Raw genomic sequence first — 42,606 nt, 5'->3', positions numbered from 1 at the left:
GCGGCGATGCTCTTGGTTACAACCTTACGGGTACACTTTATATGGCTGCTACCACAGCAAGTGGTAATACAAATATCCGTGGTTATGTATCTGGAGCCGCAGTTTCAACAGTTGCTGCCGTACCTGTGTTTAATAACATCACCGTCAATAACGGAACGACGTCAACAGTAGCTTTTGCACCATCAACAGGTGCTGCAACCTACACCCTGATAGGTAGTCTTAATATAGCTTCAACCGGCACAGGTGCATTGTTACTTAACCCAAACACCATCAATATCGGTGGTAATTTTACACATACTTCATCTACAAATGCATTTACTGCGGGTACAAGTACAGTTATCTTCAACGGTGCTGCTCCTCAAACCTACACTACTAACGTTGTGGCTGGTAATACATTCAATAACCTTACTATTAACAATGGCAGCACTATTACATTGAATGGGATAATTAATGTAACCAATACAATTGGTCTGATTAATGGAGTATTTGTTACCGGTTCTGGCGCAGTTAGCCTATCTTCAGCTGCAACAGTAAGTGGAGGCGGAACATCATCTTATGTAAAGGGTAATTTATTTAAGGCAATGCCTGCTGCAGGCACTACTTCAATGACCTATCAGGTAGGTGATCTTACCTATAGCCCTGTTAAACTTACATTCAGTAGTTCTATTAATAGTGGTTCAATAACTGTAAAATCAACATCAGGTGCTCATCCGTCGATGTCTGGTTCATATGTTGATGCGAGTGCGGCAGTCAACCGTTACTGGACAATTACTCCGGCAGGTGTTGCACCATCAACTGTCAATATTGATTTTAGCTATAATAATGGAGATATAGCTGGAGGAGGTGCCAATGGTGGATTTATTCTGAGGCAATATAGCGGATCAACATGGAGTACTATGCCATTTGTAAGTAATAGTACGTCTGGCACAGCCCCATTGTTGCCAAATGTTACAACTACAACGGGTACATCGGGTGCATCATTCAGCGGTGACTATGTTGTAGGTAACGCATTGTGTTCAACCCCATCTGGAGGCACTACTGCCGCAACCTCAACAACGGTGTGTAGCGGCAGTAGTACTACCCTTAGTCTCTCCGGCGCTTCGGCTAACTCCGCAATAACCTACCAATGGCAATCTTCACCGGATGGGATAGTTGCCTATACTAATATTTCAGGTGCTACTTCAGCCAGCTATTCTGTTACACCTGCAAGCACAACGTTTTATAAATGTCAGGTGACTTGCCAGCTAACTAGTAATACTGCATTATCTGCACCTATAACCATCAATACCGGTACCGCACCTTCATCGGTGAGTGCATCTATATCTGCTACGACTATTTGCGACGGTAGCAACATTTCGCTGGTTGGATCAGCAACAGGGGCTACTTCGTATTCATGGAACGGACCAGGAGGTTATACATCAACCAACCTTAACCCGGCATCGTTCACTGTTAATACTGCTTCATCAGGTGTATACACGCTATCAGCAACCAATAGCTGCGGTACATACACAGCACCAACGGCGGCTTTGATCGTTTATGCAACGCCAACAGCTGTTACCGCAACTGCAGCATCAACAGCATTATGCAGTGGCAATGGCCTTGTACTCAATGGCACAGCATCCGGCGCATCAAACTACTCGTGGGCTGGACCTGACAGTTATTCTTCTACAGATCTTAACCCTGCTTCCATAACAGTTGGAACAGCTTCTGCGGGAGTATACACCCTTACTGCAACAAATATCTGCGGTACGCTTACTGCGACAACAGCATCTGTAACTGTTAGCCCTGTTCCTTTTGCAGTAATAGCAACTGCATCTGCAACAACACTTTGTGCTGGTAATGTGCTGACCCTCACAGGTTCCGCGTCTAGTGCCACCAGCTATTCATGGAATGGCCCCAATGGATTCACTTCCAGTCTGTTGAATCCTTCTTCATTTACTGTAGGCACAGCATCGGCCGGTAGCTATACATTTACCGCCACTAATAGTTGCGGTAGTAATACTGCATCCGTTACAGTAGCTGTCAATGCAGCCCCTACCTCAATTACAGCATCTCCGTCTGCAACTACATTGTGTGCAGGTACAACGCTCACACTAACTGGTTCTGCCGTTGGCGCAACAAGTTATGTCTGGAATGGCCCAGGTGGTTACTTCGCTCCAACAGCCGTGGCTTCGTTCGCGATAGGAACGGCTAATGCAGGTTCGTATACCTTAACTGCAACAAATTCTTGTGGATCAACTACAGTAGCTACTACTTCACTTTCAGTAACCGGTACACCTACCGTGGCAGCTATTTCTGCAACAGCTACAACAGTGGGTATTGGTGGCACGCTTACTTTATCTGACGCTACACCTTCAGGTACATGGAGCAGCACCAACGCTGCTATCGCAACTGTGTCGCCAAGTGGTGTAGTCACAGGTATAGGAGCTGGTGCAGCAACAATTTCCTATGCGGTTTCAGGATCATGCGGCGTGAATGCAGCTACTCAATCTGTCCTGGTGACTCCTTCGGCCATCGAACTTGTTGGCTGGAATGTGAGTACAATGCCAGGAGGAACAAACAATTTTGGATCATCACCATTATCACCGACCACCACAGCAAGTAATATAACCTTACCGCAGACACTGACAAGAGGCACAGGTATCGGCACAACCGGCTCAGGTGCTGCCCGCGGATGGGGAGGCACCGACTGGCAGAACAGTACGGTAGCAAATGCGGTAACAGGAAATGATATCGTAACATTTAGTATGAAGGCTGATGCCGGGTATGCTGTCAATCTCTCATCATGTACTATCGCATATCGCCGCTCTGGAACTGGTCCGGGCAATGGGGAATTGCAATATTCTATTGATGGCACTAACTTTAGTACCGTAGTTGCGCTTTCTTATCCTACCACTTCTTCTGGAGGCAATACGATCAGCGGAATTAATTTATCCTCTATTGCTTCACTTCAGAATGTACCAAGTTCAACAACAGTTACTTTCCGCATTGTCAATTACGGTGGTACTGCAGCGGCAGGAACATGGTATCTCTTTGATGTAGCTAATACCCCCGCATCAGACTTTTTCATACAGGGTTCGGTAGTTTGCTCCGGAACTCCGGCTGCGGGTACAGTTGCTGTCACCGGCACGTCTACCTTCTGTAATAGTGGTGCTACTTCGTTGACCTTCACGCCTGGTGTATCTTCAACAGGAACATCTTACCAGTGGAGTTCAAGCAACGACGTTGCATCTACATCGTTCACACCAATATCAGGCGCAACCTCTGGTTCTTATACTACAGGTACGCTTACAGATACAACTTATTATAATGTAGCAACTACTTGTAGTTATTCAGGACTCACTGCAACAACAACAAATGCTACGATAACAGTTAATCCGTTACCGGTAACACCTGCAGCCATAACTGGTGCAACAACAGTTTGCGCAGGCAGTACGGTCACATTGTTTGATGCAACTTCCGGTGGTACCTGGACATCAGTGACGCCAGGCGTAGCAACTATAAGCTCCGCTGGCGTAGTTTCTGCAGTTTCTGCAGGTACAACGGTGATATCATATACTATGTCAACACCATCATGTGGTTCGGCTTCTGCAACAACTACGCTTACTGTAAACGCACTTCCATCGGCAGGAACAGTCACTGGTCCGGTCAGTGTTTGTGTTAGCACGAGCTCGCCATTCACAAATACAGCTACAGGCGGTACATGGTCAACCAGTGATGTTGCAATAGCAACCGTTAGTGCATCCGGAACAGTTTACGGCGTTGCATCGGGAAGTGTTATTATTTCCTACACGAATACCAATGGCTGCGGTACAGCTTATGATACAATGATGATCGCTATTAATACATCTGCATCGGCTGGTGTTATCTCCGGTACAACATCAATATGTCTGGGGACATCATCTACGTTGTCTGATGGTATACCGGGTGGTACCTGGAGCAGTGTTAATAACAGTGTTGCCACGATCACTTCAACAGGCATCGTAACCGGTGTGACCGCCGATACGGTCACTATAGCTTACACAGTTAATACTTCCTGCGGAACAGCCGTTGCAACCACAGTAGTAACAGTGAATCCTATATTGTCTGCACCACCGGCTATTACAGGCACACTATCTGTTTGCCCGGCAGCAACAACTACACTAAGCGATCTTGCATCAGGCGGTACATGGACTACCAGCGATCCGTCAATTGCAACGATCAATTCAGTAGGAATGGTTACCGGTGTTACTTCCGGTTCTGCAACCATCACTTATACAATAAACAATCTCTGTGGTTCGGCCTACATCACTACACCGTTTACAGTCAACCCGCTACCGGTAGTCGGTGCAATTACAGGTTCTGCTACAGTTTGTAATGGTTCTTCTGCGTCGCTTAGTGACATTACTTCCGGCGGAGTATGGACAAGCGGTTCACCTGCTATAGCATCCGTTAATTCATCAACCGGAGTTGTTTCAGGCCTTACATTAGGTAATGCAACAATTGCATACGCTGTCACTAATAGCTGTGGAACAACCACTGTAAACAGAAGTGTCAGCGTAATTACTGTGCCTGTTTTATCTACAATTACAGGAGCTACAATGGTGTATAATGGAGCTTCCACTACGCTCAGCGATACCGCGACCAGCGGCGCATGGACTAGCAATAATCCTTCAATAGCTACTGTAGGTGCAACTGGTATAGTAACTGGTTCTTCGCTGGGTACAACAACAATCACGTACTCGGCAACAAACAGTTGCGGAACGGCGTTTGTAACATCACCAATGACGGTGCTTACTCCGGTAAGTGCTGCTGCTGCTTTCTGGAACTTTACCGTTGGATCTGGATCTACAAGCCAGGCGACTAGTTCGTCAAGTACAAATGTTTTAGCGTCAAATTGTATCGCATCAGTTGGTAATGTAAACGGAACAGTTACAGCAATAAGCAGTACTTCTGCAAGTACAACACTTTCAGGTTACTCCGGAGGAAATAATATTGGTAACGCCGCATTCACTGGTACTTTAAGTTCTACCAGTTCATACATTCAATTTACATTAACTCCTAACTCCGGTTACTTCATCAATATCTCAGGTATGTCATTTGCTTATCGTGGCACAGGTACCGGACCGCAGGCATATACTATTAAAACAAGTGCAGATGGTTATAGCTCAGCAGTCGCTACGGGTTCACTATCTAACACAAGTACTTGGTTAACTGCAACACCAACATTTGCATCTTCAATTACTGGTGGTTCATCTACCTCTCTGACTGTAAGAGTTTACGGCCACTCCGGCACCGGCAGCCCTGGAGCGAGTACAATTAACTGGAGGATGGATGACGTAAACATCAACTTTACTGCGAATCAAAATATATGTTCTGGTACTCCTGCAGCCGGAACAGCGGCGATCACTGGACCAGCTGCAACATGCGGCACAGGCTCTACATCTTTGACATTTACGCCTGGAGTAAATGCATTGGGTACTACCTACCAATGGTCAGAAAGCAACTCAGCAACAGGATCATTTACACCTATTGCTGGTGCAACTTCAGCAGTGTACACCACTCCAACACTTACTGATACCGCTTACTATGTGACTACAACCACATGTAACTACTCAGGTTTGTCAGCTAACACTGCTGTAAATACTGTGAATATTAACGCACTGCCTACTATAGCGTTGAGTGCAGCCATGCCAACCGTATGTCAGCCTACAACGTCAGCACCGGTTTCGTTCAGTGCATCTACGGGTAGCCCTACCACCTATAGTATAAACTGGAATGCGACCGCTGACAGTGCAGGATTTACAGACGTAACAGGAGCAACACTGAGTGGCAGTTCACTACCTTTAGTGATGCCGGCTACAGGTGCTGTTGGTACATTTACCGGCTCACTCACTGTCAGCAACGGTATGTGCACAAGTGCCCCGTACACTGTAACCACCAACATCCTGGCATACCCTACAGCAACGGTTACGTCGCTTGATGTACCATGCATAGGTCATTCGGGAGTTGTTTATGTAACTGGTACACCTTCTGACGCTATCTGGTACATGGTAGATAGTGGTACTATTATCAATACAACGATATCAGCAGGAGGTACATTCACAATTTCAACTGGTGTCATTTCTACGCCTCATAATTATTCAATTGTGAGTGTTGCCAATGCGGTATGTACAACCTACGTCGACACTGTTGTTTACGTAAATCCTACACCTATGCAATGGATAGGCGGATCTGCAGGACACCTTACAGATTGGAACTATGCCGGTAACTGGGCATGTAATACGGTTCCTACTATTAGTGACAATGTAACTGTTGACTCCGGCACATATATTCCTATCATATCAGGACCGACAGCCGTAAATGCCCTCGATCTTAAACTTGGCCAGGGTGCAACGCTCGTCCTGAACACAGGCGCTGTGCTGAATGTAAAGGGAATGATAGATAATAATGGTACGGTGTCAGGCGATGGTAGAGTGATAATGAACAACACCACTTCACAGATAATAAAAGGCCGAGGAACGATCAGTAATCTGGAATTGAACAACGCTTCAGGTGCTGCTGTAGACTCCGGTGCACGTCTGGTGATCAGCAATACGCTTTATATTACATCAGGTACATTGACTACAAGTGACAGTCTTGAACTGGCATCAAGCGACTCAGTAACTACAGCTAGAATTGCTGAATTACCTGCAGTTGGTGGCTCTATATCAGGAAAGGTAAAAGTGGACCAATATGTGCAGGGTCACTATCGCAGGTTCCGCTTCTGGAGCCATCCATTCGATGCAGCATTGTCTCTTAGCCAGATACAGAGCTTTATTGACATAACTGGTCCGGGAGGAAGTGTGAACGGCTTCCGTTCTACAAGCTCAAATGCACCGTCGGCATTCAGGTTAGATCCGTATACCGAGAACGACACACTTGGCTACGATCCGGGTTGGAAACCATTTACAAAGATCAACGCTTTTGCTGCCGATAGTAACAAGGTGCAACCATATCAGGGTATTCGCCTTTTCTTCAGAGGTAAGAAAGGAGAAGGTCTCGGCTACCTTGGTTATTTGGGTATGTACAATCCTTCTGCTACAACGGTTAAAATGCTGGGGAATATTAACCAGGGGCCACAGACCGCATTTATGCAACAGGGACATCTTGACCCGGACCATCAGTCATTCAACATGATGGGTAATCCATACCCTTCTCCAATAGATATTGGTGAGGTTATATGGCGCGCAGCGCAATCCGGTAATGTTCAGGGCGCAGCCTTCTATGTATGGGATCCTACCCTTAGTGCGGGTGGTAACTTCATAACTATACCTATCGGAACAACGTCGCCGGTACATTATAATATAAGTGCGAACACCTGCTTCCAGGTACGTGCAGGACATGATGGTGACTCACTGAACTTTGTGGAAAGTGACAAGGTAAGTAGCTTTGATAATTACTTGTTCAAGGCACCATCTGATTACCTGACGCTGAATGTATATGATAGTAACTACCACATATGGGATGCACTTAATGTACAGTTCAACGATAAGGCGACCGACATTGAGGACAGCAAGTTTGACGCTGTTAAGCAGCTGAATGCAGACTTCACATTTTACAGCCTTTCAGCAGATAAACGCAAGCTGGCTATCGATGCACGTCCGTTTGAAGCAGAAAAGGTTGTACCATTGGGTATCTCCAGTGCATACGATCAGCGCTTTATCATTAGGGCCGACAATTTAGCGGTACCTAAGGGAACCACAGTATTCCTAAATGACAAACTGCTGAATAAACTTACTGAACTGAAACCGGGTACCGAGTATGCCTTCACCATCACTAAGGACAAAGCAACACAGGGTGACGCAAGGTTTGAGTTAAGCCTCAAAGCAGCTACTGCACCTACAGACAATGGCCTGCATGTAACTATGACGCCAAACCCTGCATCTGACGATGTACACATTACCTTCACTACTACTCAGAAGGAAAATGTAAGTGTAAGAGTTATGGATATATCAGGTGTAAATGTCTATAACAAAGACCTTGGTGTACAGCAAAATGGCACAGTAAATGTTTCATTGAGCAATCTTGCTGCAGGTATCTATATGGTAGAACTTACATCGGGAGATAAGAAAGTACTGCACAGGTTGGTTAAGGAATAACATCATGCGATCAGTATCCTAATGGATACTGATCGCATTTTACTAAAATTCTGTGAAATAATATTCCGGTAATATTAGACAGTGAGATTTGCAACTAACGCTGATTATCAACTCCTTAATGAAGAAAAGCCTACTTATTCTATTCCCGTTTATTATCCTTTTATCGGTAGGAAAGGGTAGGGCGGTCACTAAAATTAAGCAAGTTGGTTTTAGACTATTAAAATCCATACCGGAGCCATCTGATATTGTCTTTGACAGTTTGAACGGACACTATTATGTAGTTAGTGACCACGGCCAATTGTTTGAGTGCGATTCCGTATTTAAAGTTTTGAGAGTGGCAGAAAAGGAAGGGCTTGATTTTGAAGGCATAGAGATTAGGGATAGTTTTATTTATGTGTCGGATGAAACTCCCCGCGAGATATATAAGTACAAAAGACGTGATCTTACTTTTGTTCAAAAGTATAGAGTTTCATGGGGAGGGGCAATGAACAAGGCGTTCGAGTCAATTAGTTTCAATTACAAGAAGAACTGTTTCGTTTTAATCGCACAACAGCCTCCTGTTATTGTTGAATACGACACTTCATTTAAACAGATATCAAAGTATAATTTCACTAATGCCCGGAGTATAGCTGGCGCAAGATGGTATAATAATAAATTGTACTTACTAAGTAGTCTCGACGCTACGATACTTGTGTGTAATCCAACTACTTATAATGTAGAATCTACATTCAGCGTAAATGTGCTGAATCCCGAAGGTTTGTCATTTGATAGTAAAGGCAGGATTCGAATCGTCTCTGACGATACACGCAGAGTTTATTATTTCAATCAACTACCAATTTCAATACAATGATAAAACAGCTCTTCTCAGCAACAATTCTGGTTGCAGGAACTTTCTTAACTGCACATGCTCAGTACTCTGAATTTGATGGTAATCCCGCGGCAAGCCAGTTTACACTCAGTTCGGATGCCAATACCCTTCAGATAGGGGGGCGCATTTCCGGCTACTACGAGAATCGATTGCTAAAAGATGATTCCAACTATCTGAAGAAATCACATAATGGTTGGGCTGTTAAAGATTTTGATATCGATATTTTGGGGAAAACTGCCAATAAGTTTGTTTATGAATTTCATGCCAGTCTTATAGATCTTGTCACAGCAGCTGCAACAGGTAATACCGCTGCTCCTCAAAATTCCGGAATAAAGGAAGCCTATATTCAGTACAAAGGTTGGCCGGTGAAAATTAAGTTTGGTTACGATAAATTGCCATATTCTCAAGGTTCAATGAGCGACGTGTGGGGCACTCCCTTCTGGAGCCATGCAAATCTTTATGGCGGTGATCTCTTCTCTAGAAGAGACTTTGGCCTTACTTTAAATTATCGTTTTCTCAACGACCGCTTTAATGCTTATGCAGGAGCTTACAGCGGCATGGGCGAGAATTTTTTCGAATATGGAAATGATGCGAGCGGCCGTTTCGAATATGTTGGTAGAATTGAATATTCATACCCGGCCAAAATGAAATACAATCTAATAGATGAAGAGAACGCTACCGTCCCCGTTTTCAGAATAGCAGCCGACGCGCGTTATGCTGACAAAACGCAACCTAAAGGTAGTTCCATATACACAGATGCACCTGACGCCCCCGGTGCCTACGGCTTGAAAATAATTGATGGCAAGAAACTGGGGTATGGAGCAGATGCAATAATAAAATATAAGGGTTTTTCGGCAACAGCTGAGATCCACTATACACAGTTGAAGCCGACAAACCTTACAGATGGTCTCTACAATGGTACTGACGAATCTAAGAATAAGAAAGTTGTAAATTCCGGTGGATTTTGCCTGGGCGGTAATTACAACTGGGAAAAGAAGCACTCAGTATTCTCTGTTATGTATGAGGAAATTAATGCCAATGACCTCTATGTAGGTATCCAGGACTGGATGTACCTAGCATATGCTTACAAGTTCAGTGGTTTTAATTCTGTTGCCAAGATAGAATACTACATGCCGGTGACTGAAGATAAAGCACAGGCACCTCTGCATTACACTGGTCAATTACGTGTTGGTTATCAAATAGTGTTTTAATCCTCTAAAGAAAAATATTTTTTATATGAAGCGCATACTACCTATTGCAATTGCTTTTTGTTTTTCTGCTTGTGTTAAGGATCGCGTGAGCAACGCATCTACCGGTCCTGTGGTGATTGGCGATCGCAAGCTCATACATTACTGGAGTTTTAATAACGGTAGTGATGCTGCTACACTCGCCATCCCCGACACAACTATTGGCGGGGGAACGATCACCTATTCGTTGGCTGGCGCGGGAATAGTAGACAATGTAAATCCTGGATCCGGCCTCAACCTTAGAATGAGTCAAGACACAGGCTCAGGACTCAGAGTTCGGAATCCATTTTATTCATGGGTACTTCATACGCCCACAACTGGATTCAAACAACCTATTATTCAATTCACTGTTCAAAAATCTAATAGTGGACCGGCATCAAATAGTATTACCTACACGACAGACGGTATCAATTATACCTCGGCGGGCCTTAATGCCACCTCAGTACTTATAACTACTGAATGGACACTATACTCAGTTGACTTTTCATCTATTTCTGCTGTCAACGACAATCCTCACTTTGCCATAAAATTCTCCAATTCTTTAGCAGATACATCTGGAGGCAACGACAGATATGATAATATTTCCATTGACGCTTATGCAAAGTAATTATATTGGATAGACGGACATTATCTTATTTTGGTGCGTGCATAAAGAAAATAACCACGCTTATTTTCTTTATGCACTTTACTTGTCTAGCGCGCGGTCAAAAAGACACAGTGCGGGTTATGGGTTATAACGTGCTCTATTATGGAGACAGGCCAGCCTGCCAGGGGCCACATAGCATTTATCACAGTTACTTGAAAACAATTGTCTCCTATTGCAGTCCGCATATATTAGCCCTGGAAAAAGTTGCCGCAATTCCCATGTTCCTGGGAGATAATTCCGGAACAGCTCCAGCGGGTTTTGCTGATTCAATTCTCAGATTCGCACTTGATTCTGCATTTGCGAACAGATATGCCTATTGCAGTTATACTAACGATGCTGCAGCCGACAATATCTCATTATTGTTCTATGACAAGACCAAATTCGGCTTTACAGGAATAGTCGTAACTTATAGTAATGTTACCGATTTCAGCACGTATAAGCTTTACTACAAATCATCAGGATTAATAACGGGAGATACAATATTTCTTTACGTAACGCTAAATCACACGCAATCGGGAAACTCATCAACTACCAGAAATGCGCAGATAAGTGGAGAAATGAGCCAACTGGCCAGCATTTTTACTGCCTTGCCAAATATGCTTAATATGGGAGATTTTAATACACATAACAGTAGTGAAGGTTGCTATCAGACACTTGTATCCCCATCTAATCCGGCTTTTGCTTTCAGCGATCCTCCATTCTACCCAGATGCTACCTATGTCTATCCTGCAGATTGGGACAATAACCCTTTAGATTTTGCAAAAAACTTAACTACGTCAACGCGTTCATCATCGTCCGTGCCAAATTCATGTGGTACAAGTGGAGGTGGAAAGTCTTGGTATGATCATATTTTCCTTTCACCACCATTAGTTTCAGGTACTATGCGAATGCGTTATATTCCACATTCTTATTTTGCAGTTGGTAACGATGGAAATCGAACCGGGATTTCCATTAATGGTTTACCTGTCAATACATCAGCACCTGCTTCCGTTATACAGGCAATTTTTCAGATGTCCAACAAATATCCGGTAATGGCTAGTCTTGAGGTGGATACGTCTACTTTGGTAAGTATAGTGAGTACCCGCTTGCAGTCATCTTTTGCTGTGTGCTATCCTGTCCACCAGCAATTGCGAATTAGGTTAGAAGGGTTTGAAAAGTACAATACTATACGGGTGGAAAGCAAAGATATGCTTGGCCATAATATTTCCGAAAATGAAGTGCCTTCAGCAGATGGCATTATTCAGATCCCATTTAATGGTCCTCCGGGTTCATATATCCTCGAGTTATATAATGGGGGCTCGCTATTGGGCAAAACATTATTCACTAAATAATTGCGCTGCATTAATATGAAAAGAGAAAGACCAGGCAATTGCTTGAAGATAATTATGCTGACCATTTTTTTGCTTACAACTACCCTCATTTCTTTTGCAGGTGTAGACACCATTAAGGTTATGGCATATAATGTACTGTACTACGGAAACGGTTGCCAGGGTCCGGATGCAGAGTATCACAACTATCTCGCAACTATTATTAAGTTCGCTTCACCAGATATCGTATCGTTGGAAAAGGTAGCTTCAATAAAGCGCTCGTCGGATGATGAATTTGGTGTAGCACCTTATGGCTTTGCTGACTCCATGATTAAATACGCATTTAATACAGCTTATCCAGGTCGCTATGCCTATTGCACAATAACAAATGAAGCCAGGGCCAATAATATCTCGGTTTTGTTTTATGATAAAACGAAATTCAATTTCTCAAACATAGTATCTACCTACGTTAACGGAACCGACTATAACACCTATAAACTATATCATCTTTCATTAACTGGAGACTCCACTTTTTTATATGTAACATGCAACCACACTAAATCAGGAGATGAATTTGAAGAAGTAAGGGAACTACAGGTCAGCGGTACGTTTCAAACCCTGAAGCACCATTTTAAACAGCCTGGCAATCATCTCTTTCTCGGTGATTTCAATGCTCGATCTTCCTCCGAAGGGTTTTATCAACAACTGACCAATAATACCGACACATTATTCAATTTTTTTGATCCTCCATTTTTCCCCGATAGACAACTGAAATATCCAGCCGATTGGGACCACAACAGTCAGTTCACAAGGTATTTTACTACGTCAACCCGAGAGTCAGGCTCTGTTCCTAATGCATGTGGATCTGGCGGTGGAGGCAAGAACTGGTACGATCATATTTTCATTTCGCGGCGCCTCGCTGATCAAAAAAATAACATCCACTATGTACCCCAGTCTTACCGTACTATTGGTAACGATGGCCAAAGATTTAAGGTTTCTGCAATAAATAGCAACGTGCATGCCAACAGTAGTGCTCCCAAAGAGGTGATTGACGCAATTTACCATATGTCGAACAAATATCCTGTAATGATCGATCTGCTGTTAGATGACAAACAAGGATCAAGTTATCCAGGCATCGAAACGGTATACCAGAATGTTATAGAAAAACAGGATATAGCGATCCTGTCTGCATCAGTTGATAAGATGATCATCTATTTTCCCGGTGAGCTTACAGGGCAAGAATTGACCATTGAGATTATAGACGAAAACAATAAGTCTATGCTTGAAAAGAAGATCACGATCAAAGACACTGAGTACAAGCTCAAATACAGTTTGCCACAAGGTAAATACTCTGTAAAATTCAGGGGGAGACACAACCTGGTCACAACTACTTGGATTAAGATTTAATAATGCTATTTTTCCTTAACATTAACTTTACAATTTAATAATACAATTTCATTTCTTTTACAGTCAAAATATATATTATGAAGAAATTTTATGCTTTTCTTGTGGCTACATGTATTTGTGGTACGGCCGCAAATGCACAGTCACATCTTATCCATTATTGGCATTTTAACAATTATACATTGGCGCAACATACCGATACAATACACGGTATTTCAGCAGATTATTCCACCATTAGCGTAACTACAGCAAAGATCCTGTATGCTAAAAAAGCTGGCACGTCAGCGGCCTACGCTACTTATATTGATTCTATACAAGTAGGGCCCGCTGATTATGATACTATCAATGCAAGGATGGGGGTACCAGACGCGGTAGCTTTGAGGGTGCGTAACCCTAGTGACAGTATGCACCTCTTGTTCTATATCCCGACCACCAACTATAAAAATATAAAGCTCACCTATGCTACACAATCTTCCAGCGTTACAAAAGGTCAGCTGCACCAGATATTCGATTATAGTGTGGATAGCGGCGTCACCTGGCGAACTTCAGGCTTGTCTATCCCTTCTGATTCTGCATGGCTTGTTTACAAACGTAGTACTATATCTCTTTCTGATATACAGGCGAACAATAACCCCAAACTGGTGTTTCGTATAACATTTAGTGGCAACGACACAGGTGTAAAAGGTAATAACAGGTTCGACAATGTAACCGTTGAGGGAGATACGCTTTCATCAGTATCAGTTAATAACGTTGTTAACAATGGGCACACCACGATCATCTATCCAAATCCGGTTCACGATCAATTGAATTTCGATCTGGTGATTGGTACAGCTAATATATGTGTGTTGAATATGCAAGGCCAGCAACAATTAGCCGCCGTAATTAATGATAAAGAAAGAAGTGTAAATGTTGGTCAATTGTCGCCGGGCATTTATTTCGTTATCGTAAAAACCACCGATCGCGAAGAAAAGATTAAATTCATCAAGCAATAAAAGAAATTATAAATTGATTTGAAAACAGGCCATGACAACATGAGCCTGTTTTTTTATGCCCTTAAAACTGCGGTGAATCTGATGGTGTGAGCCATCCTTGTAGCACTATGTAGTATTCAAAAAAATTGAGAGAGAAATGTAACACCATTGACGATTTTATAAACTAGCAGCTGATAAAAGGAAAGCAACTTTTATAAAGCCAATATAAGGCCCAAATTGCGATATTTTTTATCCCTTTTGGTACTTGAACTTTTTAACTGTTGATAGTTCGCTCCACAGGTAGCACTGCAACGATCGAAACTGTGCCTGTTTTTGATCTCATGTCAGTGATTAAAGCAAATGAGTAAGCTCTGAAAGAGCGACATAAATAGCGAGGGGCTTCAACCCCTCGTACTGAAACACCCCAAGACTCTAGCCCTGTAAGGGCGGCTTAACTATATAAGCCAAGTACAAAAGTCCTTAAGTCAATGGCATTACCCGTTAGCCGGCAAGAGTATTGTAGCAAAGCAGTCACTTCATTTAAACAGCTCCGCGTAGGGTCGCAACAATTGCAGCCCCGACTGTTTTACTGTTAAATGGTATTATATACCCCCTGCAACCGAAAACCTTAGACATCAAAAAACGTTTTTTAGAATTATCGGGCATAAAAAAACGAGGAATAGTTTGCAAACTATTCCTCGTACCCAATTCAAAGACTAAGAATTTAATGTATGACCATTTTCGTTGTATAAGTGATGTGCTTTGATCGGATGGTAACTAAATAGACACCTGTTGGTTGTCCTGACTGAAGTAGGGTAATTTTGTTCGTTTCAAACTGGGTTGAAAGAACTTCTCTCCCCGATATATCTGAAACAGATAATGTTCCACCTTCTTCTATAACCGAAGATACTTTTATAGACACTATTCCATCACTTGGATTCGGGTATAATGTTACAGAATAGTCTATTGGTTGTGTAAGATCAACAACACCAACTGGAATCTTGTAGTAAGACTTTTGCTCACAAAACAGGTGGCTAGTAACAACCCAAAAATACTTGTTTGCAAAATCCGGAGATGCATTGTCGTAATACTTTGAGTTTTCGCCAGTTAAGATCGTCGGTTCAAGCGTCAGCTTATCATCATAACCCCATTGATAGCTCGATTGGTCAGGATCGCACTCAAACCTGCCACCATTATAAGTAACTACCGGGTGGTCAATTGCTGAATTAGCAACCTCTACCTTAAAGGTGTCTCTCACTGGGCATATATTACCAGCGCTATAAGTAGCTAAATATACAGTTGCTTCACCTAAAAAAGGGAAATTAACTAGACAATATTGAGATCCCGTTCCTGTAGCGTATAGCTGGCAATTTGTCACCGACCATTGGTAGTAGTAACCTGATGAAGCGGCAGCGCCGGTGCCAAAATTTTGGTACATTGCGCCGGCACAAACCCACGATGGAGAGGTGGTTGTTATCTGCGGAATGCCCCCTGATACAGGTGCAGTATTCACTGATAGTAAGATTGTATCAAACGCCGACCCGCAGCTATTGGTCACGGTATAATAAATAACAGCACTTCCGAAGCTATTGCCGCTAACAATACCCGTTGGGGAAACGCCTGCAACACCTGTGTTGCTGCTAGACCATACCCCGCCTGGCGTAGCGTTGCTGAGTGTAAGTTGTGCTCCGCTACATACTACAGATCCCGATGATGTGGTAATAACACCAGCTACGGGCAATGGATTAACAAGCACCGGTACCGTAACGGTTATGATTCCGCAACTGTTGAGTACTGTATAGGATATCAATGTGTTACCCTGGCTAACTCCTCCTACAACGCCGGTGGCTGTTACACTCGCAACTGCAGTGTTGGCACTTTGCCATGTCCCTCCGCTGGTTGCATTACTTAATGATATATTTGAACCAACGCATACAGTAGTAGTACCTGTTATTGGCGTAATTGCAGCCGGAGTTACAGTTATTGTTACTGTAGTAGTTGCAGTTGCACACAGGTTGGTAACTGAATAACTAATTATGGCCGTTCCGGGCAATAAGCCAGTCACAACCCCTCCCGAAATTGTCGCAACTGTCGGGGAGCTGGTAGTCCAGACACCGCCTGGTGCAGCATCTGTAAGCGTTATCGTAAACCCGGTACAAACTGTTCCTGTACCGACTATTGTACCTGCATTGGGTAATGGCCGCACATAGATGTTAAATGATGAGCTGTCAGATCCGCAAGTAGGGGTTGTAACTTTATATTTAAATGTTACCGCACCGGATGCAACAGCAAAGACCGTCCCGGAAACATTCACGGTAGCAACCAACGGATTTGATGAAGTCCAGGTTCCTCCGGTCACCCCCGACGCTAGCAGCGTGGTAGCAGTACCCGGGCAAAGCGTATCAGTACCGGTAATGATGCCCGAAAATGGCAATGGATTGATATTTACAGGGTAGTAGGAGCTGGTGCTGCCGCAAGAATAGGTATATGCAGTATAAGTAATAGTTGCAACACCTGCCGTGGTAGATGTTGTAATTGCGCCACTGGTTGCATTTACCGAAACGAGGGACGACGAAGAACTCCATGTTCCAATACCAACAGATCCAGAGGTAGTAAGGGTAACGATATTACCTGCGCATACGTTTGATGCTCCTGAAATAGAACCTGAATTAGAAAGGCTGTTGACAACTACCGTTTTAGAAACGCTATCCGAACCACATGTCGGCGTTACCACTTTGTAGCGAATTACTGCGCTTCCCGTGCTTACACCGTATACAACACCAGATGCATTGACGGTAGATATGCTGTTATTGGCAGATATCCATGTACCGCCTGACGTTCCTGAAGAAAGCAGGGATATTGTAGAACCAGCACATACACTGTCCGCACCGGTAATAACACCGGCATTAGGAAGTGCATTGATGGTAACGTTGGTATTTGTTGTGGCACTTCCGCATGAATACGTGCTTGCAGTATATGTGATACTTGCCACTCCGCTGCTGGTACCGGCCGTTACTACTCCGGAAATACTGTTTACAGATGCCAGTGAAGAAGTTGTACTCCATTGACCTACGCCTGACGATCCGCTATTGGTAAGCGTTACCGCGCTACCAGCGCAAACAAATGAAGGTCCGCCAATAGACCCGGCCAACGGTAGTGGATTTACATGAATTACCTTAGTTATGCTATCTGCACCGCATGTAGCAGTTGTTACTTTATATTTTATAGTGGCATTGCCGGTAAGTACGCCACCAACTACACCGCTGCCCGTTACGGTGGCTATTGCTGTGTTTAACGAGGTCCATATACCCGCAGTTGTTCCCGTAGTAGCAAGTGATATGGTGCCGGCTACACACACACTATCCAATCCAGTAAGAGTACCCGCATTTGGTAATGCATTTACTACAACAGTCGTTGTGGTGGTGGTACTGCCGCATGCAGGGGTAGAAGCTGTATAGGTTATCGTTGCGCTCCCCGTGCTGCCTGCCGCTGTTAAATGACCAGTTGAAGCACCTATAGTAACCAGCGAAGAAAGCGAGCTCCATGAGCCTACTCCTACAGATCCACTGTTGGTTAGCGTAATGGATGAACCTGCACAAACAGATGAAGGGCCACCTATACTACCTGAGTTAGGTAATGGCTTTACTAAAATAGTTTTTTGTACGCTATCTGATCCACATGTAGGTGTAGTTACTTTATACCGGATGATCACACTACCTGCCACTAAACCGCTCACATTGCCTGCTGAATTAACGGTAGCAACAGACGGATTGGTCGATATCCAAGTGCCGCCTGAAGTCCCTGTACTTGTAAGAGATATTGTACTGCCTGCGCATACGCTGTCCGTCCCAGCAATTACTCCTGTATTAGGTTGAGGGTTCAGGGTAATGCTTGTTGTCAATGTTGTACTGCCGCAGCTAGCTGTTGTTGCTGTATAGGTGATGATTGCATTACCTGATGTAACTCCCGCGGTTAAAACTCCGGTTGAGCTGTTAATGGTCGCTAGGGAAGAGGCTGTACTCCAGCTACCTGAGCCTATACTTGTAGTGTTGGTAAGGCTGATAACTGATCCGGCGCAAACCGAAGAAGGACCGGCAATACTACCAGCATTAGGTAGTGGCTTTATTAAGATGTTCTTTTGTACACTATCAGACCCGCATGTGGGGGTCGTGACCTTATACCTTATGACCACGCTCCCAGCCGCCACGCCACCTACAATACCAAATGAGTTAACTGTAGCGATAGACGGATTCGCTGATATCCAGGTGCCTCCGGAAGTACCTGTACTGGTAAGCGTTATTGTATTGCCGACACATTCACTGTCTGCCCCGATAATTGATCCGGGGTTAGGACGCGAATTGATCGTAATACTTGTTGTAAGCGTTGTGCTGCCACACAAAGCTGTTGTTGCAGTGTATGTGATGATTGCATTCCCCGATGTCAGGCCGGCAACCAAACTTCCGGTAGAGCTATTAATAGTAGCTAGGGTAGAGGTAGTGCTCCAGCTGCCTGTACCTACACTGGTAGTATTCGAAAGGGTAATAATTGATCCTGCACAAACTGAAGTAGGACCAGTAATGCCGCCACCCGCAGGTAATGGATTTACAGTAATTGTTGAAGTCCGGATAATTGCACCGCATACATTGGTTAATGAATAAGTAATGGTTGTGGCACCAGATGTAACGCCTACCCCCGAACCTGTACTGGCAGAAATAGAAGCTATCGATGGATCGCTGGAAGACCAGCTTCCCCCTGGTGTGGTATCTGAAAGACTGAAGGTGCCTCCCTGGCATACATTTAACGACCCGGAGAATGGTGCTGGAATCGACGGACTGACAGTTATTGTTGCACTGCCCGATACAGATACTGTCCCAACCGATCCGGTAATTGAAACCAGGGAATAAGCATATACACTGTCGGTTCCTAAGGCTGTTAATGCCCCAGTATTCAAAACATTTACACCATTATTACCAAGCCTTAATCCATTATTCACCCCGTTAACAGAATACGTTATAGAATCACCTGGATTGCCATAAAAAGTTAGTGAGGTCGCAGTTCCTGAACAAATGTTAGTCCCCCCGCCGATTAACTTAGCGGAATTGCCCGGCGAGAAAGCCACTCCTCTGAAGATTGTGCCACTGGCTGCTAAGGCAAGTGTATCAACTATGTTACTGCCATCAGTCAATCTTATCAGGGCATTTACCCCTGTAGCTGGTGCTGTAGTGGCATATATGATATATGGCGTTGTTGTAAAATCAACAGTTATCCCCCTGCAAGGAATTGAACTGACGACTGGTCCGGTGGTAAATGACCCTGCTCCACCTGTACGTGTATATTTAATAATACCTACACCGTCGTCAGCAACATACAACGTGTTGTTGTCAGGGCTTATTGCGTAACCGTACGGGCTGGCCGTACCTGCTACAAGAGTACTTGATGTTCCCGACGCAACCGGTATCCCTGAACCTGCCATATAAATTCCGGGAGTACCACTATTAGTAGAATAATATAGCTGCCCATTAAATATTTGAACCACCCTTGTACTGCCAGAGGCCACCACTTGGGTGGAAGTTGAAGTGCCCATTATCCTGACTCCATTGGTTCCGCCCCCAGCACCGGCGCCATAATACCTGCCTCCCGCACTTGTTGCAGAACGGAAATTATTATTATTGAAAGCTTGCGATTGCGGCACATTTGAAACCACAAAGTAATTTCCTGTTGGATCTATAGAGAATACTACACGGTTAGCTCCTGATGAGCCAACAAGTGAAGCAGTGCCACTAACAGCATCGTAACCAGGTACTATAATATTAATTCGCTCTGAGTCAAGGGTCATATTGCCGTCTGAACTTGCAGACCCGCTAAGCGTAAGATTATTACTTCCCACTCCAGAAGGTAATGGCCAGGAACTTACCGGTGAAGATTGATTTAGCGTTGACGTATTGTATTCGCATATCGTCACCGGTGATGCTGCGCTGCTCGTTCCATTGATTTGCAACACAGACAAATTACCCAGCGTAAAAGGTTGTGCAGATAATTTATAAGAAAATGAAATTAGCAATAAAAATACTATATGTATATTTTTCTTTATCATGCAAACTAGATTTGGCTTAATAGACAAAGGTAAAAAGGGCAGAACAGATTGATTATTACCATATTATTAAGATTAATGACTCTTATTAATGAATCAATATTTACGAGTGGGTCTTGTACCACTTTAAGAAGAACCAAAATCTACTTCATATAAAGTAGGCGAGGGCCTACCTTCTGCATTAGTTTTTTTGAGCTGCACGACTTTTCATTAAGGTGCATTTCCAGGTATCAGGCATTGAATCTTTCTTCATCATGAGGAAATTGAGGGCATTTATACCAAGAAATATCAGGAGGGGCATTAGTTGTTCTTTTGAAGTGATCACTTTTCTAGAGAGTTATGAGGTTTGATTTTAAAAAATATTGTAAATATTTAAATTATAAAATATCTTCTAGATATTAGAAAAATAGTAGCCCGCATACATAATATTTCGTTAACTTAGGAAAAAGAAAATTGAACGAGATTATTGATAAGTATTGCTTTATGCATATTACAAGTACTCTCAATGATCTTATTAGCTTAATCCGAGTTGCTAAATAAGGCTCAAAATATCCTACTTTATGTCTAAATATATGTATGCGGTCATTTTATTTTTTTCACTCAATAGCGACGCTCAAACGTTTTCCGGCACAGGAGGTTTAATTCCTGATGCAGGACCTGCGGTATATTTTACACTTAATATTAGCAGTCTGCCTGTTGTCCCACTTAACCACACATTTGGTTTGGTGCAAGTCTGCATCCACATAAATCACACTTACGATGGTGACCTTGAAGCTAAACTGATAGCCCCTGATGGTACAGTAGTGTCTCTTTTTACAAATATTGGAGGGGGAGGTGCGAATTTCACTGGTACCTGTTTTGACTCTTCAAGCAGTTCACTTCCCCTTGGTGGCAGCACACCTCCTTTTACTGGCACCTTTCTGCCTGAGGGGTGTCTGGGAAATATTAATAATGGACAAAATGGCAATGGGGTATGGACTCTTATGGTTAAAGATGATGCTGCCTCAGACACTGGCTCTGTGATTGACTGGCAGCTTACTTTTGGAAGCAACGCACCAACCCCACTGGTTATCAGTTCAGACATCCCATTGGTAGTTCTCAACACAAATGGACAAACAATTCTTGACGGCACAAGAATATTTAGTAAAATGAAGATAATTGACAATGGTCTTGGTTCAGTCAATCATTCCACAGATCCAGGTAATGTATTTGACGGCAATATTGACATCTCAATTAGGGGGGCATCATCAGCATCATACCCACAAAAATCATATGTACTCACTACCTACCGGTCAGACACGTCTGCTGATTCTAATGTGGTTGTCTTTGGGATGCCGTCAGAGCATGACTGGATACTCTTATCAGGGTACAATGATAAATCCTTCATTCGAAATACATTAATGTTCACACTTTTTAACAGCATGGGACATTATGCTACGCGTACCCGCCATTGCGAAGTGATGCTAAACGGAGAATATGTGGGCGTTTATATTTTTGTTGAAAAGATAAAGCGTGATGCCAATAGGGTAAATATTTCGAAACTAAGACGGTCAGACACAACTGGAGACCAACTTACTGGTGGTTACATTATAGAACATAATTTCCCGATTCCGGGCTGGACCACTCATTATGCCCCCGATTCATGCAATACCCGTTTTTATGAATTTAAGTATAACTACCCGTCATTCGATTCTATACAGCCACAACAGGACATGTATATTCAACATGTGATAGACACACTCGAAAACCGACTTTATGGTACATCACCGATAGATACCACATGGGGTTACCGGCCAAAGATCAACACCTCATCTTTTGTTGATTATCTTCTATGTAATGAAATGTCCTGGAACAATGATGGTTTTAAGAAAAGCATGTTCTTTCATAAAAACAAAGATAGCCATGATCCTACGCTTCATGCTGGACCTATATGGGATTTCGACTGGTCATTGAAGCGAATGCCTTGGACACCACCTGATTATTCCGGATGGATGTATACAGAAGACCCCTGTAATGGTGATGTTCTTTTTCTGCCTTGGTGGAAAATAATGATGAGTGATACAATTTTTCAAAATGAAGTGAGATGCCACTGGGAATATTTCAGGCAGCATTCATTCCATACCGACTCTATCAATCGCTACATAGACTCAATGGCACTAATACTTAATCAAGCACAGCAACGCCATTTTACGCGCTGGACAATATTAGGTATTAATGTCGGCACTCCCGAAGCGCCACCATTCTCATTGTCATATCAGGAAGAAATCGACACGCTAAAATCAATAACCCAAAAACGTATGTTATGGATGGACGCCAATCTACCGGGTCATTGTTACAACCCATACAATCCAAACCCAGTCACTTCAGCAATTGCGATACAAAACACCAATACAAACATGCTCAAATGTTCACCGAATCCGGTTGTAAACACATTCAATATTAGCTACAAGGGAGATGGACCTACTACGCTGAAAATATATTCCTATTTAGGACAGCTAATACAATTTCAAAGAATATCGTCAACTTCCTTCGATCTGCCGGTCGATTGCAGCACATGGAGCTCAGGGATATACCTTGTAAGTCTACAGCAAGTTAACGGGGAGCAGTCTTTTATAAAAGTCATAAAAGAATAATCGCTTTAAAATTTGAAAATTAGCCAGTTATTAAACTGACATAATGCATTTAATAAATAGTGATTGTGCAACTAAATTTGAAACTATTCGCTCATAGTCAATACTCGGAAAATTGCTGCTGATCTTTTCAAATCCTCAATGAATACTTTCGATAGAAGTTCTAACTGGTTCACTTTTCAGAAAAGCCTCCCGAAAGGAGGTCTTTCTTTATCTGTCATTATTTTTTATCATCTTTCTGCTAAAATCGACAGGTATTCTATCGGTGCATTTACGAGAGGTTTGAGCAGGACATATAAAAAATACAATATCGTCTATTTATGGGCAGATACTTCCATGCATTCCCGCGATTACGCACAATAACACGCAATTCAATTCTTGGTATTTCCCGACTGCATATACTACAATCGAAAAAGTGAAGAGTGTCGAAACCTGCACGTAAATGAGGTATTCCGCTACTGGGTGGGATTTGTAATGGTTTTAGAGGAAAAAGCAAAAGGGAACGACAATGAAAATTGAAGTTCCCTTTTGCTGTAGGCTCGACAGGGGAAATGTCGAACCAAATCTTTGAGGATTTGCTGAAAATTTATCAGGTGGCAAAGAAGCTGGGAATATAGAGCATACATGCCTTGAACCTACACAGAGGACGATACGCTTTAGTAGTTCTAACTCTCCGGTCTGATACTGAAGCATAATAAATTAGCCAGAAACTATTCAATGGTAAAACCTAGTATATTTGTTTCTATGCTAAAGAAATTGGTTGCCGATGCCGAGTTTGTTATGACAACAAAGCCTCCCAAAGAGTGGCAAGTTGAGGCTTTTTTGTCCGCCATACTTTTTTGTTGCCACGCAAGCGTTAGCGGTGCTTCAAGAATTCTTGTAGAATATGATTGGGATTTTTCACGTATTTGTTGGCTAATGAATACTTATGGGAATGTCTTCGATTTTCCGTTCTTCGACAGATGCCGAAAAAATGTATGTAGTCGCCGATCTACGACAAGGGAAATTAGTCAATTCACTAATAATTTACGTCTCACCCCCACACATGCGAAAAGTCAACTTTTAGAAATATGCAACGATTTGTTGAGTATTAAACCAAGAACAGATGAAATAAAGATTAAGGCGATCCTAGTGGAGGAATTGACCGAATAGAACCAAAATAAAGTAGCTAACTGATTGCAGTAGATAAAATATAGTTGAATATGGAATCATTGGTGATAGCATGTATAGGTTATTGTTAGCCCAATTAGAACATTATTCTACTGTAATCTTTTTTAACCGCTATTAGTTGGTTAAATTCTTCTTCGCTTAGTAACTTCTTTAAATCAATCGTGAAGAATTTATTGTAACGATAGTAGTACAGGCATATCTTTCTTACTGGTAACAGTATTTTCTTTCTGTCATAATCTGATATGGTATCGTTATTATAGATCACATTACTAAAATTCCTGAACGCATAAAAATCTATGAACTGGTGTAGTAGTTGCGCACACTGGTCTTTCAAGTCTGTAAAACCTGTGTTTGTTTTTATATCAATGATTGTGTCGTCAATGATAACGTCCGGAAAAGTAGCAATGAATTTAGGTTTTAAGAGACACCTTCTTTTACCGACAAATTTGTAATTCGTTAACAGAAAATGCCATCCTAATTTTTTATCGTAATTGATACCATCGTAGTGTTCCCTTAGTATCTTTTCAAATAAACCATCATTGAGTAGTTTGTCAAAATCAACAAGAAGTATGTTTATGTCTTTTTTGAGCAACTGCATTTCTCTGATAGCCGACCATAAGGGGAAAAGCCAGTTTGCTGCAATTTTTTTATTTTCTAATAGTTCATTGTAAGAGTACGGAAACCGCATATCAGGGTCAAACTTTACATCTTTACGTTTTGATAGCGGTATTCCATTAACCGTTGCATTTATCTTAGACAGTTCATTGTTTATACATTTTGTTCTTGTGTCAAACCTGTTTATTGCTAAACTGAAATTTCGTAAGTAGATATGAAATAAAAAGTACGCTTCAATCCTATTACCGTATTCAAACGGTGTTACTTCTTCTTCAAAGGTGTATTCATTCATCACCTGTAAGTCCTTGATCTTAGGTAGTACATGACTATGAATGCGGTTCAATACAACACTAAATATGTCGTCCATTATGAAAAAGTTTATCAAATATAGAAAAAGAAAGCCCTGGTAGATAATCGGTTAAAGCGGTAATTTAGTACAATGACACCAGAACAAAGACGGCAGTATGACGAAATACAGAAACTGCCATTTCATAAAAAAACTGCCACAAGTCCAAAGACAACCAATAACCACATTGAAAAATTATTGAACCAGCTCAATGTAGAGTTTGACCCAGAGATTATACCAGTGCGGGTAGAACCAGAGGCTAAAACAAAGTCGTGCTATTATAACGTTGAAGAAAAAATGAAGCGTGATGGCGGTAAAATACATTATGGCTGGGCTATCTGGCAATCACAGTATCTGTGCGAAGCAGAACACCACTCCGTTTGGGAGGATAACGAAGGGGAATTAGTTTGTGTTACTCCCAGAGAGCAACGCTATGATAAAATAATGTTTGTGCCGGATAACAACCGAGTTTATAAGGGTGTTAGTATATCAAACGTTGCACTGAATATTTCTGGCAATCCATTGATTGACGACTTTATCAAAATACGTTACGCAATTTGTAAACTGTATGAATATGGTGAGCGAAAAGATGTTGAAGTAGTTGTACTTCCAAAATGTGCAAACGATGCAATTACTGAATGTGACATTACCAGTGGCGCTATCGAGGTGTTTTATCTTTTAGGAAATAAGCCTACCAGTAATTGTTATTGTAGAAGCTTAAAACCATATAGGCAGTGTCATGGAAAAGACATTGATAAGAAATTGCAGTATTGTTTAAGTAAAGTAAAACAGACTATTGAGGAACACACAAGGTAAACGCATTTGTAATGAATGACAAACTAAATATTATGCCACTTAACTACTCGACAATTAAACTTCAACAAATAAGGTTTCTGATTAGTGAGCTAAGAAACTTCAATGAAGGTGTAGAAAAGTCTTTTGAGAAAGCCACAAAGGATATTGATAAAGAATACTCGAAATTGGAGAAACAATACAAAGGAAACGAAGAAGCATTGTACAACCTTGCCGATGTTTATAGTGATAGGTACAATGAAACGGCACGGGTATTTCCAAACCATTTTAGAATATCTGCCTTTAACCAAATAATGTCATTCGCACTTTACCAGTTAACGGAAATTTGCGACCTGCATTCACGAATTACAGACGCAAAATATAAAGTATCAGACCTGAAAGGATCAGAGTTAGAAGCGTGTAAGACTTATCTAAAAAATAGTGCGGGTGTGGATTTTAGTAAACTAAATACACTCTGGGAAAAATTGAATTTAGCCTACAAAGTGAGAAACATATTTGTACACCAAATGGGCGAACTCGAAACCAGTGCGAAGAATTTTAAGAGCATTGATAAGAATTTGCACGACAAGGGCCAAATAGATTACAAGTACATAACAAAACCAAAGGACGCAAAAAGCGTTTTAGCAAGTTGGCAAACCACTTCGCCCATTCGAATGATCTCGGTACAAAGTTGGTGTACGAAAAAATTGACAGACGCTCATTTGACACAATAGTCCGTTGGCCGAATGAATCACAAGCACTGATAAATAAAATTGAATTAAAGGACAGCGCGTATAGAAAGTGGCTTGAAATACATCTCTTGGAAAGGTTCAATTATCATTGTACCGATGATCTTGATGTATTCTATAATTCATCCAAAGCAGTTACATCGAACGGGTTGCTAAGGAATGTAAGCAGGCACGAAAAGGATGATCGTCCTGGAAATTGGAATAAATCAAAATACAGATTAGGTTGGGATAATAAAGAATCAATAAAATTCCTGCAGGATGAAAAGTACAAGTTGGAAGGTACTTGTAACCAATTGTCCCGAAAGCTTGAAAATATTGCTCCGACTATAAAATCTATTGAGGAACGGAAAACGGTTGTTGTTTTAATATCAAATGTCAAATCGTACAACGAGATTTACTGGCAACAACATGCTGAGAAAATTCAGACACTTACTGCGCAGATCGAAGAACTAAAGAAATCATCAGATAAATATGAGACCATCTGTCTGCAACTTGATTCTGTAAATCAAGAATTAAAAATTAAACGTGAAAAAAAGGAGGATGTCGCAAGTAGCCTAAAAAGCAGTAAACGTGAGCTAGACGAAAAAAATAAACGAAAGCTAAACATACAGTATGATGGGCTGAAAGAGGAGGGCGTTTTGAGTATAGGAAAATATGTCAGTGATGAAAAAATAAGGAGCGCAAACCCTAACAATTTTGACCAGTTAGAAATCTTTAAAAAGGAAGTAGCTGCCTCACTACGAATAAAGCAGGGGAATTTATCACAGACTGTTTCCAATAAGGAGTTTGATACCATAGGCTATATTAATGCATTCATTCACCCAGACGCTAAAATATTAAGGGAGTTTCCTGACTGGAGTGGGGATGTAATGAATATTGAGGCAAACTTGAAAAGCCTCGAAGAATTGGAAGATTTACATAAGGCAATCAAAAACCAAAGGTTAGTAGAACACAAGCGACGCTTCAAGGAATACATGGATAAAAGTATGCTGGATGCTCTTACCAACTTTAGAACTTGGCTTATAAATGAAGAGGACAAAATAAAAGAGGTAATAGAAGAGCTGAACATACCGTTGAGAAAGATAACATTTAACAAGCATCCGGATACTTATTTGCAACTTGAATGCAGGACAACTAAGGAGCAAGAAATAAAGCTGTTTAAAGAGCAGCTAAGTGCTACCATTCCAAATGCATTGGAATTTGCAACTCAAAAAGACGATACGTATAGAGAAGGTGTATTTCATAAAATAAAGGCATTGATTACCGACTTACAACAGGAGGAAGCATGGAGAAAAAAGGTTACCGATGTAAGGAATTGGCTTACTTTCAGTGCAAGGGAGTTTTCTGTTAATGAACATAAACCGGGACAATTTCACGACAATACGGCGAGCTATTCCGGCGGACAAAAAGCACAATTCACCTATGCTATTTTAGGTGCCGCAATTGCACATCAATTTGGTGTTTTTCAGCCGGGCAAACAGCATAAGAGTCTGCGTTTTATCACAGTTGATGAGGCATTTAGTAAGCTTGACCCAGAAAAAAGTCAGTTTTTAATGGAGTTTTGTGCACAGCTAAATCTGCAAATATTGATTGTTACTCCTCTTGATAAGATAAATATTGCGGAACCCTTCATTAATGCTGTTCACTTTGTCGAAATAAAAAACAAGAGCAACTCCATCGTTTACAATCTTACAATGGACGAATACTACGAGAAGAAAGCTGAGTTTCAACAATTAGCCGAAAATATTGAATGATAACACCAAAAGAAATACGTCAAAAAGCAGAGAAATCCTTTTTCAAGATTGTATCCTCGCAGTTACGTAGCGAAAGTCTCTTTCCCTGGGTAATACCGAGCAATAAACAGATTACTGGCAATAATTATAGCGATTGGAAAAATGATCTATTGCCATTATTTCAACAGTCGAAGCAGGTAAAGCCGAAGGGCTACACAGTTATTTGGAAGGAAAAAAAGATTAATGGAAGTGTGCAAAGTGTTCCTTCCAAAATTTATTTTGACAATCTTGATGACTTTCTATTTTTTATTGACAAAGAGGGAGACTACAAAAAAATCATAGATGCTAAAGAGAGAATCGTTGCCGAGTTTCCCAACATTGAAGGATGGGTTAACGACAATCCTTCAATTTTACTTGAATTTTTTGAAGTATGGGATGACCTAATAAAAGTTTGCAAGTATTTCGTGGCGCATTCTTCGCCATACAACTATTATATTCGTGAACTGCCGATCGAGGTACATTCGAAGTTTATAGAGCAAAGTTCCGGTTTGCTGACAAAGCTTCTCGATCGTTTGCTTCCGGATGAACAGGTAAACAGGAGAGCAACCGACTTTGCGACAAGATATGGCCTTAAGAAAGCGAATATATACACACAAATAAGAATCCTTGACGAGGAGTTAAAATCCTCGCTTGGCTATGATGAGTGTTCACTTACTCTTGAGGATGCGGCATGGTTACGATGGTTGCCCGAGAAAGTCTTTATAATAGAAAATCAGGTATGTTATTTGACCTTTCCGAAGGTAAAAAATTCTGTTGCAATATTTGGTTCTGGCTTCAAAAGCAGATTGAGTAAGCATTTGCCGTGGCTCGAAAATACAAGGCTGATTTGCTGGTTCGATTTGGATACTGCGGGCTTTGAAATGTTGAACATGATTAGACAGCATTATCCAATAGCGGAGAGCTTGTTAATGGATGAAGATACTTATTTCAATTTTCGAAATTTTGCGGTAACAAATAATTCAAAAAGAAAAGAGCTGCCGCTTCTCATGCCCAGTGAACGAGAGATGTATGAATTCCTGCTTACAAATAATCGCAGATTAGAACAGGAAAGGATTTCACAGCAGTTTATTTACAGGAAATTAGAGGGATAATGTAGTTCTTTTGCTAAAATCTTATAGGACTTAAATTGATAATTAGGTCATCCAATTTCCGGATAGCATCATCTTCAAAACCATACTCATGTAATGCTTCTATAAGCTCAGATTGTCTTGGCTGGCCGAAGGTTAACCTGTAGAACGTAAGGATCTTAATTAAGTTGCTGTATTTATCGATGTCCTTGCTGAAGGGATAAAGGAGAACAAAACGTTCAATTTTAATATCACTAATAGATTCTGTATGCCAAAAAGGAACTAAGTCACAAGGAAACCGGGCAAGTTTTCTTTCCTTAGCTGCTATTTTGAATAGCTCCTTCCACCCCAAGTTCTAAACATGATTTGGGTTTAACCATTTTCTTATATGGCCATCGTCCAGTTGTATATACCACCTCTTGAAACAAACTTTGAGAAGTCGTAATTCACCTGCTGAATAGCTAGTTGGCTACCGATTTCTATAATAGAACTACTGTAATTATGCTTGCCCGTTGTGTTATCATAAAACCGGCCCGCCGGGTCAACCATCGCATAAGAGCCTTTCATCTGACTATTAGATTCGGGAACAATGCTTGTAATATCATATAGATTATTGTGGTTTTCGAGGAACAACCGGAATTGTTCATCTGAAATTTTAAACTCATTGATTTTTAAATCGTTCTGTCCGGCTATGGGTAATACCTGAAGTAGTTTCCAGCGTTTCGGCTTTGCATACCGGATAAACTCATTCATATGCTCATTATAGTTTTTACTGCTTACCACAGTATTTATCTTCAGCCCATAACCATGTTGCTTTATTCTATCTACAAGCGAAGCGTAGTAATCAAGGGTTAGTGGTGTATTGCCTGCAATAGCTCTTCCTGTTGAAATATTGGTATCGGCATTCAAGCTATCGATACTTACTGCAATCCAGTCTAGCGTGTGTTTATTTGCTTCAAGAAAAGTATCTGATACCTTGCTACCGTTAGTAACAATCATAGTCGTCATACCGGCCTCTTTTGCTGTTGCAATTAATTCAGGCAGCCAGGGACATAGGGTTGGCTCGCCACCTGCAAATGTGATTTTCTCGAAACCGATCTCGGCTAGTTGCAGGATAACTTCTATAGCCTGTTCTTTAGGTAGGTGACCCTTTGGTAGAATGCTGTGTTTTACATCCTGAAAAGTGGCGAAACAAAACTTGCAGCGCATATTGCAAGGTTCCCATAAATGGTAGTTAACTGAAGGAATTAGCTGTTGATTCATTATCGACATGTTTAGAAACGGTTACCGCATCGGTATTCTAAATATGTCATCTTTTATACTCTCATCATGATCGTATTTTGTCTGTTGATTAGCATTAATTTCTCAGCAATTTTATACTCACCAGAAATATCTTCAAGGAACCTCCAAAATTCGTTTTGTTCAATTATGTTCAGAAAGTAGTTAATTGAACCATTAGCTATCACGTTATCCCAAGACTTCTGACTATTATGAACCCTAATATTGAATAATAGGTTGTAAAATTCAAAGAAACTGATACATATTGCCCTTGCAGATTTATCGCTGAGACAAACAATTCTATGATCCGCAAGGAAATTGTCTGTTATTACCAAGTGAAAGATTTGAGGATTTTTTGGTGCCTTTTTCAGGTTCAATTTTTTGCTGGCAAATTCTAATCCTGATTTGCTTGATAAAAACACCCGATCTTTCTGAATCTGTTCAGCTGCTTTTCCGTAGACATGGGCATCAACCCATGCCGCCTTTGCATTTTCATTTTTTTTGACTGTATTACTCAGTTTAACCTGTATTGCAAGAATCAGATTTTCTTTTTCGAAATAGGCAAGTACATCAAATTCTCCGCCTTGAATTATCACTGCCTGATCTTCAATTTGGGGATAAACTTGATTTGCGATAACATGTCTTGTCAGGTTTTTTAGGCAGTTGCTTATTCCTTTACAAAACTCTTCTTCCCGAAGTTTATCATTGCTTTTTGAAGGGTCTTTTGCGTTGCTTTTGGTTCCTGGCGTAAACAAATTATCGCTAATGAAATAATCATAAACCATCCGATTGAAATTGAGATCGACACAGGCTTTATACAGAAAAATGTACTTGTTGCCTAATTTGTAAAGCGGATTGTATGCGAAAGAGTTTTCAATAGCACAAATTGTATCTAAAAGAAATAACAGCTCATCATCGGCTTTTTTGTTCAGTTCTGTAATTGTGCGTAGCTGAGTAATGATTTCATTTTTTGTCAATAAAACAAATGGGTTGCACTGATTCTCAATTATCTCAAAATGCGTGACGATTGAAGTGATTACCTCTTTTTGAAGTACCTCCTGTTCAATATCTGGATGAACTGATTTTATAGATTCAATAACCGCCGGAATAGCATCCTGAACGCCCTTCTTACCTGGGAAGAGAGAAAAATACCGATAATTATCAGCCATTGCCACCAAACATGACGTGACGCAAAAAACGTCATACAAACTAATTACAATCTCATTATTTGTTTTGAGCGCATAGTCATGTATATCCAGAATATCGTTCGGATAGTAAGCTTCTGCCATTGCGTGCCTGTAATTGTAATGGAAGTGTTGCTCCCTGAATGCGAGCAATGATTCTGTAAATCCTCGCTGCTGAACTTGCTGATTACTAGAGTTCATTTTATCAAAGATACTTTCATCCATTTTTAGTTCTGTTGTACCTTCGGGTTTGTTTACCAACGTGGCCCCGCTTACGGCAATTGCCGCAAAACCTTTGTCGGTATTCAATACCGGATCAATGGATTTAAAATGATCCTCACCTGAAATACCGTCTTGTGCCTCCTGCTTTTTATAAGATTGTTTGATCTCGGTTTTAAGTCTTTCCAAAATGTATTGATTACTCCCATCTGGTACATCCGCGTATGGGATCAATTCATAGCCTTGCTGCCCAGCGAGCTGAACTAAATCGAAGTGTCCTGTTTCGTAGGCACTTATAAAATCAAGAAGGGTTTCCAAATCTATTTTTAAACCGAAGAGCTGTTTTACACAATTATACAATTCTACCGAATAACCGGATTCCGGATGCTCGCTTTTCTTTGCTTCAAACTCTCTTAAAATCCGTTTCATTGTTTTGAGCGACTTAAATGAGTATCCAGGTGTGATGTCCGGTTTCTCAAATACATCGCCGATTTCGACTACCAGTGTAAGCGTTTTTATCAGTACGCTTGTTGCCGGATTGAGCGACTTGAGTGATTCAAGTTGGCTTTTTAGATTTTCCTGATACAGCGAATAGAGATCAAAGAAAAGATTCATCTTGCTGATAAAAGCACAGTACCCATAGGTCACTTCGTCAGGGAAAAAATTTTCGGTGTTAACTACGGATTTGAAATTGTACCAAAACTTGGCCGCATCGGATTGAGGGGTAAGATATACCCTCGATTTGATTACCTGGTCAATAAAAGACACAGAGTCTGCTAGCAATTGCTTCTGAATAGACTCCGGCGAAATTTTCGGTTTTTTAATTCTATTGTTGCTCATTTTGGCTTTCGATTAACCAATTGGGTTATGCCTTTAAACGAGTGTTGCAAATCTATGCCATTTTTTTTGATGCTAAATAATATTTTTACAAACCAGTTTTGACCTCCGGCAATTTCACACCAATCTTATAGAACCCCACAAATTCCTCAATTTCTTCAAACTCATTATCGCCGACAATACTAAAGTCAAGATGACCTTTCTTCTGATCTGAATATATGATTAAGCAATTTGGAACAACTTTACTCCTGTCTTCTACCTTTATACCAAGTTTATCGGCAACATTCACATCACGAGCATACCCGCTGACCTGCCTAATATCATCAGATTCGTAACTGTCCACCCATTGTGGTTTGTATTTTGCATCAACAACCATTTTCATATTGTCTCTCAAGATGAGGTAGTCAACCCAGCCATACTTTGCTTTGAACTGATACAGAACTTCATTACCGTACTTCATCTTGAGTTGTGCCAAAACAAAAAGCTCGAAAAGCTTTGTCATATCTATCCAAAACGGCGGCACTTTAACTTCTTCTTCTTTCTTGATGTTGTTTAGATTGTACCCATACCGTTTTAGGATTAGCTGGGCAAGTTCAATACCTTCCTTATATTCCTTAAAGAATGGATTGAATTTATGGTGTCTTACGTCGTTAAGTTCCACTTTATCAGAAACATTCTGAAATGCTGGTGAAATATAATTGTATGCATTTAGAAGGAATGTTTGAAAAGGCCCCTTAGAATTAGTATCAACTTTGTAATTATCCAGGTAACGCTGAACAAATCCCAAAACCTTTTTGAGAACTCTGTTTTCTGTTCCATTCACTCCAAACTCACTATACTGGCATTGAGTATACAATTTTTTGTTTTTTACCAAATTCTTCTTAATTGTTTCGGATACCAGTACTTTGCCTTTTATCTTAGAGTAAAGATTTTCTGTTACAGTATAGTAGCTCTTTTTTAGCCCTTTTCGTACTATTGTTTTTACAACATTGAGAAAATGAAGCATCAGCAACGGTGTAATGAAATCCTGATGATGCGGAAGCGTGATAAATGGTTTATCTGGTTTTACCTCAAATATTTCATGCACGTAATTCCCGGTATCCGGGTTTGATATACTATCTAACAGCATCTTCAAAATATCTATCTGAACCTCATCCTTGTTTAATTTAGGTTCCACGTAGACTGCAACTTCCTTTTCAATTAGCCAGTCAGTTCCGACAAAATATGCTGAGTGCAATTTCCTTTTGCTGTCAGCCTCTTTGCAATCGATGCAGTATGGCTCTTTATTTCTTTCTTTGAATTTTATTGGCAAGCAGCCATTTGGTAAGTGCTTACTTGCATCATGACCATTGTTGTGATCGTGATGTTCAAAAAGCGGTATCAAAACAAAGGTATCAGACACTTAATTTCCCAATTGCTGCTTCCGCATTGTTATTTAATATTCCGTCCTTGACATATTCCTTCAGGATCGGCTTTATCTCATACTTCAACCTGTTTTTTAGCTTTGCTTCATCTTTTTCTAAAAAATAACTATGCCCTATCATAACATCCTCTGGCTTGAAATCTGATGCCAAAAATTCATTTCTTATTAGGTCTTTTGGATCTGCGACTGGAAAATCTTTATAAAATAACTTGGCAACCTCTTTAAACAATGTCTGGGCTTTATCACTGCCAATAGATTTTACTACTTCAAAATCAGGAGTAATATCAACGAAGGCGAACCTCCTTCGAATAGCGTAATCAATATGCCCAACGCTTCTATCGGCGGTGTTCATAGTGCCGATGATGTACAAGTTCTCCGGCAATATAATATTTCTTTCTCCGTCAATTTCGTACATGCTTTCTACCGATTCATTTCTGTATTCTAACGCATAGATAAGTTCACCTAATACCGCTGGTATATTTGCCCGGTTGATCTCATCAATTATTAGTACATAGTTGACTTTCGCAACTTTCTGATCTGTTGCGGCAGCCGGTGGTATCCGCCCGTTCAAATAGGTCTTAAATTTCTGAAGCAGCAACATATCATAAGTGCAATGTTCCTTTGCCCTACCTGATATCCCAGGTACAACCTTAATATCCTTTCTAGTTTGAACATCTGCTAAATATTCAAGGATTATATCCCTAAATTTCATTCTTTGCATATGACCTACCTGCCATTTGTCTCCCGTTATTTTATTATTACCACTATACCGGAAAGCATCTTCGTCAATATCAAAAATAGAAACGCTATCATTTAATGGGTACTTCTCGTTGGTATCAATTTCTTTTTGCACAACATTTTTACAGAAATCTTGGATTTCGTTTAATAGCCAATTTTCCTTTGAAATAACGTCAGTCGTTTTTTGGCTGTCTTCGAGATTGGTTAATGCGGTATCAGCAAAATCTCCCAAAATCCTATTTTCCGTTTTGTATTCAATTCCGTCATCAGTTGATTTTGCTGAAATACCTCTTACGAAATCTTCATAAGAATACGCCGGATGAAACTGAATTAGTTTTCTTTGAGATTTTGATAGTTGTTCCCGAATATATTTGGCTATTGATAGAATATAGGGACCCACATTTGCATTGTATGAGGTTTGGTCATCTTTTTCTAAATCATTATTAGCAAGGCAATCAATAACCCGCTGATACGATACTGGATATTGTGTATCGGTGCTCAACAGTTTTATTCTAATACTATCATCCAGTCGCAAGACTCTAAAGCTATAACCCTCTTTAATGGTTGTCAATTCCAGGTCAGATATGAGTAGTTCGCGAATTTTGGCTGTATCAATTTTTATCGGTAGCCTTGATATTGTTAGGTCAATTGCAATTTCCTTCGCCTTTCGCGTTTTGCCCGTGCCTGGAGGGCCTTGTAATATTATTTGTTTTTTGTCAGCAAGTAGTTTCAATATCTCTGATTTGGTAATTTCCATTTGAACCTTTTTTATGTTCTTTATTAAATTTTCAATTATTGCCCATCTGCCATTAGTTCTCTTCAATGACACTCTGCCACTTCCATCCTGATTCCATTGAAATACAAGTCTCTTGAAATATTCTTTTGGCGGCTCATCGCCATCCCTGTTAATTATTGCTTGAATCAAAAGAACTAAGTCATGCCAATGATTGTTTGTTTCGAGATTACGGCCGAACATTGATGACTTCCCCTCTGCAGTGAATTGTTGAATTTTACCAGTGTTCTTATCGTTAGCAAGTAACTTTAGAAAGCTTTCGAATTCAGTATCACCCACATTTATCATGTCCGGTATTACAATCTTTTCAAGTGACGCCTCTCCTATTTTCTTAGGCCAAAGATGCTTCTCAATATCCAACCAGTACACCGGGTGACCTAAAAAATCCGTGGTACTCTCTTCATCATCGACATCTTCCTGCATGTGAATCTCTTTGTAATGAAGCTTTTTTGTTGTATAGGACTTATCCAAATATCGGTAAGTCACTATCACGTTATATTCGCCTAACTCCCTCTCCTCGTGAGTTGTTACATCTTCTTCGGTTATAGATATTAAACTAACAAAGTCAATCAATTCTATTATCCGTTTAATTTCCATTATTTTGGTAATTTAAAATAGTTACTTAAGCCGGGACCGATTCAAGCAAAATATGTTTTTGCGCCTCTAAAATCAATATCTTTCTTAACCCTGGGACCAAAGAAGACTCGACAGCGGTTTTCAAAATCTCTTGCATCTTTGTCGTTAACATCATTTGAATATCCATCAATTTCTAATTGTATCTTCGCCTTTTTCAAATTCTGCCATAATTTCTCATAATAGTATCAACATTACGCATTCTTCGTAAGGCAATGTGCGACGCTGAATCCAATTGACATCTAATTCTTCAATGTCATCATTTTTAAGGTGAGGCAAAACCCATTTTGCATTGTGCAACCTAAGCATTTGAAAGGAAGGCTGTGAATGCAGTATATATGAAATGTCGCCGTTATTCATAGGAAAACAATTGATAAGTCAGCAAAGCGTGTAACATTAAAACTATATTTCAAAGTTGCCGGTAAAATTAAGGTGCATACTCGGCTTTCTGGGTAATATAAAGTAATAAATATTTTTAAATATTCCTCTTTAAATCGAATATTTTTAGGCGATTTTATGTTTTAGGTATCGTCATTGTTAAGTAATTAAGTTGCACCTTTGCCAATATTTGGAGGTTTTTTCAATAATAATATATTAATTATTAATACTACGTTGAGTTATGCAGAATGTCTTTCAAACTCTTATTACTAGGCTCGCGAAATGCAAAAATGAAGAAGAGGTTCGTATTGCTTGGGTCAGTGCGTTAGAGAAGGCGACTGGTATAGAATTTGATGCAGAGCAAAGTAAACGAGACCTTTCTTATAATAATGTAATAATAGAGTTCAAAGGGCCGGGGAAATTTAAAAATAAGACAAGTGTTTCATTTATTGAAGCAATGAATCACAGACTTCTGCCATATATTTTAAAAGCTGCACATCTAGAGAAAATTCACGAAAGCGATTATATTGGAATTGCGATTGACAACGCCCATTTATGCTTCGCCCAGGTTATTGACGGAGAAATAATTTCACAGCATCTTCTGCCAATTTCACCAATAACTTTTAATATGGTTATTGAGGCTTGTAATTCTTCGAAAAGAAGAGCTGTTACTGCTGATACACTAATAGTAGACTTTGGTCATTCGTCATTGCGTGGCGTTCAAATGATGCAAGCCCTTTCCGATGCTTTATCCGAAGCAATAAACAGTGAAGAACATCACAAAATACAAATGCTGTTTGAAGAGTGGAGAACTCTTTATGGCCAAGTGGCTGATTTATCAAAGGAGCAGCTATATGATATTGATAATACCTTGAAATTTACGTTCGACGGTAAAGAGGAAGATAGGATTCCTGCCTGTCTTTTTGTAATTCATACCTATAACTCACTACTGATTAAACTTCTCGCGGCAGAGATTGTGGCAGCGCATGGACTTACTTCTGGCACTGCATTCGCACAAGAGTTAGCTGTATTGACCGATGACGAAACTTTAGTGCGTAGAATCAAAGAAGATATTGAACACGGTCGCTTCTTTGATGCTGTAGGTATAAAAGGATTTGTTGAGGAAGCTATCTTTAGCTGGTACCTTGATGTCTATACGGGCAAGGGAATGAAGAAAGTCGCAGACGCAATAAGGAATATTCTTGCGCAACTATCTTTGTATAGAACAGATAGACTAGAAAATTCGAGAGATGTACTCCGTGATTTTTATCAAAATCTTGTGCCAGAAACTTTACGTAAAAGTTTAGGGGAATTTTATACGCCAGACTGGTTAGTGGAGTACACAGTTGATTGTGCAGATGTTAAAGACTGGTTGAGTGTACGTGTGCTGGACCCAACTTGTGGTTCCGGCTCATTCTTATGGGAAGTGATTCAAAGAAAAAGAAGAGCTGCAGAAGAAAAAGAACTTGGCCCTGCTGAAACGTTAGAGATGTTGGCTAAAACAGTTTGGGGATTTGACTTGAACCCTCTAGCAGTCCAATCTTCACGCACAAATTTCCTGATCTCTGTTGCCGATTTATTACGTGCAGTTCCTGGGACTTCTTTTGAAGTACCGGTGCTTTTAGCTGATGCTGTATATTCCCCCGCTCGAAATCCTAGTATAGATGAAAATATTGTCGAGTATTCAATTGGTAGCCAGATAGCCAACTTAAAAATTGTCTTGCCTGCTGAATTAGCATTTAATAGAATTCTACTTGATGGTGTGTTTCAGGTTATGGGTGAACAAGTGGAAGATAATATTGAATTTGATGATTGTAAGCGAATTCTACAACAACGTAATCTCCTAACTGCAACCACACAAATAGAATGGGATTCTCCTCTTCGAATTACATATGATCAAGTACTAAACTTACACCGCAAAAATTGGAATGGTATATGGTTCCGTATCGTGCGCAACTTCTTTTGGTCTGCCACAGCAGGCGAGTTTGATGTTGTTATTGGGAATCCTCCATGGGTTAGATGGTCTAAGCTACCTTCGGCTTATAGGGAAAGGGTAAAGCCTATGTGTGAAGGCTACGAAATATTTTCTAGTACGCCATACAATGGTGGAAATGAATTAGATATATCAGGAATGATAACATATACTGCCGCCGACAAATGGCTTAAGCCAGGTGGAAAGTTAGTATTTGTTATAACCCAGACTCATTTTCAGTCACCTTCGTCTGAGGGTTTTAGAAAATTCAATATCAATTCTACCCAACGTTTAGTTCCTCTAAGAATTGATGATCTTAAAGCGTTAAAGCCGTTTCCTAATGCAGCAAACAAAACAGCCGTGGCTGTGTTTAAAAAGCAAACTGGAGCACCTAAATATCCGGTGCCATATAGAGTATGGAATGCTGCTAAAGGTTTCACCAAAGCTATTCCTCCACACATAACAAAAAGTGAAGCTTTGGCAAGAGTGGATATCGTTTCGAAGGAAGCCACACCCGTCGGTGGCGATGGTAGTCCGTGGGCTATTTTGAGCAAAGGGCGCTTTGAAGTAATTCGTGCTCTTAGTAGTCCATGTAAATGGGTTCAAGGGCGAAAAGGAATAACGGCCGATTTGAATGGCCTATATTTTCTTTCAATCACAGGTCAAAATGCTGCAAACGGACTGGTTGAAATAACTACACGCCCCGATGCAGGCAAAAGAGATATAGGTAAACCTAAGACTTTTTGGATTGAGCCACAAAATCTTTATCCGCTTTTGAAAGGTGCATCTGATTTCCAAGCATGTTATTTTAATCCTACTCATGGCCTTTTTGCTATTGTGCCTAATTTAGGGATTAGAAAAGAGAACTATCTGGCCGCTGCCGCAGAGGTCGATGCAAATCAGCCAAATTTGCGAAAATACTTTCAGGCATATAAATCTTCATTAGAAGCCCGCTCAACGTATTCAAAGAGAATGCCAAATGCGCCATATTATGCCATATATAATGTTGGAGACTATACATTTTCACCATTCAAGGTAGTATGGGCAGAGCAATCCGGTAACTTTTGTTCTGCCGTAGCAGGCTCGGCTAACGTACCACTAATTGGCTCACGCCCTTTTGTGCCAGACCACAAGATATTTTTTGTGGATTTTAAGGAGGAATTACCTGCATATTATCTTTGTGGCTTACTAAATTCAACGATTGTAAAAGAGTTTGTAGAAAGCCATAATATTTCAATTCAGGTCGGTGATATTTTTAAACATATGAATTTAGCGGGTTTCGAAAAATCTAACCTTCAACACGTTCAACTAGCAAAGCTTTGCAAAGAAGCCCATATGGAAAACTCATTTGTAGAAAGGAACACATTAATTGATAAGATCCGAATCATTGGTGATAATATTTTAATGCAACATATTTCCGCATATGAACTTTTAAGAAAAACCGACAAGAAGTAAATACTATACTTGATGCGAATTTTTATACTGAATATCAAATGAGGTTGTCAGCATTGTGTCTAAGCCTAGTTCTTCATCCATGCATAGAAGTTCGTATCTAAACCCCTCGCCAATTTTGCCGTTAAAGTCATTCTCTAAGTCTTCTGTTATTCTCCTGTTTTTATTAGAAGCAAAACAATCGTATTCACGACAATACTGGAAATCGTCATGATGAATTTGGCTGTAGTCTATAAGCTTTACTGAGTGATTGTTATTTGGTTGAACCATGGCATTGTTTAGATGGGGGTCGCCGTGCGCAAAGCCGTTGTTATGCCACTGACTCAAAGTCTCAGCTAAGTTCTTAATACATCTCTTTACGAGTTCAATGTCTGTTTTGAGGGTCTTCCGTATAAAGTCGCCCAACATTTCACCGTCTATATACTCAAGTATAATTAACCATTTTCCTTTAAAATGCAGCCGCTCGATATGCTTTACTATAAAATCATACGAATGACATTTTTGAATTTCATTAAACACAGTTTGGCTTCCGTCTCGCCTTCTTCCATAATGGTTATGCACACTCAATCCTACTACCGCACTGGGAGAAGTGCCGTAAAAATGTTTAGCTACAAACTTTTGTCCAGCTTCATCTTGGCATAAATATACGTTTGCGTTAGGCCTTCCTTCCTCAGCAAGTAACCTGATTACCGTATATGTTTTGTTACCCGATTTTATCTGTTCATCAATCATTTTTAAACCCTTTTTTAAATAAGAAAAAATACAGTGTTTATACGGGTAAATATATCATTTAAACGCTTTACATTACGTGCTGTAGTAATAAACTCGTTTAAAAGGCGTTAATAACAGCCAAATCATCAGGCATGAAAATCAAGAAAATTAAAATAAGCAACTATCGTTTACTTAAAGATATGACGATAGATTTAGAGGACATTTTATCTCTCGTAATTGGCAAGAATAATTGTGGAAAAACTTCTTTTCTTTCATTACTAGAAAGGTTTCTTAATATTGAAAATGCCAATAAGTTCACCTTTGATGACTTAAACCTCGTTAGCCAGCATGAGCTTAAAAAAATTATTGATGATTCAGAAGCAGAGCCTAATCTTGAAGACTTCAGTATAAATCTGAAGCTATATATTGAATATAATGAAGGCGACAATCTAACAAACGTAAGCTTAATAATGCTTGACTTAGACCCAGATGTAAAGACCGCCATTCTTTCTTTTGAATATTCACTAAGTGAAGAACACTTCCATAAACTAAAGGCCGATTTTAGTGCGTTTAAGACAACTATTGATAAATATCTGGCTAAGAAATTTGAAGAAGAAAAGGTACCTGAAAAAAGCAGGAAAAAACTAAAAGAGGAAGTGCATCGCAAAAAGGACATCATATATTTTCTAAAAAAGCATCATGGAGATTACTTTAAGATACAGAAGTATGCTTTGGAATTTAATAATGAAACGAATTACATCGATTTGCAGAAAGAGAAAGTTCAAATTGAAAAAATAATAAATTTCAAAAGGATAAAGGCAAAAAGAGATGTTGCAAATGAAAGCGGCTTTTCAAGGGAATCCGATAAAACCCTGTCCAAAATGTCATCAAAATACTATGATAAAATTTCCAACGCAGAAAATGAACTAGAAAATATTGCTCAACTTCAAAATGAATTAAGTGAAACAGATGAAAAACTCAATAAGGTTTATGGTGAGCTTTTTGAGCACGTAATTAATAAGGTGAGGAAATTTGGCGGAGTTAAAAAGGATGAATCTAAGCTCATGATAATTTCATCTCTTGAGGAGAAAAACCTTCTCAGCAATAATACTACCGTAATGTATAAGCATAACGATGAACATTCTTTGCCAGAGGATTACAATGGCCTTGGG

At 40.4% G+C, this 42,606-nt stretch carries 24 protein-coding genes (1 of these 24 cut by a window edge); 15 read left to right on the top strand and 9 right to left on the bottom strand.

The window, feature by feature from the left end; translation table 11 throughout:
- Positions 1-41: 41 nt before the first annotated feature.
- From CJD36_RS21990 to CJD36_RS21960, 7 genes are all read left to right on the top strand, one after another.
- Positions 42-8,120: a T9SS type A sorting domain-containing protein gene (locus CJD36_RS21990; protein WP_205685685.1), complete on the top strand. Its 8,079-nt coding sequence runs from the start codon at positions 42-44 to the stop codon at positions 8,118-8,120.
- A gap of 118 nt (positions 8,121-8,238) precedes the next feature.
- Complete coding sequence (locus tag CJD36_RS21985) at positions 8,239-8,970, top strand: SdiA-regulated domain-containing protein (RefSeq protein WP_105041364.1); 732 nt, start codon at positions 8,239-8,241, stop codon at positions 8,968-8,970.
- Positions 8,967-10,199: a hypothetical protein gene (locus CJD36_RS21980; protein WP_105041363.1), complete on the top strand. Its 1,233-nt coding sequence runs from the start codon at positions 8,967-8,969 to the stop codon at positions 10,197-10,199. Before CJD36_RS21985 ends, CJD36_RS21980 begins: the two co-directional genes overlap by 4 nt.
- A 25-nt stretch (positions 10,200-10,224) precedes the next feature.
- The gene (locus CJD36_RS21975) at positions 10,225-10,842 is read left to right on the top strand and encodes a hypothetical protein (protein WP_105041362.1); all 618 of its coding nucleotides are present in this window, start codon (positions 10,225-10,227) and stop codon (positions 10,840-10,842) included.
- A gap of 191 nt (positions 10,843-11,033) precedes the next feature.
- The gene (locus CJD36_RS21970) at positions 11,034-12,212 is read left to right on the top strand and encodes a hypothetical protein (RefSeq protein WP_133162757.1); all 1,179 of its coding nucleotides are present in this window, start codon (positions 11,034-11,036) and stop codon (positions 12,210-12,212) included.
- Between the two features lie 54 nt (positions 12,213-12,266).
- Positions 12,267-13,595, top strand: coding sequence for an exonuclease/endonuclease/phosphatase family protein (locus CJD36_RS21965; protein ID WP_145959419.1), 1,329 nt, complete (start codon positions 12,267-12,269; stop codon positions 13,593-13,595).
- A 77-nt stretch (positions 13,596-13,672) separates the two neighbouring features.
- A complete protein-coding gene (locus CJD36_RS21960) occupies positions 13,673-14,584 on the top strand; it encodes a T9SS type A sorting domain-containing protein (protein ID WP_105041359.1) in 912 nt (303 codons plus the stop codon).
- Positions 14,585-15,287: 703 nt separating this feature from the next.
- Here the strand turns inward: CJD36_RS21960 and CJD36_RS21955 are convergent.
- Positions 15,288-20,657 (bottom strand): T9SS type A sorting domain-containing protein, encoded by a 5,370-nt coding sequence (locus CJD36_RS21955; RefSeq protein WP_105041358.1) that lies wholly within the window; start codon positions 20,655-20,657, stop codon positions 15,288-15,290.
- 557 nt (positions 20,658-21,214) lie between these two features.
- On the opposite strand from CJD36_RS21955, the gene CJD36_RS21950 reads away from it, so the two are divergent.
- Together CJD36_RS21950 and CJD36_RS21945 are read left to right on the top strand one after the other, a co-directional pair.
- The gene (locus tag CJD36_RS21950) at positions 21,215-23,287 is read left to right on the top strand and encodes a CotH kinase family protein (RefSeq protein ID WP_105041357.1); all 2,073 of its coding nucleotides are present in this window, start codon (positions 21,215-21,217) and stop codon (positions 23,285-23,287) included.
- A 741-nt stretch (positions 23,288-24,028) separates the two neighbouring features.
- Positions 24,029-24,436: a hypothetical protein gene (locus CJD36_RS21945; RefSeq protein WP_105041356.1), complete on the top strand. Its 408-nt coding sequence runs from the start codon at positions 24,029-24,031 to the stop codon at positions 24,434-24,436.
- A gap of 94 nt (positions 24,437-24,530) precedes the next feature.
- On the opposite strand, the gene CJD36_RS21940 is transcribed toward CJD36_RS21945, so the two are convergent.
- Complete coding sequence (locus tag CJD36_RS21940; RefSeq protein WP_105041355.1) at positions 24,531-25,436, bottom strand: hypothetical protein; 906 nt, start codon at positions 25,434-25,436, stop codon at positions 24,531-24,533.
- Between the two features lie 72 nt (positions 25,437-25,508).
- Between CJD36_RS21940 and CJD36_RS21935 the strand changes: the two genes are divergently transcribed.
- The 4 genes from CJD36_RS21935 (at position 25,509) to CJD36_RS21920 (ending at position 29,840) form a co-directional block, all read left to right on the top strand.
- A complete protein-coding gene (locus tag CJD36_RS21935; RefSeq protein ID WP_105041354.1) occupies positions 25,509-26,231 on the top strand; it encodes a hypothetical protein in 723 nt (240 codons plus the stop codon).
- Positions 26,232-26,242: 11 nt separating this feature from the next.
- The gene (locus CJD36_RS21930) at positions 26,243-26,941 is read left to right on the top strand and encodes a hypothetical protein (RefSeq protein WP_105041353.1); all 699 of its coding nucleotides are present in this window, start codon (positions 26,243-26,245) and stop codon (positions 26,939-26,941) included.
- An 86-nt stretch (positions 26,942-27,027) separates the two neighbouring features.
- Positions 27,028-28,710: an SbcC/MukB-like Walker B domain-containing protein gene (locus CJD36_RS21925; RefSeq protein WP_133162756.1), complete on the top strand. Its 1,683-nt coding sequence runs from the start codon at positions 27,028-27,030 to the stop codon at positions 28,708-28,710.
- A complete protein-coding gene (locus CJD36_RS21920; protein WP_105041351.1) occupies positions 28,707-29,840 on the top strand; it encodes a Wadjet anti-phage system protein JetD domain-containing protein in 1,134 nt (377 codons plus the stop codon). The genes CJD36_RS21925 and CJD36_RS21920 overlap by 4 nt, the downstream gene beginning before the upstream one ends.
- Before the next feature lie 13 nt (positions 29,841-29,853).
- Here the strand turns inward: CJD36_RS21920 and CJD36_RS21915 are convergent, their stop codons facing one another.
- The 6 genes from CJD36_RS21915 to CJD36_RS23355 all read right to left on the bottom strand — a co-directional run bounded on the left by CJD36_RS21915 (position 29,854) and on the right by CJD36_RS23355 (position 37,082).
- A complete protein-coding gene (locus CJD36_RS21915) occupies positions 29,854-30,168 on the bottom strand; it encodes a hypothetical protein (protein ID WP_205685684.1) in 315 nt (104 codons plus the stop codon).
- A gap of 32 nt (positions 30,169-30,200) precedes the next feature.
- Complete coding sequence (locus CJD36_RS21910) at positions 30,201-31,079, bottom strand: viperin family antiviral radical SAM protein (RefSeq protein ID WP_161499418.1); 879 nt, start codon at positions 31,077-31,079, stop codon at positions 30,201-30,203.
- Positions 31,080-31,132: 53 nt separating this feature from the next.
- Complete coding sequence (locus CJD36_RS21905) at positions 31,133-33,337, bottom strand: hypothetical protein (protein WP_105041349.1); 2,205 nt, start codon at positions 33,335-33,337, stop codon at positions 31,133-31,135.
- An 85-nt stretch (positions 33,338-33,422) separates the two neighbouring features.
- Entirely contained in the window at positions 33,423-34,736 is a 1,314-nt protein-coding gene (locus tag CJD36_RS21900) for a 5-methylcytosine restriction system specificity protein McrC (RefSeq protein WP_105041348.1), read from the bottom strand.
- A complete protein-coding gene (locus CJD36_RS23565) occupies positions 34,729-36,885 on the bottom strand; it encodes an AAA family ATPase (RefSeq protein WP_205685683.1) in 2,157 nt (718 codons plus the stop codon). Before CJD36_RS23565 ends, CJD36_RS21900 begins: the two co-directional genes overlap by 8 nt.
- 41 nt (positions 36,886-36,926) lie before the next feature.
- Positions 36,927-37,082 carry a hypothetical protein gene (locus CJD36_RS23355; RefSeq protein WP_161499417.1) on the bottom strand — a complete coding sequence of 52 codons (156 nt, stop codon included), beginning with the start codon at positions 37,080-37,082 and terminating at the stop codon, positions 36,927-36,929.
- A 458-nt stretch (positions 37,083-37,540) separates the two neighbouring features.
- On the opposite strand from CJD36_RS23355, the gene CJD36_RS21885 reads away from it, so the two are divergent.
- Positions 37,541-40,726, top strand: coding sequence for an Eco57I restriction-modification methylase domain-containing protein (locus tag CJD36_RS21885; protein WP_105041346.1), 3,186 nt, complete (start codon positions 37,541-37,543; stop codon positions 40,724-40,726).
- 3 nt (positions 40,727-40,729) lie between these two features.
- Here CJD36_RS21885 and CJD36_RS21880 read toward each other — a convergent pair whose 3' ends face one another.
- Positions 40,730-41,455: a lipopolysaccharide core heptose(II) kinase RfaY gene (locus CJD36_RS21880; protein ID WP_105041345.1), complete on the bottom strand. Its 726-nt coding sequence runs from the start codon at positions 41,453-41,455 to the stop codon at positions 40,730-40,732.
- Positions 41,456-41,586: 131 nt separating this feature from the next.
- On the opposite strand from CJD36_RS21880, the gene CJD36_RS21875 reads away from it, so the two are divergent.
- Positions 41,587-42,606 carry the start of an AAA family ATPase gene (locus CJD36_RS21875; protein ID WP_105041344.1) on the top strand. The gene runs 1,152 nt beyond the window's last position, so 1,020 of the gene's 2,172 nt are visible here — the first part of the coding sequence; its start codon is at positions 41,587-41,589; its stop codon lies off the right edge, out of view.

This window comes from Flavipsychrobacter stenotrophus (assembly GCF_002954265.1).
Taxonomy (GTDB): Bacteria; Bacteroidota; Bacteroidia; order Chitinophagales; family Chitinophagaceae; genus Flavipsychrobacter; species Flavipsychrobacter stenotrophus.
Note: the sequence above shows the minus strand (reverse complement) of the source record. Positions and strands in the feature narration are given on the sequence as shown.

What these genes read in the sequence shown, in the direction of transcription:
- CJD36_RS21990 (WP_205685685.1), top strand. Translation starts at nt 42, where the DNA reads ATGGCTGCTACCACAGCAAGTGGTAATACAAATATCCGTGGTTATGTA.
- CJD36_RS21985 (WP_105041364.1), top strand. Translation starts at nt 8,239, where the DNA reads ATGAAGAAAAGCCTACTTATTCTATTCCCGTTTATTATCCTTTTATCG.
- CJD36_RS21980 (WP_105041363.1), top strand. Translation starts at nt 8,967, where the DNA reads ATGATAAAACAGCTCTTCTCAGCAACAATTCTGGTTGCAGGAACTTTC.
- CJD36_RS21975 (WP_105041362.1), top strand. Translation starts at nt 10,225, where the DNA reads ATGAAGCGCATACTACCTATTGCAATTGCTTTTTGTTTTTCTGCTTGT.
- CJD36_RS21965 (WP_145959419.1), top strand. Translation starts at nt 12,267, where the DNA reads ATGCTGACCATTTTTTTGCTTACAACTACCCTCATTTCTTTTGCAGGT.
- CJD36_RS21960 (WP_105041359.1), top strand. Translation starts at nt 13,673, where the DNA reads ATGAAGAAATTTTATGCTTTTCTTGTGGCTACATGTATTTGTGGTACG.
- CJD36_RS21955 (WP_105041358.1), bottom strand. Translation starts at nt 20,657, where the DNA reads ATGATAAAGAAAAATATACATATAGTATTTTTATTGCTAATTTCATTT.
- CJD36_RS21950 (WP_105041357.1), top strand. Translation starts at nt 21,215, where the DNA reads ATGTCTAAATATATGTATGCGGTCATTTTATTTTTTTCACTCAATAGC.
- CJD36_RS21945 (WP_105041356.1), top strand. Translation starts at nt 24,029, where the DNA reads ATGCTAAAGAAATTGGTTGCCGATGCCGAGTTTGTTATGACAACAAAG.
- CJD36_RS21940 (WP_105041355.1), bottom strand. Translation starts at nt 25,436, where the DNA reads ATGGACGACATATTTAGTGTTGTATTGAACCGCATTCATAGTCATGTA.
- CJD36_RS21935 (WP_105041354.1), top strand. Translation starts at nt 25,509, where the DNA reads ATGACACCAGAACAAAGACGGCAGTATGACGAAATACAGAAACTGCCA.
- CJD36_RS21930 (WP_105041353.1), top strand. Translation starts at nt 26,243, where the DNA reads ATGAATGACAAACTAAATATTATGCCACTTAACTACTCGACAATTAAA.
- CJD36_RS21920 (WP_105041351.1), top strand. Translation starts at nt 28,707, where the DNA reads ATGATAACACCAAAAGAAATACGTCAAAAAGCAGAGAAATCCTTTTTC.
- CJD36_RS21910 (WP_161499418.1), bottom strand. Translation starts at nt 31,079, where the DNA reads ATGAATCAACAGCTAATTCCTTCAGTTAACTACCATTTATGGGAACCT.
- CJD36_RS21905 (WP_105041349.1), bottom strand. Translation starts at nt 33,337, where the DNA reads ATGAGCAACAATAGAATTAAAAAACCGAAAATTTCGCCGGAGTCTATT.
- CJD36_RS23565 (WP_205685683.1), bottom strand. Translation starts at nt 36,885, where the DNA reads ATGGAAATTAAACGGATAATAGAATTGATTGACTTTGTTAGTTTAATA.
- CJD36_RS21885 (WP_105041346.1), top strand. Translation starts at nt 37,541, where the DNA reads ATGCAGAATGTCTTTCAAACTCTTATTACTAGGCTCGCGAAATGCAAA.
- CJD36_RS21880 (WP_105041345.1), bottom strand. Translation starts at nt 41,455, where the DNA reads ATGATTGATGAACAGATAAAATCGGGTAACAAAACATATACGGTAATC.